This is a genomic window from Bacillus sp. L381 (assembly GCF_030284525.1).
GTDB classification, from domain to species: domain Bacteria; phylum Bacillota; class Bacilli; order Bacillales; family Bacillaceae; genus Bacillus; species Bacillus amyloliquefaciens.
In genome coordinates this window covers 2,993,504-3,051,174 of record NZ_CP127224.1, presented here as the reverse complement: position 1 = coordinate 3,051,174, position 57,671 = coordinate 2,993,504, and the positions used below count along the sequence as shown (strand labels likewise).

Sequence of the window (57,671 nt, the reverse complement as noted above, 5' to 3'; positions counted from 1 at the left end):
ATAATAAAACACTGAGGAGTGAAGGATTTGAGTCAAACTGCCGCACAAGTGAATCACAAGGTTCAGGCTTTCTTGGATGATCTGAAAGGAAAAACGATTGATCATGTCTTTTTCGTTGCATGCGGGGGGTCTTCAGCCATTATGTATCCGAGCAAGTATGTGTTTGACAGAGAGGCGAAAGCCATCAGCTCTGATCTCTACAGTTCGAATGAGTTTATCCAGCGCAATCCCGTTCAGCTCGGAGAAAACTCTCTCGTGATTTTATGCTCTCATTCAGGCAATACGCCGGAAACGGTCAAAGCCGCCGGTTTCGCGAGAAAAAAAGGCGCGCTTACGATTGCGATGACTTTTGAGCCTGACTCGCCGTTAGCGAAAGAAGCCGAATATGTCGCGGTTTATGACTGGGGAGAAAACGCACAGGCGATAAATACGAATTACGGCGTTCTGTATCAAATCGTGTTCGGCGCTTTACACGTGCTGGAAAACCATCCCGCGTTTGAACAGGCGATCGATGGACTCAATAAGCTCCAGGCCGTTTATGACAAAGCGCTTAAACAAGAAGCGGATCGTGCCAAGGCATTCGCGAAAGCCCACGAAAAAGAAGATATCATTTACACGATGGCAAGCGGTGCAAACTACGGCGTCGCTTACTCCTACAGCATCTGCATTCTCATGGAAATGCAATGGATTCATTCCCATGCCATTCATGCCGGAGAATATTTTCACGGACCGTTCGAAATTATTGATGAATCCGTTCCATTTATTATCCTGCTCGGCTTAGACGAAACAAGACCCCTTGAAGAGCGGGCGCTTTCCTTCTCAAAAAGATACGGCAAAAAACTGACTGTGCTTGATGCCGAAACATATGATTTTTCCGGAATTGACGATTCTGTAAAAGGATATCTGGCTCCGCTCGTATTAAACCGGGTGCTCAGAAGCTATGCGGATGAGCTGGCGGAAGCAAGGAACCATCCATTAAGCCAGCGGCGCTACATGTGGAAAGTCGAATATTAAGAACGCGGATTATATTTCACCGGACTATAATGATATATAACGTTATAGTCCGGTGACAAAGGAGGAAAAGCATCTGAAAAAGCTCATCTGCCTGTTCGTTCTGTTAGCCGTATGTCTGTCATCAGCCGCCTGTTCAAGCCAAAGCAGTTCCTCTGACGGAAAAGTGACCCTGAAGTTTTTTCACAGGTGGCCGAAAGAGCCGGAAAAAAGCTATTTTGAAGAAGCGGTCAAAGAATTTGAAGCCGCCCATCCGGACATTCACATCCAAACGGAAGCGGTATTAAACGATTCTTATAAAGACAAGGTGAAAGTCATGCTCGGAACAACGAGCCCCCCTGATATTTTCTTTTCATGGAGCGACCGGTTTGCTTACAAATTCATCAAAGGAGATAAAGCACTCGATCTGTCGCCTTACTATCAGAAAGATAAAGATTGGTCCTCACAGCTTGTACAGTCACAAGTCAAACCCTTTACGCATGACGGAAAAGAGTACGGTGTTCCGTGGCAAATGGACGCTAAATCATTCTTTTATAACAAAGACATTTTTAACAAATTACATTTGAAGCCCCCGGCGACATGGGATGAGCTGATCACAGTCTCTGAGAAATTGAAAGAGAACGGATATATTCCGATCAGTTTCGGCACAAAAGCGCCTTGGACCATTTCTCATTATATCGGCACGCTGAACCAGCGTATGGTCGATGAAAAAACGCGGGCGAAGGATTACAGTCCGAAAACCGGGGCGTTTACGGATGAAGGCTATATCAAAGCGCTGGAAAAGCTTCAGGAGCTTTTGCCGTACTTTACAAAGCATGTGAATTCCGTGGATCACGAATACGTGCGTCAGCAGTTTACGAGCGGCAAAGCGGCGATGATTTATGCGGAAACGGCGGAAATTAAACTCGTCGAACCGGTCAATCTGGGCCTGTTTCCTTTCCCTGAAATCAGCGGCGAAAAGGGATCTCCACGTGCGCTGACCGGATCTCCGGAAGGATTTATGATTTCCTCAAAAACAAAGCACCCGAAAGAAGCCATGGAATTTCTTCAGTTTTTAACCTCGAAAAAAATGGGAGAGAAGCTGATAAAAGATGTCGGTAAATACAGTGCGGTTCAGGGAACGGCGACAGAAAACAATACCTCCCCGATCCAGCGTGAAGCCGTCCAGGATATTGTCCGCGCCGAATCCATGGTGCCGTGGTTTGATATGGACGTTGACGTTGAAATCGCCGATGTGTATGCTGCGGGCGTTCAGCAGATGCTCGGCGGCACAATGACACCGCGCGAGGTGATGAAATCCGTACAGAAAGCGGCCCGGCAAGTCAAAGCGTCATCTGAATAGAACAGATTTCTTGGGAGAAAGGAGATGAGGATTTCCTTGGTCAGCCGAAAACGTTTCATTCCGTATCTGTTTCTCGCACCCGCGCTGATTTTCTTGCTGTTCGTTTATATTCCGATTTTTGAGAATGTGTTTTTCAGTCTGTTTGAATGGAGCTCATTTCAACCCGAAAAGACGTTTATCGGTTTTAAAAATTATATTGATTTGTTTCACGATCCCGTGTTTTTTACAGCACTCCGCAACAATGTGCTGTATGCGGTCATATCGCTGATTTGCCAGGTAGGCGGCGGGTTGATTCTGGCGGCCGTGCTGGAAGACAGGCTGGTAAGAAAATGGTCGCCGTTTTTCCGTACGGTATTTTTTCTCCCGGTCGTCATTTCCATGACCGTCATTGCGCTTTTGTTTGATTTTATTTATAACCCGGAAATCGGGCTTTTGAATCAGCTGCTGGAAGCCGTGGGACTGGATGAACTGACCCGTGCGTGGCTGGGCGATGAAAACACCGCTATGCTGTCTGTCATTTTTGTGTCTCAATGGCAATCCGTCGGTTACATCGCCATGCTGTACATTGTCTCGATTCAAAGCATTCCCGCTGAATTATATGAATCGGCGCAGCTGGACGGAGCCGGAAAAATCCAGCAGTTTTTTCACATTACGGTGCCGCAGACGAAAGAAATGTCGTTTGTTGCCGTGGTGATGACGCTGACCGGCGCGTTTACCGTATTTAATGAACCGTATATTCTGACCGGCGGCGGACCGGGCAATGCTTCGGAAGTGCTGAGCACATTTTTGTATAAGAGCGCTTTTACAAAAGATATGATGGGCTACGCTTCCGCGATTGCGACGGTGGTGCTTTTGCTGACGCTTGCCCTGTCGCTTATTCAGATGAAATTCTTTAAGACCGGAAAGGAGGAGTAGCTGATGCTTCCTGAAAAGACGGACTTGAGCCATCCGCGGCAGACTGTCAGAACAGCCGGAAAGCAAAGAAAATGGTATATCGGGGAAACGTCTGTATGGCTGTTTCTCTTTATCTACTTCATTGCCGTCGCTTATCCGCTGTTATGGATGGCGGTCAGCGCCTTTAAAAGCTCGGATGAGATTTTTGAGCACAGCTGGTCGCTGCCGTCTGTTTGGCATCCCGAAAACTTCGTCTCCGCATGGAACCAGGGGATTTCCGCTTATTTTATGAACAGCGTCATTGTGACCGTGCTGACTTGTCTCATAACCGTATTTGTGAGCGCCTTGGCGGCATACGGGCTGGCCCGTTTTCATTTTAAAGGAAAAGGGTTTGTTCTTATCATTTGTCTTGGCGGATTGATGCTGACGCCGCAGGTCAGTCTTGTGCCGCTGTACTCTATTATCCAGTCATTGGGGCTGTACAATACGTATTGGGCTTTGATCCTTCCGTACGCCGCCTATCGTATTCCGTTTACCGTTATTCTGATCCGTTCTTATTTTTTGTCGATTTCCAAAGAGCTTGAGGAAGCTGCCTATCTGGATGGATGTACAAGTCTGGGGATATTTTTCAGAATATTCTTACCTATGAGTGTGCCGATTCTGGTGACGTCAGGCATTTTGACGGCTTACCATACGTGGAATGAATTTATGTTTGCGATTATTTTTATCGATGATGAAAATTTACGGACGATTCCGGCCGGATTGATGCAGTTCAGAGATGCGCTGCAGACGGATTGGGGCGTACTGCTGGCCGGGCTGACGATTTCGGCCGCGCCGATCATAGTGCTGTTTTTATTGATGCAGAGATATTTTATCCGCGGCATTGCAGCGGGAAGCGTGAAAGGATAAGGGGGATGAAAAGATGAAACTGATAGCTGCCGGAGATAATGTGGTGGATTATTATCAGGATCAGGAGACGTTTTACCCGGGCGGGAATGCGCTGAATGTAGCCGTGCTTGCGCGGCGCTTAGGCCACGACACTTCTTATATCGGGATACTCGGCAGTGATGAAGCCGCGGATCACGTATTGAACGTGCTGAAACTGGAAAAGGTGAATGCCGATTTGATCCGCCGGGCATACGGAGAAAACGGGATGGCGGTCGTTACTCTTGATGAAAAGGGAGACAGGATATTTGCCGGATCAAATAAAGGCGGCGTGCAATCGCGTCTGACGCTCGCTTTTCACGAGAATGACATCTCATTTATCGCCGGACATGATCTGCTGCATACGAGCGTATACAGCAGGATAGAGCGTGACCTTCCGATGCTGAGCGGTCATGTGCCGATTTCCTTTGACTTTTCAACAAAACGTGACGAAGCCTATTTAGAGGCGGTCTGTCCGTACGTGACGTATGCGTTTTTTTCCGGGAGCGATTTGAGTGAAAGCGAATGTGTGCAGCTTGCCGAAAAAGCCCGCGGATTCGGAGCGAGAATCGTCTGTCTGACAAGGGGAGAATATGGCGCGGTGTTATCAGATGGGGAGCGCGTCTATCATCAGCCGGTTGTTAGAGCTGATATAATAGATACATTGGGTGCGGGAGATTCTTTTATCGCCGGGTTTCTTACCGATTTTTTCGAGCATCGGGATATACGGCGAGCGCTTGTTACGGCCGCCGGGACGGCTGCCAAAACATGCGGGGGATTCGGTGCGTTCGGTTACGGGCATCCCTACAGGCCGGACGGCGGGAAAAGCAATGAAAAAACGAGAATACGATAAGCATTGTCTCGTTTTTTATGCCTGTTACGTGTAGGGACTGTTAATGGTAAACGTGACGCGGTCGGTATGCATTAAAAACAGCGAGCTGTATATCGGCTGGTCTTTTGACATAAAAGCGGTTTTATCAATTTCAAAAAGTGCATCCCCGATATCGCAAGCCAGATAGCGGCTTTCTTCCTGTTTGGCATATACGACATTTAACAGCTTCGTATTATGGGTGGGCACCACCTGATAGTGCTGCTTCAAGATGTCATGCATCGACACGCCGTCTTTAATATGCTTGCCGATATCGGGAAATAAACCGAGCGGATAGTGGGCGATTTCGAATGAGAGCGGCTGGTCGTCGTGAAATAAAATGCGTTTTAATTCAAGAACGGGACTTTCAGAAGCGATGCGAAGTTTTTGGGCGATGGATTTAGGCGCTTCAATGATTTCATGGGAAAGGACCTGGTGTTTCGGTTTTTTTCCTGTTGATTCCATAAATTCAGAGTAGCCGTTGACCGCGATGAGCTCCCGCTTCAGTTTAGGGCTTTTAACGAACGTTCCCTTTCCCTGCTGCCGGACAAGCCAGCCTTCTTCCACAAGATCGAGGATGGCTTTTCTGACCGTTATGCGGCTGACATTGTACGTTTCGCAAAGCTCATTTTCAGTCGGCAGTTTCACGGACGGTGAATACACGCCCTTTTTGATATCATCCGCGATAATTTGTTTCAGCTGAATATATAAAGGTTTTGAGCTCCCGTTATTTAACAATGGGACGGACCTCCTTATGTCGAGTAATAGTACTATTATATGTATTATGACGTTATAATACAAATTTGCTTTTTTATGAATCTGTCAGAAACCCCGAACATTTTTAACATAACAGAAAGATGAGGCGGTTTCCAGTATTGGAGGAGGTTTCTAATGGCATCATTAACATTTGACCATGTCAAAAAAACATACGGCGCCCAATCGGCGGCAGTGAAGGATTTTCATTTGGATGTGAAGGATGAGGAACTGCTGGTGCTTGTCGGTCCGTCAGGCTGCGGCAAATCTACGACACTCCGAATGATTGCCGGGCTTGAGAGCATTTCTGATGGGAAGCTTTATATCGATGGAGACGCGGTGAATGATCTTCCTCCGAAGGATCGCGACATCGCGATGGTTTTTCAGAATTACGCGCTGTATCCGCACATGACGGTGTTTGACAATATGGCGTTCGGTTTGAAGCTCAGAAAGCTTGCGAAAAAAGAAATCGCAGAGCGTGTCAGGACGGCCGCTGATATTTTGGAAATCGGGCATCTGCTCAAGCGGAAACCGAAGGCTCTCTCAGGCGGGCAGCGGCAGCGGGTTGCGCTCGGCCGATCGATCGTGCGGGAGCCGAAGGTATTTCTGATGGACGAGCCGCTTTCCAACTTAGATGCGAAATTACGTGTGACAATGCGCGCCGAAATCAGCAAGCTTCATCAGCGTCTGAAAGCGACCATCGTTTATGTCACGCATGATCAGACAGAAGCGATGACAATGGGCGACCGGATTGTCGTGATGAATGAAGGAGATATTCAGCAGGCCGCAAGCCCCCATGAGATATATCATTATCCGGCGAATATGTTTGTGGCGGGTTTTATCGGCTCTCCGAGTATGAATTTTATAAAAGGCATCATTGAGGAAAATGACGGACAATTGTATTTTGCCGGTTCGTCCGTTCGTTTGCCCATTCCGAAAGAAAAAGCGGCGGTTCTCGTACAAAAAGGATACAGCGGCAAAGAGATGACAGCGGGGCTGCGCCCGGAGCATTTGACGCTTGCCGGACAGTCAGACAACCCGGATGAGGCGGTGTGCCGTGCTGTGGCGGAAGTGTGTGAAAACTTAGGCGCGGAGATGTATGTTCATGCATCAAGCGGAGACGAACGCCTGACGATCCGTCTTGACGGCGCTTCACAGGTGAGACCGGGCGATTCCATTATGCTTGGGGTCAATATGGACAGGGCCGTCTTTTTTGATGCCGAGACCGAAGACGCCGTATATTAAAAAAGGGAGCCTGATGATCGGGCTCCCTTATCATTTCTGATGACACTATTTCCAGATTTCATCCGCCCATTCCGGGTGGTCGATAAACGGATTGCGGTTATGCTGATAGTCTTCGTAAATGAGTTCGTTCCGCCGTTTTTCCTTACTGTCGACGGGATCTTGTTTATTCCATTTGAGCAAAACGGACAGTTTTCCCATGTAGGGAGCCGAACCGTTTCCTGTTTTATCATTCAGCTCAAGGTCAGGATACCCGTCGTCTCCTTCATAACGCACCGCCATGTAAAACAGCATGCGCGCGACGTCTCCTTTGACCTCATCGCGCGGCTCCCACGAATCACCGTCGTAATAGTTGCCCGGCGCTTTCGGGTATTCTGAGCCGCCGTTATCAAAATCCATGTTACCTCTGGCGCTGTTCACCTGAACGTCTGCCGGACGCAGATGATGAATGTCAGTGCCGGGGCCGGCAGATGTGCCGAAGTTTCCGTGTGACTTGGCCCACACATGTTCACGGTTCCAGTCCCCGACGCTTCCGCCGTTTTTACTTTTTGCCCGTGATTCCTGGGTATAGAGCAAGATGACATTGTTCGGATTTGCCGGATCTTCATCAGTTTCCTTCAACGCATCCCATACTTGGCTGTAAGACAGCTTTGTATTCCCGCTGATGATGCGGTGCAGGGCGCTTTTTAAGGATGTCCCGCTTTTTCCGGAAGCTTCTTTGTAATACGTGTCCGTGTCCGCAGACGGAGTGATGACCGATGAGGCGGTTTGCGGAAAAAAGGTGCCGGCAGTTGACACCGCCAGCCGGCTGTACAGATTCGTGTCAGCCGGCGCGCCCGCGGAGGCTGACGGCGCGGCCCATCCAAAAATGAAATACAGGCAGACAATCGGCAGAAACCAAAGTTTTTTTGTCATGACTTGCCCTCCTTTACCTCTATTATCCAAAAAATAAATCTAATATTCTATCTTTTTTGAAAAATGGTTCCTTCGGCTTATGAGCGGAAGGTGCGGCTTGTTGGACAAAGTGTCTGAAAAATGAACGATTTTTTAGAAGATATGATAATGAACTCATAAGGCGCTCCTTCTATAATGAAGGTCATCTTGCCAGTTTGTCAGGTTAAAAGGAGGGTGCCTATGAAACATCAGCAGCTATCGGCCGCGAGTATCGGAATTTCCGATGATATTCAATGGCTGTCTCAATTCGGCGCTTCCGCTGCCGGCGGAGTGACGAGGCTTTTATATACGAAAGAATGGATGGATGCCCAGCTTGCCGTCAAAAAGAAAATGGAGGCGTTCGGGCTTGAAACGGCATTTGACGATGTCGGAAACGTGTTCGGCCGGCTGAGCGGTTCAGAATCGCCTGATGAGGTGATTTTGACCGGATCGCATATTGACACCGTTATTGACGGCGGCAAATATGACGGAGCATTCGGCGTGCTGGCGGGCATGCTGGCGATCCGTCATTTGTATGAGACGTTCGGGCGTCCGAAAAAAACACTGGAGGCTGTGTCGCTTTGTGAAGAGGAAGGGAGCCGTTTTCCCATCACCTATTGGGGATCAGGAAATATCACCGGGGCTTTCTCGCTTTCAGATGCGGAAACGCCGAGAGACGCTTCAGGCATTTCTCTAAAAGAAGCCATGCGGCAGAACGGCTTCGGTGCAGGCCGCTATCCCGCACCGCTGCGGACCGACATCAAAGCCTTTCTGGAAATTCATATTGAACAGGGACAAACGCTTGAACGATCGGGAAAGGATATCGGGATTGTCACCGGAATTGCCGGGCAAAGGCGCTATACCGTTACGCTTGACGGTGAATGCAACCATGCCGGCACCACTTCGATGAAATGGCGGAAGGACCCGCTCGCCGCGGGAAGCAGCATGATCCACGAGCTCATGCTCTCAGCGGAAAGACTGCCGGAAGAGCTTCGCCTGACGTGCGGGAAAATGACGGTGGAACCGAATATGGCGAATGTCATTCCGGGCCGTGTCCAATTTTCCGTTGATATCCGCCATCAGGAGGAAGATGTGCTGACAGCCTTCCATCAGACACTGGTTTCGATCATTGAAAAAATCAGCCGCAGCAAAGGGGTCCGGCACGTTATTGATGAATATATGAAAATAGAGCCGGTTCAAATGGATGATACGCTGATACGAACGGCTGCAGAGGCTGCAAAAGAACAGGGGGCGGAGCCGGAACAGATCGTAAGCGGAGCGGGGCATGACGCCCAGATGCTCGGCAGAACCTTTCCGGCCTGCATGCTGTTTGTCCCGAGCCGGGGCGGAATCAGCCACTCTCCGCTTGAATTCACTCCTGCGCATCAGCTGGAAACCGGCGTCCGTACGCTGGCGAATGTATTATATAAACTTGCCTATTAACGTAAAGGGGGAATCGGCGTGCCGACCAGAAAAGAATTGTGCATTCCGCAAAGAACGATTATGACACCGGGACCGACAGAAGCTGAACCGAGAGTGCTGAGGGCGATGGGCGCTCCGATCATCGGCCAGTTTGACCCGGCATTTACAGACATGATGAACGAAACGATGCAAATGCTCCGTGAATTGTTTCAAACGGAAAACCGCTGGGCCTATCCGATTGACGGCACATCAAGAGCCGGAATTGAGGCGGTTCTCGCAAGTGTGATAGAACCGGGCGACCGCGTGCTTGTTCCGATATACGGACGCTTCGGGTATTTGCTGACTGAAATCGCCGAGCGGTACGGAGCGGACGTCCATACGATCGAGTGTGAATGGGGAACGGTCTTTCAGCCTGAAGAGATTATCAGCGAAATGAAAAAGGTCTCCCCGAAAATTGTGGCCATGGTGCACGGAGAAACATCAACGGGACGGATTCACCCGTTGAAAGAAATCGGGGAAGCGTGCCGCGAACAAAACGCGCTCTTTATCGTGGATGCCGTGGCCACGATCGGAGGCTGCGCCGTAAAAACGGATGAATGGAACATTGACGCGGTTATCGGAGGAACGCAAAAATGCTTATCGGTACCTTCAGGAATGGCGCCGATTACATATAATGACCGGACGGCCGCGGTTATTGCCGGACGTAAAAAGGTAGAGCGGGGCATCGCGACGGCGGCTGACGGTCAAATGCTGTCTGATCATCGTCCGATTACGAGCAACTATTTTGATTTGAGCCAGCTCGAAGATTATTGGAGTGAAAGAAGGCTGAATCACCATACAGAAGCGACAACGATGCTCTATGCGCTGCGGGAGGGGGTGCGTTTGGTCCTTGAAGAAGGACTTGAAGAACGGTTCCGCAGGCATCGCTGTCATGAAAAAGCGCTTATGGCCGGACTTGCAGCGATGGGTCTTGATTTATTCGGCGATCCGGAGGCGAAGCTGCCTGTCGTCACATGTGTGCAGATTCCGCAAGAAGCTGACGGCGAATCGATCAGGAGTATGCTTTTGTCTCAATTCGGAATTGAAATTGCGAGCTCGTTCGGTCCGCTGCAGGGGAAAATATGGAGAATCGGAACAATGGGCTACAGCTGCAGGAAGGAAAATGTGCTGTTTGTGCTGGCCGGTCTTGAAGCGGTTCTGATCAGGCACGGGGTTGCCGTTAAAGCCGGTGAAGCGCTGCAGGCGGCTCTCAACATATATGATCTGCAGGCTGAACCCGGTGTGCTGTCATGAGACATAAAACCGAGCTTTTAAATCATCTGGACTTTTTTCCCTTTCCCCAGTTATACTGAATGATATAAAAAATGACAAATATGGAATGATCATCTGTTTGTCTGGGGAGAAGGTAAGAATTCATGGCGTACATGGGCCGATTGTCAATTTTAATGCTGAATATGTTTATTGCGATGCTTGGGATCGGACTGATTATCCCGATTATGCCCGCATATATTACCGAATTCGGAGCGACGGGAAGCACGATGGGCCTGCTTGTTGCTGCGGCGGGGCTTACACAGCTCTTATTTGCGCCTATTGCCGGGGAAATAACCGACAAATACGGACGGCGGAAACTAATTATTTTCGGCATCGCCGCCTTTGCGGTGTCACAATTGATCTTCGCCTTTGCCGGAAGCCTGTGGCAATTGTTCGCGTCCCGCCTTTTGGGCGGAATGGGAGCGGCGTTTTTAATGCCGTCAATGTTCGCTTACATTGCGGATATTACGACGGAAAAAGAACGCGGGAAAGGAATGGGGCTGTTCAGCGCGGCGATGACGCTCGGTGTCGTCATCGGGCCCGGTGTCGGAGGCTATTTGGTTCATTACGGCATGGCTGTGCCGTTCATCGTGTCTGCAGGTCTCGCCTGCTTTTCAACCGTGCTTTCATTTTTCTTTCTGCCTGAGACGCTGGGGCGCGAAAAACAGCTGGAAGCCCGGGCAAAAATGGAAAAACGTGAGCATCTGTTTAAGCAAATGTCACGCGCGCTCAAGTCACCGTTCGCGTTTATGCTGATTCTGGTTTTTGTGCTGAACTTCGGAATTATGAATTTTGAATCCGTCTTCGGCCTTTACGTTGACCATAAACACGGATTTAAAGCGTCTGATATTGCCTTTATTATTACGGCTGCGGGTCTCATCGGCGTGTTTGTGCAGGCGGTCGGTGTCAGTTATCTCGTCGGCAAGTTCGGGGAAAAGCGCGTCATTAACGTTACGCTGATCGGTGCGGCGGCAGGACTCGTATGGTGCAGGCTCGCAGGCTCATATTGGACCGTGTTTGCCGCGGCAATCTTTTTTCTCACGCTGACATCGCTGCTCCGGCCGGCGGTCAATACGATGCTGTCGAAGCTTGCCGGTGACCAGCAGGGGTTTGCCGGAGGGATGAACACCTCATTCATCAGCTTAGCAAATATCGCAGGACCGTCAGCCGCCGGTTTTCTCTTTGATGTGAATATGGAATTTCCGTATATGCTGGGGGCGGTCATTCTCGCCATCAGTTTTCTGGCCGCGCTTGGCTGGGGCAAAAAGACACAGACCCGGCCATTCACGCAGCAAGGATAAGAATCAAAAGCCTCCGGGTTTCCGGAGGCTTTTCGTTTTTTCATAAGGAGGAAAAATGAATAGACTTAAGACTCTGTTTATTATCATTTGCATACTGATAGTCACAACCTCTTCCGGCAATAAAAAAGAGGAAAGAAGCAGCGATAATAAGACTGTATTAAAGGATATTGACAATGCAAATTTTATTGTTGGTTTTTCTAATATTTTAGATAAGGGAAGTGAGATTGGGGTTTACAGTGAAGATGGTTCTAAAATGGATAACGTGGAGTTGAAAGATGGCATAAATTACACAATGTCTTCACATAATAAAAATGATACGTTCTTCTCATCAAATAGGAGCAATCATCACTTAATGATAGATAATAAAACCGGAAAAATAAATAAAATAATAGAAAAGAGTTTGTCAAAAACAACTGAGGATGAAGGGGCTTTCTTTATAAGAAGCTCTGATGGTTATATCATCCATGACATTAACGTTGGTTATACAAACAAAGGGCTGGAAAGTGAATTGGTATATTGGAAGGGAAACAACCGAAAAAACAAGAAACAAATAAAGCTTGACGGAGAACTTGGATCAGCAATAGCCGTTAAGAATAAACTTTATGCCATTTCAAGTGATGAAGAAAGTATGTCCATCTTTTCAATTAACCCAGAGACAAATAAGCAAGCGAACAAGGCATCCATACCGAATCAAGGGATATACTTCATGGATGAAAAGGATGCCTTCCAAGTTCTGGATGAAAATACATTTGTACTGGCAGTTAATGATAACGTGAATGAGAAAGAGAGTTCTAAGCTCATATTAATAGACAGAGAGACGCTTAAGGTAAAAAAAGAAGTCGAGATGGAGAAAGGGTTTCAGCCTGCAAAATTGAAAATAGTAAAAGATAGCATCTTAGCTGTTTCTTTTGATGGGAAGCTGCAGGAATTTGATAAAAAAATGGGTAAGAAAAACTCTTTCAACTTTTATGCCGGGGATGATAACAAATTAGTGAATGATGTTCAATTCAATGACAGAGAGATGTATGTTTTACTCAAAAATTTTGATATCCAGCGTGATAACAAGCTTGGAGATATCACGTCTTATGATTTGAAATCAGGAAAAAAGGTAAAAACAATCCCGCTAAAAGCAAATAAAGAGTGGGAAATTGCCCGCTTTGAAGTTTTAAAATAAGTTGAAGAATGATTAAAGTGAAGGAAACAAAGCGGTTTTTAGCCGTAAGTCTTTGTATATATACGTCAAGCGAAGGGATTGATAGACATGAGTGGTTTTAGTTACATATTGTATTTTGTGATTACTTTCGTTTTACAGCTTTTCTGGTTCTTAAAAGAAAATTCTAATGTCACTATACTAGACATGTTGAGTATGTCTCTTCTGTTTGCATTATTTATGTTTATCTTAGATAAATTTATTAATAAAAAGCATGCTGCATAAGAGGCCTATGTCAAGCTATTGTGTCGGCTGTCGTATTGATGGGAGGAGTCGGTCTGACAGCATCAGCCGTTTCATTGGATGGGTCATATCAAGTTTCGTCTGATCGTTTTCAGACTTGAACAGCTTACGCCTTTTCTTCGGAAAAGGCTTTTTAGTTTGATGAGGGTTTTTTGGGTCGAATCGGATACACATAAACACTGAAGCCGCTGCGAGAAAAATAACAACTAACGGCTGATTATATCAATTGGAGCTGATTTTGATGTCAGCATTTTTTGAGGATTTATCTGAATTAAGCCATTTGATTCTCTTATTCTGTTCTTTTCTTTTTTATAGAACGCTAAAGAAAGCCAAGAGAGAAAGAAAGCTGACCGTTTTTGAAATCATCCTTATGCTTCTTATCCCATTCGGTGTTTTTTCTTGGGCTGTCTCATTTGTAATGCTGAAAACATCCTAGGCCGTGCAGCGTAACTCTGCTTAAAAAGGATGCAGGAGAACACCTGCATCCTTGCCTTTAACACTGTCTTAACCAATCAGCCGCTGCATCCTCAGCGCAAGCCGCAGGCGCATTGTCGTCTCCGGGTCTTTTAAGCTTTTGCCGAGCAGTTCCTCGCATTTTTCTAACCGATAGATCACCGTATTTCGATGGACGTACAGGCGTTTAGCCGTTTCTGAGATCTGGCAGTGGGTCTCCAGATAAACAGACAGCGTATGAAGCAGGCTCTGGTCCTCCTGCTGCCGGTCGGCCAGGCTTTGGAGGGTTACTTGGTAAAACTTCTTCAAATCCTCCGCCGGAAGCAGCCGGAGCAGCTCCGGCACGTCTTTGGCATGATAGATCTGAATAAATTCCGCGCTTCTGGACAAATGCCCGGATGAAAGGGCGTCAGAAGCCTCGGTAAAGGCGTCAGGGACGTCGATCAGCTTTTGGCAGATGTTTGAGACGCCGAAGGAAACAGTCCGTTTAAACTGTGTCCGGACCTGCTTTTGAAACTGCTCCAAAAAGCTGATGACAGACGCGTGCATTTCATTCCAGCTGTCTGTCGCTTCAATTAAAAGAGTACCGACATTTCCTTTAATGAAGAGATGAGGGGGAAACGGAAAGGATGACAGCTCACCTTCAAGCAGTTCAAACACATGTTCAGAAGCGAGCTGATTTTCGGTAAAGCTGATTGTTTTTTCATCCCGGTCAAGCTTCCCGCAGATGCACATATATTTTTGATCCCAGCGGAGCCGGAATTCTTTGGCGCGGCTTTTGATTTCTTCATGTCCGGTAAACGAGCGGTCGATGAAGTTGCTGAAAAATTCATTCCGCGCCCGTCTGCCGAATTGTTTGACGGCATTTTCTTTCAAAAGTTCAAAGGCAATGACGTTGGCCGCCTGTTCGATGGTCAAAATCATGCCTTTATCAGCGGTCTGCACCAGCTCCGGTATCATGAGATAACCGCAGTTTTTTTCATCATTCAAAATCGGCAGGACAGAATACGCCTTTCGGTCAGACAGCATGGAAAAGCAGGTGAAATAAGGCCCGGAAAGGGAATAAAGGATGTTTTTCAAAAAAGGCGTGTCTATGGATATGCGGTGGGACGATGATAAGAGTTTTGTATGCTGATTCAAAAGCACCACGGGAAGCCGGAGAATATCTGAGAGCTTTTTGAGCAAAGATTGCAGCCCTTTGCCGCTCATGATGTGATTTGTAAACTTTTTATGGGCGTAAATGGCCTGCTGCAGCTCATTTGAACGTATATCAAGAATATGGCTCAGCGTGGTGTTGACGATATCTCCGAGCCTGATGTCTTCCGGCAGCTCAATAATCGGAAATTCATACCGATCGGCAAGCTCCGCGGCATCTTTTGGAATGACATCAAGATAACGCTTCGTTTTGATTCCGAGTCCCGCGCAGCCCCGTTTTGCCATGAGGCGGATCAAGTCTTTCAACAGCTGCGGGCGGTCCTTCAAGTGATAAGCCGTGGTGACGAGCAGTTCATTTTTATGTAAAAAATCAGCGATGTCAGGTGCATCCATCATGTTGACGTGCTCCACCTCCCTCCATCCGCCGGATTTGCCTGCGATTAATGCGGCCCTCTCATAAGCGGGAATCTTCATCACGTCATAAATATTCATCGGTCAATCTCCTTCCGGTTCTAAAGACAACCATTGGTTAATATGAATAAAAATCATCAAAAATTATAGCGGCTTTGCTGATGTATTACGATTATAGTAGCAGTAAACTGGCAATCATAGACGCATTTTGTGATAAAAACTGACAGAAAAATCGTCATCCTTACAAGGGAGGAAAATGAAATGGCCTATGATGTAATTGTAAAGGGTGCGAAAGCTGTGCGAAAAGGCGGGACAAAGCAGGCTGATATCGCCGTAAAGGACGGGAAGATCGCAATGATCGGGCCCGGCATAGACGAAAAAGCGGAACAAGTGGTGCAGGCGGACGGCATGTATGTGTTTCCGGGCGCGGTCGATTGCCACGTGCATTTTAATGAACCCGGCCGAGAAGAATGGGAAGGCATTGAAACCGGTTCAAAAATGCTGGCTGCCGGCGGCTGTACGGCTTATTTTGATATGCCGCTTAATTGCATCCCGTCAACGGTGACTGCTGAAAACCTGCTGGCAAAGGCGGAAATCGCCAGCCGGAAGTCAGCGGTTGATTTTGCACTTTGGGGCGGTTTGATGCCCGGATATACTGAACATATCCGGCCGATGGCGGAAGCGGGGGCGATCGGGTTTAAAGCATTCTTGTCGAAATCAGGAACGGATGAATTTCAGTCAGCCGATGAACGGACACTTTTAAAAGGAATGAAAGAAATCGCGGCGTGCGGCAAGATTTTGGCCCTGCACGCAGAAAGCGACGCCCTCACCCGTTTCCTTGGCGCCGAGTACGCGCTCCAAGGGAAAATTGATGCCCGCGCTTACGCTTCATCCCGTCCGGAAGAAGCTGAATGCGAGGCTGTGCAGCGGGCGATTGAATATGCGAAGGTGACGGGATGCGCGCTTCATTTTGTGCATATCAGCACGAAACGGGCCGTGATGTCTATTCAGCAGGCGAAAAAAGACGGAATGGATGTCACCGTGGAAACCTGTCCGCACTACTTATTATTCAGTTTTGAAGACTTCCTTAGAAAAGGGTCGGCCGCCAAATGCGCGCCGCCGCTCCGTTCAGAGGCTGATAAGGTGGAATTGATCGGGGTGTTGGCTGAGGATCTGATTGATATGGTGTCTTCGGATCATTCTCCTTGTCACCCGTCTTTAAAACGCGAGGATAATATGTTTCTGTCATGGGGCGGCATCAGCGGAGGCCAATTTACGCTTCTTGGCATGATTCAATTAGCGATCGAGCATCAGATCCCGTTTGAACATGTTGCCCGATGGACGGCCGAAGCACCGGCAAAGCGCTTCGGCTTAATGAATAAAGGCCGGCTTGAAGCGGGATTTGACGCTGATTTTGCCATCGTACGGCCGGAATCCTTTACCGTCACAAAAGAAACGATGTATTCCAGACATAAGCAAAGCCTGTATGAAGGCCATACCTTTCCATACCGCATTGCTGCGACCTACAGCAAGGGACGCTGTGTGTATCAGGATGACGGTGATAAGGAGAGCGGGGCTTTCGGAACATTTCTGAAGCCTTCTGAAATGAAAGAGCCGATTCTCTGAGGGGGAATCGGCTTTTTTGTCGTTTGGAAAGCGGGTCTCGTGGTATCTTTTTATAAAAAGGAGTAAAACACATTGTATGATCAAATCTTGAACATATTAACGGCATCCTGGTCGCGCAAGACTAGTACAAAATGGACGGAAGAATGCCCGGCCAAAGGCCAGTGCGGCGTGACGGCTTTAGTCATCCAAGATGTGTGCGGCGGTGACATTCTCAAAACAAAAACAGGATCAAGCTGGCATTTTTATAACCGGATAGATGGGGAGATATATGACTTCACGAGCGGTCAGTTTTCAGAGCCGATCGTCTATCAGCATATCCCTTCTTCCAGAAGTGAGGCATTTTCGGACACCAATGAAAATCAATACGGGTATCTGACAAGAGCATTCAGAAAAAACATGGAAACGGAAAGAGAAAAACACCTGTGATAAACTAGAGTGAGAGGTGAAGGAATGTGATTTATATCGGACTGACGGGATGGGGGGATCATGACAGCATCTATCCGCCTAAAACAGCGGGCGCGCAAAAACTGCAGGCTTATTCCTCCCATTTTCCCATCGTTGAGCTTGACGCGAGCTTTTACGCGATACAGCCCGCCCGCAATAACGAAAGATGGGTCAAAGAGACGCCGGAATCCTTTCAATTTGTCATTAAGGCATATCAAGGAATGACGGGGCATCAGCGAGGCGATATTCCTTTTGAAACGAAGGAAGAGATGTTTGAAGCGTTTAAGCTGTCATTGACGCCGTATATTGAACATGGAAAGCTTGCCATGGTGCTGTTCCAATTCCCGCCGTGGTTTGACTGCAAGAAAGAAAACGTCGCATATTTGAGATGGTGCAGGCAGCAGATGGGCGATATCCCGTGCGCCCTTGAATTCCGCAACCGGTCGTGGTTTTCCCCGCCATTTTACGAGCAGACGCTTTCCTTTATGAAGGCGGAAGGCTGGATTCACAGCATATGTGACGAGCCGCAAATCGGCGAGGGCAGCATTCCGACCGTCCTGAAAGCAACAGATGAAGAAAAAACGCTTATCCGTTTTCACGGGCGGAACAAGCAGGGCTGGATCAAACCTGACGGCGGTCAAAACTGGCGCGAGGTCAGATATTTATACCGCTATAACAAACAGGAGCTCAAAGATTGGAAAAACAATCTTCAGGAGCTGAAAAAACAGTCACGCAATCTGTATGTGCTGTTCAATAATAACTCAGGCGGAGACGCCGCCGATAACGGCCTTGAGATGCTTGAAATGCTAGATATATCATATACCGGGCTTGCTCCGAAGCAGCTCGACCTATTCAGCTAGAAAAGAGGTTTTCAAGACACATGTCTTATCTTATTTTGATCATATTAGGATTTATCGCGGGAACGGTCGGCAGCCTGATCGGGCTTGGGGGAGGAATTATCATCGTGCCGGCGATGCTCTATTTAAGCACGATGACTTCGTTTTTCCATGACGTAACGCCGCAGACTGCCATCGGCACGTCCCTTTTGGTCATTATTTTCACGGGCCTGTCATCAACTCTGGCCTATATGAAATATAAAACCGTTGATTACAAAAGCGGGCTGATCTTTTTTATCGGTTCCGGTCCGGGAAGCATCATCGGCGCGTATTTGTCTAAACTTTTTAATGCGCATACGTTTTCCGTCTGGTTCGGACTTTTTATGATTTTGATTTCCATTACATTAATGCTGAAGGCGAAAGCAAAACCGGTCAATAAAGCGCATAAAGGCATAATCCGGACATATGAGGATGAATCGGGTGAGCTTTATACATATTCGTACCGTATTTATACCGGTATTGCGATTGCCTTTTTCGTCGGCTTATTGGGCGGTCTTTTCGGCATTGGCGGCGGCTCTCTTATGGTTCCGGCCATGATGCTGTTATTTTTGTTCCCGCCGAAAGTGGCTGTGGCGACGTCAATGCTTATTATTTTCTTATCCTCCGTGACGGGTTCCGTGTCACATATCGCAGAGGGCCATGTCAATTGGCTGTATGCACTGTGCCTTGTTCCGGGCGCTTGGTTCGGCGGCAAAATGGGCGCGTGGGTCAATAAGCGGGTCCGGACGAAAACGATCGTGCTTTTCATGCGGGTCGTATTGATTTTGATCGGCTGTGAATTGATTTATCAAGGGATATTCAGCTAAAAGGTAGGAGAGATGGTATGTTAGAGAAACTCCGTTTATATCATACGAATGATTTGCACAGCCATTTCGAAAATTGGCCGAAAATCGTACATTACATTGAGCAGAAGAAAAATGAGCATGAAAAAGACGGGGAGGAAACACTCGTATTCGACATCGGCGATCATATGGACCGATTTCAAATGATAACGGAAGCGACCTTCGGCAAAGCGAATGTCGACTTGTTAAACCGTCTTGAAATTGATGCGGCTGCCGTCGGAAATAATGAAGGAATTACCCTGCCTCACGATGAGCTGGCGGATTTATATCATCATGCCGCGTTTCCCGTCATTGTATCCAACCTGTTTGACGAGGACGGACAGCGGCCGAAATGGGCCGAGCCGTACGTGATCAAAACGCTGAAAAACGGGATGACCGCCGGCATACTCGGCGTCACGGTGCCGTATTATCCCGTCTATCAAAAGCTCGGCTGGACGGTGACGGATGCGGAAAAAAGCATTCAGGAATCACTCGACGATATCAAGGGCAAAGCGGATATCATCATTCTGCTTTCGCATCTAGGCCTCATAGATGACCGGGCCGCAGCGGAAACATTTCCGGACATCGATGTCATTCTTGAATCACATACGCACCACCTTCTTGAAGACGGACAGGACATAAACGGCGTATTGCTTGCATGTGCGGAAAAATACGGAAACTATGTCGGCTGTGTCGAGCTGACGCTGGACAGTGAAACACGAACCATCGTCAGCAAACAGGCATCTGTGCAGAAAATGGCTGATTGGCACGGGGAATCTGAAGATACGGCGGCTTTTCTGAAAGAGAAAGAACGGGAAGCGGAAAACCTGCTCTCCGTACAGGTCGCCAATCTGAATGAAGAAGCCGGCGTGAAGTGGTTTGAGGAATCACCGCTCCCGCTTCTTTTAGCCGAGGCGCTGAAAAACTGGTGCGGCTGTGAAGTCAGCATGGTGAATTCAGGCGTCATTTTGGGACCTTTAAAGAAGGGTCCTGTCACAAAGCTTGATCTGCACCGCATCTGCCCTCATCCGATCAATCCGGTCGCCGTGCGTCTTTCAGGCAGGGAACTCCAGGAAACAATCGGTCAGGCTGCTTCAGAAAACATGGAGCAGCTGCGGATAAAAGGCCTCGGCTTCCGCGGGGAAGTCATGGGCAAGATGGTGTATGCCGGAGCCGAGGTGCAGACTGATATCCTTGAAGACGGTGTAACGCATCTTATTAATGTGAAAGTGAACGGAGAAGAGCTTGATCCGGACCGGATATACTCGGTTGCCGTTCTCGACATGTTTACACTCGGAAAGCTGTTCCCTTACATCCGCGATTCGAAAGAAAAGCAATACTTTATGCCGGAGTTTTTAAGGGATCTGCTCGCCTGGAAGCTCGCGCAGCAGCCGTAATGTCATATAGCTGCCCGCCGTTCCATTCACCCAAATGAGTGAAAGCGGGACTTTTTAAGAGTAAAAATAAAATACTATGTCCCCCCTTACAAGCATACATTGTGATATGTAAGGGGGGATTTTTCTTGCCTAGATACCGGAGCGCTCTTCGCAAGAGAGGGCCTTTGCCTTTTCGATATGTGCTTCTTCTGTCGTTTGCTTTTTTTATCATATCGACGGTCATCAGCCTTTGGATGATCAACTCCTCAATCAAACCGGTGCTGATGAACATCGGGGAAATGGAAACGAAACGGGTGGCGACTGAAGTCATTACGGAATCCATTGAAGAATACATGTCTCACACAGACAATGTGAAAGATATGGTCGATATGAAAACAGATGAAAACGGAAAAGTCACAACGATGGATTTTAATACACAAATGGTCAACAGCATGAAGGCGAAAGTGACAAAGCAGCTTCAGGCTCACCTGAAGGAAGCGGAGTCGAACAATAAGCAGCATGAAACAGAAAAAGGCGCTAAAACGGCCGATGAAATTATGATTGATATTCCCTTAGGACAGGTCACGGGAAACAGCATTCTCGGAAATCTGGGGCCGAAAATCCCGGTGCGCTTTAACCTGATCGGTGATGCGTTAACTGATGTGAAAACAAAAATAAAACCGTACGGCATCAACAATGCCCTGATTGATATCAGTATTTTTGTAGAAATTAAAGTGAAGGTCATTATTCCGTTTGCCAGCAAAACGTCGGTCGTTACGAATAATATTCCGGTCTCCATTAAGGCCATTCAAGGAGAGGTGCCGCAGTTTTATAACGGAAGCGGCGGATCAGGTGTGACGCCTTCCATTCAGCTGCCGAATGAAAAAAAGGAGAAAAACAAATAAAAACACACAGCCGCAATATCTTCTGGCGGCTGTGTGTTTACTTTTTCCTGCGGATTTCTTTTCGCTCCCATGCCCTTAAATGAGGATACGGGTCAAAAGACCATTCCGACCTTCCGTTGTCTTTATACATCCCGTAGTGAAGATGCGGCGGAAATTTTCCCGCGGTGCCCGGCGGTCCGTATCCGGAGCTTCCGACAGAACCGATCACTTCTCCGGGTTTGACGATCTGGCCTTTATGGACACCTTTTGCAAAACCATTCAGATGGGCGAAGTAGTGATACGTGTTATTGATATCCCTGATGCCGATTCTCCAGCCGCCGAAGCGGTTCCAGCCCTTCATTTCAACAATACCGTAGCAGGTCGATCTGACGGGGAGCCCATAATGAGCGAACAGATCCGTTCCTTCGTGAATCCGGCGTCCGCCGAAACCCCGCGCGGCGCCCCAAGTGCTGCGGTAGCTGTAATTCGTCTTTACGGGAAGCGGAAAGGCGTGCTCTCCGAGATCAAGGCGGCCGAACGTTTTGAACAGTGTCATGAATTCCGTGATAATGCCGACCGTCTGATCACGGCGGTAATAATTCCAGAGGCCGATGCGGATATGGTCAAGATCCGTTCCGAATGCCGCTAAATACTGTGCAAATGTATAAAGGATATCCTCATCATTGCTTACCTCGGCTTTTCCGTCACCGTCACCGTCCAGACCGATCCCGTCAAATACTTTAATGCTGAGGGGCGCATCGTCCTTAGGATTTGGATTTTCAGGTCCGCTCCACAAATGATCCGGAATATAAATGCTGATGATTCCTGCTTTTTCCGGCAGATCCTTTCGGTTTGAGCGGATATTTTCTTCATATTGATCAACCGCTGCAAGCACATACCAAGGGATCTGAGTGACCGCTTCGGCTTTACGGTACAATTGCATCCGTTCGCCGTAAACAGAAGCCGAATGTTCTTTCCCGCTTGCAGCCGGACAGAGAATTGATAAAAGGAGAAGAGCAGATAACAGAACTTTCACAACATGATCTCCTTTCAGGATTGAATACAAATAGTTTGCGGCAACAATCCGAGAAAATGTAAGTAATTCTCTTCCCTTGTCGAGAAATTTTTCCTATGTTAAAGTGACTAATGAATAGAAATCCGCAAGTTTTATATCCATCGTGAAATAGAAATTTTTCGCACACGAACATGAATACAGGGATAATGGAGATGATGGGGAAATGGCAAAGAAAGACGAGCATCTGAGAAAGCCGGAATGGCTCAAAATAAAGCTGAACACGAATGAAAACTATACGGGCCTGAAAAAATTAATGCGTGAAAATAATCTGCATACCGTATGTGAAGAAGCAAAATGCCCGAACATCCATGAATGCTGGGCTGTCAGACGTACGGCGACATTCATGATTCTAGGTTCTGTCTGTACGAGAGCATGCCGATTCTGCGCTGTAAAAACAGGTCTGCCGACTGAGCTGGATCTGCAGGAGCCGGAACGCGTAGCTGATTCCGTCGCGCTGATGAATTTAAAACACGCCGTCATCACGGCCGTGGCGCGCGATGACCAGAAAGACGGCGGAGCAGGCGTCTTTGCGGAAACGGTCCGGGCGATCCGCAGAAAAAGCCCGTTCACGACGATTGAAGTGCTGCCATCCGATATGGGCGGAAATTACGACAACCTGAAAACATTAATGGATACCCGCCCTGATATTCTGAATCACAACATTGAAACCGTGCGCCGCCTGACACCGAGAGTCCGCGCCCGCGCAACATATGACCGTTCTTTGGAATTTTTGCGCCGTGCGAAAGAAATGCAGCCTGACATCCCGACCAAATCAAGCATTATGATCGGTCTCGGCGAAACGAAGGAAGAAATTATTGAAGTCATGGACGACCTTCTTGCGAACAATGTCGACATCATGGCGATCGGCCAATACCTGCAGCCGTCGAAAAAACATTTAAAAGTCCAAAAATATTATCATCCGGACGAATTTGCCGAACTGAAAGAAATCGCGATGCAAAAAGGCTTCAGCCACTGTGAAGCAGGCCCGCTTGTCCGTTCTTCCTACCATGCGGATGAACAGGTAAACGAAGCGTCTAAAAAACGCCAGGCCCAAGCATAATAAAAGCCGAAAAAACCCAAACCGCCGCAGGTTTTGGGTTTTTTGTGATGGAGCCGTTTTTCTGGGGAAAAGTCATTCTTGAATAAGGATCGTCTGAACCGCTACACTGGATATAAAAGGGGAGAAATTCTCCGGGCAATCCAAAGCGTCTCATTTTGCAATTGATGGACAGAAGTCAATGAATTATGATAGTAAAGAGTGATAAAAGAGGTGAAGACATGATTCTTATTCAAAATGCCGAGTTTGAACTCGTACATGATTTTAAAAACGGCTTTAATGAAGAAGCGTTCAAAGCCCGCTATTCAGACATATTAAATAAATATGATTACATTGTGGGAGACTGGGGATACAGTCAGCTGCGGCTCAAAGGCTTCTTTGATGACCAGAATCAAAAAGCAACCTTTGAAACGAAAATCAGCACATTGGACGAATACATTTACGAATACTGCAATTTCGGCTGCGCGTATTTTGTTTTAAAACGAATCAGAAAATAATTGATGCAGAAGGGGATGCTGTCACGTGTATTTTGTTGACAGAAATAAAATCGAACAAACACTCCGCTTTTTTGAGAACCAGCTGGCGCTGTTTGACAGCACGCCGGCATGGCAGAGCGAGATCGAAAAACGGGCGCTTGAGCGGATCAGCCATCTTATGATCGAATGCATTCTCGATGTCGGAAATGATATGATTGACGGCTTTATTATGCGTGATCCGGGCAGCTATGATGACATCATGGATATTCTGACGGATGAAAAGGTGGTAGCTGAAGAAGAAGGAAATAAGCTGAAGCAATTGATTTCTTCCAGAAAGCAGCTTGTCCAGGAATATCAGCACGCCGATCACCAGGAACTGTTTGCGCTGATCACGTCAAACAAGGACGTGCTGAAAGCCTTTCCGGTCCGTGTAAGAACCTACCTTGAAACAGAATTAGGTCCTGTTTCCGCATTTAAATAACATCAAGTGAGAAAAATCCACAGGAGTGTTGAGTATGAAGGATTATAAAGGATATTTGATTGATTTGGACGGCACAATGTACAACGGGACGGAAAAAATCGAAGAAGCGTGTGAATTCGTGAGAACGCTTAAAGCGCGCGGCATTCCATATTTATTCGTGACGAACAATTCTTCCCGGACGCCGAAGCAGGTGGCGGACAAGCTGATGAGCTTTGACATTCCGGCATCTGAAGAACAGGTCTTCACGACGAGCATGGCGACTGCGCAGCATATCGCCCAGCAGAAAAAAGATGCATCGGTATATGTAATCGGCGAAGAAGGCATCCGCCAGGCCATTGAAGAAAACGGGCTGAGCTTCGGAGAAGAAAACGCGGACTTTGTCGTTGTGGGAATCGACCGCGGCATTACATATGAAAAATTGGCAACGGGGTGCCTTGCGATCAGAAACGGCGCCCGGTTTATTTCAACAAACGGCGACGTCGCCATTCCGACCGAAAGAGGGCTGTTGCCGGGGAACGGTTCACTGACATCCGTTTTGACGGTGTCAACGGGCGTTGAGCCTGTCTTTATCGGCAAGCCTGAATCCATTATTATGGAACAGGCGATGCGTGTGCTCGGAACGGATATTTCCGAAACACTCATGGTCGGCGATAACTATGCAACGGATATTATGGCCGGAATCAACGCGGGGATGGATACGCTGCTGGTTCACACCGGTGTGACAAAGCGTGAGCATATGGCCGGTTATGACCAGAAGCCGACATATGCGATAGATTCCTTAACCGAATGGATTGAACATCTATAAAAAAAGGGACGGCCATTACGGCCGTCCTTATTCTGTATTTCTGGCGCTGTGAGCAAGCCGGCTTGAAGCCGCTGCTGCGATTGCGCCGACGATATCATCGAGAAATGTATGGCATTCGCCCGTTGATTTATCGTTTAAACGCCCGAGAATGCCGGGTTTTTCTTTATCAATGTAACCGTAATTCGTAAAGCCGATCGAGCCGTATATGTTCACGATAGAGAAGGCGAGCACCTCGTCGACCCCATACAGGCTTTCATCAATCGCCAGAATGGTCTGAAGCGGTTCAGACAGCTTCTTTTGTTCGGCGAGCACATCTAATTCTATTCCCGTTAAAATGGCGTTTTGCACCTCGCGTTTTGCGATGACACGGTCTACATTGAGCCTGCATTCCTCCATCGTCAAATCAGGATGATATTTTTTCTGGAGGAAATACACAAGATCGGCAATATCGTCCGCCTCAACCCCCCGTTCTTTTAAACGCGCTCTGGCGACAGCTTCCACCTGATTCAGTTGTTCCTTTTCTGACATTTGTTTCACCCAATCTTTTTTACTAGTTTATACAGCACCCTTCCGATGTGTACGATATTTCTCCTCTTCATTCAAAGGAATACAATATGTATTCATAATTCCGCCGGCGTATGACTACGATGTGAATAGCTCTAATTTTTCAGGCAGGTGATTATGATGAAAAGCATCATTAAAGAAAAATACGGCATCCACGTCAGACAGCTTTCCGTTTATCAGAAATACCAATGCTTCCAGACGCCCAATTCCTTCTTTCTTATTATTCCCGTCTCCGGCTTTACGCAATCGGAGCTGACCGAGCTTTATTACATGAGTCAGTATTTACAAGAACAAAGTGACCCATACGTTTCCGTGTTTATCTTTACGAAGGAAGGAGAGCTGACCTTTGAGGACGAAGGCAAAACGTATGCGCTCTTAAAAGCGCCGATTCCAGTCTCAAACCGGTCGTTTTCTGTCGGAGGAGAGCTTGCTGAATTCCACAGAAAAGGGCGGGGCTTTCCGTACGAAGTGAAAGAAGCGGGCAGGATCGGCCAATGGAAGGACTTATGGGGGAAACGGGTGGATCAGCTGGAATCATTCTGGATGCAGAAAATTCATATGTCTCCGCTTGAACCGTTCGAAAAGAAAATGATCGAAGCATTTCCTTATTATTCAGGCTTAGCGGAAAACGCCATTCAATATTTAGTTGATACGGAGCTGGATGACAATCCCGGTGCGGAAGACTCGGGGACGATCTGCCATCAGCGGATGGAGCGGGATACCTGGTCTGCTGAATCATTGATCCGCATTCCCGGGGATTGGGTATTCGACCATGCAGCCCGTGATATTGCGGAATATATGCGCAGCACATATTTGTATCACCGTGACGACTTGCTTAATGACGGGTTTTTGTTTTTGCAGGAATATGAGCAAATTACGCCGTTATCCTCCTTTTCAAAACGCCTGTTTTACAGCCGACTGCTGTTTCCGCTCCATTTTTTCGAGACGGTGGAGAGCTATTACATCTCTCATGATTCTGAAAAGCACTTTTACGAAGAGCAGCTTGACTATATTCTTGCCGACTGCACCCGTTATGAACAGTTTTTACAGACCTGTCACGACATGATGAATGTCAGAGCGGCGCAGATTTTTGTCCCGCCTGTGGCCTGGCTCGGAAAAGGAAGAAATTCGTAAGAAAATATGACGTAAAAATATTTAGAAAATAGAGAATCTTGTCATATCAATGGGTTAAGCGTTTTCATGATCCCAGAACCAATATTCAGCCGCTTGTCAAAACAAAAACAGGCTTATATAATATTTGTAACTTAAATGTCTGTGAAGGGTTAACAATTGTCCTTTTCTAGTGGACAAAAGGGAGAAAGGTGGAGTTTCTTTGGAAGCGATTCGTATTGGACTGTTAGGACTGGGAACCGTGGGAAGCGGTGTCGTCAAAATTATACAAGATCATCAGGATAAGCTTATGCACCAGGTCGGCTGTCCGGTGACCATAAAAAAAGTGTTAGTTAAAGATATTGATAAAAAACGAGAAGCAGACCTGCCGAAAGAAGCGCTGACGACAGAAGTCTATGATGTGATCGATGATCCTGAAGTCGATGTGATTATTGAGGTCATCGGCGGTGTCGAACAGACGAAGCAATACCTGCTCGACGCCTTGAATGCGAAAAAGCATGTGGTGACCGCAAATAAAGATCTGATCGCTGTGTACGGCTCGGAGCTTTTAGCCGCCGCAAAGGAAAATGGCTGTGACTTGTATTATGAAGCGAGTGTCGCCGGCGGAATCCCGATTTTACGCACGCTCGAAGAAGGGCTTTCCTCTGACCGGATTACAAAAATGATGGGGATCGTCAACGGAACGACGAACTTCATCTTAACGAAAATGATTAAAGAAAAAAGCCCGTATGAAGAAGTGCTGAAGGAAGCGCAGGATCTCGGATTCGCGGAAGCGGACCCGACCGCCGATGTAGAAGGACTAGACGCTGCGCGCAAGATGGCGATTTTAGCCCGTCTCGGTTTCTCTATGAATGTCGATCTGGATGATGTCAAAGTAAAAGGGATTTCCCGCATTACGGATGAAGACATCAGCTTCAGCAAACGGCTCGGCTACACAATGAAGCTGATCGGCATCGCCCAGCGTGATGACAATAAAATTGAGGTCAGCGTTCAGCCGACACTGCTTCCGGATCATCATCCGCTCGCTGCGGTGCATAACGAGTACAATGCCGTTTACGTGTACGGAGAAGCCGTCGGCGAAACGATGTTTTACGGCCCCGGAGCGGGAAGCATGCCGACTGCGACATCAGTCGTTTCCGATCTGGTCGCGGTTATGAAAAACATGCGTCTCGGCGTAAACGGAAACAGCTTTGTCGCTCCGCAGTATGAAAGAAATCTGAAGCAGCCGTCAGATATCTACGCCCAGCAGTTTTTACGGATTCACGTCAAAGACCAAGTCGGCTCCTTTTCAAAAATCACATCCGCCTTCTCAGAGCGCGGCGTAAGCTTTGAAAAAATTCTGCAGCTGCCGATCAAAGGCCATGACGATCTCGCGGAAATTGTGATTGTCACGCATCACACGTCAGAAGAGGATTTCAGCGACATTCTGCAAAACTTAAATGATCTTGAAGTCGTACAAGAAGTCAAAAGCACATATCGCGTAGAAGGGAACGGTTGGAGCTAATGTGGAAAGGACTCATTCATCAATATAAAGAATTTCTGCCGGTGACGGATCGGACGCCGGCCCTGACATTGCATGAAGGCAACACGCCGCTGATTCACCTTCCGAAGCTTTCTGAAAAGCTCGGAGTTGAATTGCATGTGAAGACAGAGGGCGTTAATCCGACGGGCTCCTTTAAAGATCGCGGCATGGTCATGGCGGTCGCCAAAGCGAAAGAAGAAGGAAATGATACCATCATGTGCGCCTCAACGGGCAACACCTCCGCGGCGGCTGCGGCATACGCGGCGAGAGCCGGCATGAAATGCATCGTCATCATTCCGGACGGGAAAATCGCCTTCGGAAAGCTTGCGCAGGCCGTCATGTACGGAGCGGAAATCATCGCGATTGACGGAAACTTTGACGACGCGCTGGCCATCGTCAGGTCGATTTGTGAAAAATCTCCGATCGCATTAGTGAATTCAGTAAACCCTTACCGGATTGAAGGGCAAAAAACAGCAGCCTTTGAAGTATGCGAACAGCTCGGCGGAGCGCCGGACATTCTGGCGATCCCGGTAGGAAACGCAGGAAATATCACGGCCTATTGGAAAGGGTTCAAAGAATATCATGAGAAAAACGGCACCGGACTTCCGAAGATGCGCGGCTTTGAAGCGGAAGGTTCTGCCGCTATCGTCCGCGGCGAGGTCATTAAAAATCCTGAAACCGTTGCGACGGCAATCCGGATCGGAAACCCGGCCAGCTGGGACAAAGCCGTTCTCGCAGCAAAAGAATCAGCCGGAAAAATTGATGAGGTCACAGATGAAGAAATTCTTCACGCCTATCAGCTGATTGCCCGTGAAGAAGGCGTTTTTGCCGAGCCGGGCTCCTGTGCATCCATCGCCGGCGTTTTAAAACAGGTCAAATCCGGTGAAATCCCAAAAGGGAGCAAGGTTGTCGCAGTCTTGACCGGCAACGGCCTGAAAGATCCGAACACGGCTGTAGACGTATCTGAATTAAAACCGGTCACACTGCCGACGAATGAAGACAATATTCTGGAATACTTAAATGGAGCGGCGCGTGTATGAATGAGGCGGAGATGCTGTTTTCCATTACGGTTCCGGGAAGCACCGCCAACTTAGGGCCGGGGTTTGATTCCGTCGGGATGGCGCTCAGCAGATATTTGAAGCTGTCGGTTTTCCGACATGATGAATGGAAGTTTTCGGCGGAAACCGAAACTGTCGCGGGCATCCCTCAAGGAACGGACAACCTCATCTATCAGGTCGCCAAACGGACGGCTGACCGCTGTCATAAAGAGCTGCCGCCCGCACATGTAAAAGTATGGAGTGACATCCCCCTTGCGCGGGGACTCGGCAGCAGCGCGGCCGCTATCGTCGCCGCTATTGAGCTTGCGGATGAATTATGCGGCCTGCGGCTGTCAGAAACCCACAAGCTGCACTTAGCCAGTCTTGAAGAGGGTCACCCTGATAATGCCGCTGCTTCCCTCGCAGGAGGGCTTGTGATCGGCCTCCACGAAGAAGATGAAACACATATCGTGCGTGTTGCCGAGGCGGATATCGACGTTGTTGCAGTCATTCCGTTTTACGAAGTTCTGACCAGGGACGCAAGAGACGTGCTCCCGAAAGAGCTGCCGTATCGCCGCGCCGTTAAAGCGAGCGCCGTCAGCAACCTTCTTGTTGCCGCGATCATGTCAAATGACTGGGCGCTCGCGGGGAAAATGATGAGAAAAGACATGCTGCATCAGCCGTACCGCGCCATGCTTGTTCCTGAACTTTCGAAGGTGGAGCATGCGGCAGAAATGAAAGGCGCTTACGGAACGGCGCTGAGCGGAGCGGGCCCGACAATTCTTGTCCTGACTGCAAAAGGAAAGGGAGAAGAGATGAGAAAACACCTTTCTCAACATTTTCCGCACTGCGAGATTGCGGCGCTTACCGTCCCGTCAGAAGGAAGCATAATTGAACGGAATCATTTAGAGCAGATCAAAAGTGTATAATGGTAAAAAGCGTTCTTCCCATAAGAGAAGGACGCTTTCTTTTTCTGGAGAAGGATTTTTATTTAGGGAAGCGAAATAAAAGAGAAAAGGAGGAGAAACAATTGAAAAAACTCATAACCGAGGAGGACATTGCGTCTCTCGTATCCGTGACAGATCCCCAATATGCCCCTGACGGCAGACGGGCCGCGTACGTCCGGACAAAAGTCAATGATAAACGGGACTCTTATTCATCAGCCATTATGGTATATGACACAGAATCCGGTACCTCAAACCCATGGACATTCGGGGAAAATAAAAATTCAAGTCCGCGGTGGTCGCCTGACGGACGGCGCCTTGCCTTTGTTTCTGACAGAGACGATGGTGTCCCCCAGCTGTACATCATAGACGCTGCCGGGGGAGAGGCGGAACGGGCGGCCGATATTCCTTGGGGCATAGCAGATCCGATATGGACTCCCGACGGCAGATCCGTGCTTGTGTCCGTCAGTCTGACATCAGCGGAGCGCGCCGATGAGAAAGAAAAAAAGAAGCAAGACGAATATGAGCCGGTTAACATTCAGTCATTAACATATAAACGTGACGGGAAAGGCCTGCTGAACGGAAGCTGGACACAGCTTGTGCTGATTCATCTTGAAACGGGGAAGATTCAGCAGCTGACGGATCATGAAGCGGATCATTTTGACGCAGCCTTTTCACCGGACGGAAAGCAGCTTGCGTTTACCGCCAATTTATGCGAGCCGGGCGATGCCGGAAAGCCGAGGGATGTCTATCTGATGAATCTGGCGGACGGAGATCTCAAGCAGATTACGCCGCACAGCGGTTCTTTCGGTTCCTGCGTATTTTCACCGGACGGCTCTTATATCGCGTTGCTGGGCCATGAGAATGAATTTCGCAATGCTACTTTAGTAAAAGCGTGGCTGTACGACGTGAAAAATGAGCGGCTGTCCTGTCTGACCGACATGCTGGATGTTCATTTGAGCGATGCGCTTATTGCGGATTCACTTATAGGAGGAGTGACGCCCCGGCCGGTATGGACAAACGACGGACAGGGATTTTACGTCCTCGGGAGCGAACAGGGAAGCACCGGTATTTATTATATCTCGATTGACGGCCTCGTATATCCGATCCGATTAGAAGAAGAGTACGTGAACGGTTTTGCTTTTCATCCGGATCAGAAAAGCTGTATCGCCGTAATTGCCAAACCCGAACGGCCTTCTGAGCTTTACAGCATTTCGCTTGAAGATGGCGAAGAGAAGCAATTGACTAACAACAATGATCGGTTTGCGGAGGAACGTATCATATCCGTGCCGGAAAAGATGCAATATGAAACAAAGGACGGACTGACGGTGCATGGCTGGTTTTTGAAGCCCGCAGCTTTTGAAGAAGATCAAACATATCCGCTCATTTTATACATACACGGCGGGCCTCACATGATGTACGGCCATACGTATTTTCACGAATTCCAAGTCCTGGCCGCACAAGGATATGCCGTCGTGTATGTCAACCCGAGAGGAAGCCACGGCTATGGACAGGATTTCGTCAATCGTGTCAGAGGGGATTACGGAGGCGGAGATTACCGTGATGTGATGCAGGCGGTGGATGAAGCCATTCAGGCGTATCCGTTTATTGACAGCGGCCGTCTTGGTGTGACGGGCGGAAGCTACGGAGGGTTTATGACCAATTGGATTGTCGGACAGACCGGCCGTTTTAAAGCAGCCGTCACACAGCGCTCCATCTCTAATTGGTTCAGTTTCCACGGTGTCAGTGATATCGGCTTCTTTTTCACCGACTGGCAGCTTGGGCATGATCTGTTTGAGGAAACGGATAAGCTTTGGGATCGTTCACCCTTAAAATATGCGTCCCGCGTTTCGACACCGCTTCTGATCCTGCACGGCGAACGCGATGACCGCTGTCCGATAGAGCAGGCCGAGCAGCTCTTTACCGCATTGAAGAAACTAAACAAAACGACGGCGTTCATCCGGTTTCCGAAAGCCACGCACGAGCTGTCGAGAAGCGGCCATCCGGAACAGCGGATGAAACGCATCCGTTATATCCGTTCATGGTTTGATGACTATTTGCAAAAATAAAAAACCAGGCTGTATTCAGCCTGGTTTTATAATTAAAATACTTGTTCTACTTCAACGACACCCGGCACTTCTTCAAGAAGGGCGCGTTCGATTCCGGCTTTCAGCGTAATCGTTGAACTTGGGCAGCTGCCGCATGCGCCAAGGAGGCGAAGCTTTACAATGCCTTCGTCTATGTCAACAAGCTCACAGTCACCGCCGTCACGAAGCAGAAACGGGCGTAATTTATCCAATACTTCCTGTACTTGCTCTTTCATTTCAACCTCAGTCATGAGATTCGCTCCTTTCATATACATAAAACCATTATATTCACAGTAACGGTAAAAATCTAATGTTTGGTTTGCAAAGCTGCTTTCTCCATTATAGCATATTTAAACTTGAACATAAAAACCGTTTTTTATACAAAAGAAGCCCCGTCCTTTGTATACTGGTGTAAAGGGGATGATAAACATGACAAAGCCGGTTACGCTCAGTGTTTACGGCGCTGAAAGGCTCTGCGCAAGCTGTGTAAATATGCCGAGCGCCAAAGATACGTTTGAATGGCTGGAGGCGGCGCTGAAACGGAAATATCCGGAGCAGCCTTTTAACATGCGGTATATTGATATTGACACACCGCCCCGGCAAAAAGACACAAAAGAGCTTGCGGAGAGAATCAGAAACGATGAATTTTTCTATCCGCTTGTGCTGGTGGAAGATGTCATTGTAGGGGAAGGGAATCCGCATTTAAAAGATATATATGAAGAAATGGAAAAGCGCGGCTATGTTGCGGGCTCATAAAATTGGCCGCTGATCGCAATCAGCGGCTTTTCTTTTATCAGCCGTTATGATGCTTGTACATCCATAAAAGGCCTGATTTTAACAGGCGGGGCACACGCCCGATCAGCGGACGATCGTTGACAAGACCAAATCCCGCTTTTTTTCCGAGTGAGCCGAGAACGCCTTTCAGCTTAAATTGCGGCATTGTTTCCGGCAGCTCTTCATTGTTCCATCGTTTCAGAAGGATCTGCACAATTTGTTCAGCTTGCGCTTCAGCCAGCTGGGCGCTCGGCGCATGCGGAAGGCTCGCGCAATCACCGACGACATAAACATGCTCATCTCCCGGAAGGTTGTGATACGGTGTTAAAACGATGCGGCCTTGCGGATCTTTCTCAGCGTCCAGTTCTCTGACGGCTTTATTCGGCTGAATTCCCGCCGTCCACACGATGGCATCAGCCGGGATTCCTTCGTCATGATTATAAACGATGCCGTCTTCCACTTTTGTAATATTCGCATTATTGATAATGGTGACGCCGTGATCTTCAAACCACTTCTGAACGTACTTGCTGAGCCTTTTCGGAAAGCTTGATAAAATCAGCTCGCCCCGGTCAAATAAAATAATATTCAGATCGTCACGGCTTTCTCTTAATTCACTGGCAAGCTCCACGCCGCTTAATCCCGCTCCGACGATAGCGACAGATGCATTGGCGCCGAGGTTGTTCAGCTTTTGATAGGCTTCGCGTGACTGATCAATGGTCTGAATGCTGTAAGTATGTTCCGGCGCGCCGGGCACGTTATGATACTTATCCTCGCAGCCCAGTCCGATCACCGTGTCATCGTAAGAAATCGGTTCGCGGTCATGAAACAGAACTTGTTTGTTTTTCGTGTCAACGGAAGCCACCTCACCGTATTGAACATCCAGGCTCGGATGCTCAGGAAAGGACACCCTGATATGATGATCAGAAATCGTGCCGGCAGCGAGCGCATAATATTCTGTTTTTAAGCAGTGATACGGGTTTCTGTCAATCAGCGTGATGGATATATCTGACGGAAGCTGGTTCGGCAATAAACGGTGCAGCACCCGCATGTTCCCGTAACCCCCGCCGATCAAGACCAATTTTTTCATAATGATTCCCCTTTTGCCCGAAAAATATGGTATTCAATGTTGTTACAAAATAACGAACTATGTAAAATAACATCTAGAATTATATCGAATTTGATCTAAAACCACAATAATAGTTTTAAAATAACCTACAAATTGACCAGAAAACACGTAATAGTAAAACCTTTACCCTGAATTAATATGTTACGATAACATTGAGCGTGAAATCTGATCTTTGACGAATAGAGGAAATTCCGTTAGGATAAGGTACATATGTGAGGTGAAACCGCATGAATCCGATGATTGAATTCTGTGTCAGCAATTTAGCGCGCGGTTCCCAACAAGCACGGGAGATATTGGAGAAGGACCCGAATCTGGACGTGCTTGAATACGGCTGTTTAAGCTATTGCGGGAAATGCATGGAGTCCCTGTTCGCCCTGGTTAACGGCGAAGTGGTCACGGGGGACACGCCTGCTGAACTGGTTGACAACATATATACATTCATAGAAGAAAATCCGATGTTTTAATCAGAGGCTCCGAACGGGGTCTCTTTTTTATGGCGCCCCGGGTTTCGGCAAAATAAAAAATTTGTAGACAGCAAAAATAAATATTGTTATCTTAATAAAGACTTTTTTTAAATAAAATTTTAGAGGTGTATTCATTGAATATCGTTTGGGGGCTGCTCGGGGCAGCGGCTGTATTAGCCATTGCTTTTTTGTTGTCAGAAAAGAAAAGCAAAATTAACCTGCGAACCGTTATTGTCGGTTTATGTTTACAAATGGCCTTCGGATTCATCGTATTAAAGTGGGATGCCGGCAGGGCCGTATTTTTATGGTTCTCAAGCCGTGTGCAGCTTCTCATTGATTATGCGAACGAAGGCATCAGCTTTATTTTTGGACCGCTGTTAAAAGTGGGCAGCAGCCCGGCTTTTGCGCTGAGCGTTCTGCCGGTCATTATCTTTTTCTCAGCGCTGATTGCCGTTTTGTATCACCTGAAAATCATGCAGCTTATTTTTCGCGTCATCGGCGGCGGACTCTCAAAGCTTCTTGGGACAAGCAGAACGGAATCGCTTGCGGCGGCTGCGAATATTTTTGTCGGACAGTCTGAATCACCGCTTGCCATTAAACCGCTGATTGCGGGATTGACCCGCTCCGAGCTGTTTACGATTATGACGAGCGGCCTTTCGGCTGTAGCGGGTTCGACGCTTTTCGGTTACGCCCTGTTAGGCATTCCGATCGAATACTTGCTTGCGGCCAGCTTTATGGCGGCTCCCGCCGGTCTTGTCTTCGGAAAAATATTAATACCGGAAACGGAAAAAACGCAGACGATAAAAGGTGATTTTAATATGGACGAAGAAGGCGAAGGCGCCGCTAATGTGATTGATGCTGCGGCAAAAGGCGCGTCCACGGGCCTTCAGATTGCTTTAAATGTCGGCGCCATGCTGCTTGCGTTTGTCGCTCTCATCGCCGTATTGAACGGAATTCTCGGCGGAATCGGCGGCTGGTTCGGTTTCAAACATATTACATTAGAATCCATTCTCGGTTACGTGTTTTCACCGATTGCATTTGTTATCGGCGTTCCTTGGCATGAAGCGCTCGGAGCGGGAAGCTATATCGGACAAAAGCTTGTGCTGAATGAGTTTGTCGCTTATTCAAACTTCGGTCCTCATATTGCGGACTTTTCTAAAAAAACGTCTACGATTATCAGCTTTGCGCTGTGCGGATTTGCCAACTTCTCTTCGATTGCGATTATGCTCGGCACACTGGGCGGTTTGGCCCCAAGCCGCCGTTCGGACATCGCGCGTCTCGGGTTACGGGCGGTTATTGCGGGAACACTCGCAAACCTTCTCAGCGCGGCGATTGCCGGCATGTTTATTTCGTAAACGATAAAAGCTCCCTGCATATGCAGGGAGCTTTTATGTATGAAAAACGGGGGATATTTGTATTGTGTCCGAGGGGCAGAGCTTTTATACTAAGTAAAAGAAAAAAAGTTGGAGGCCGATATGAATTCATTCCGTTTTACCAAGATGCACGGTCTTGGAAACAGTTATATATATGTAAACCAATTTGAAGAACAGCTGCCGGAAGAACGGCTGGCTGAGATTGCCGTTAAAGTGTCCAGCGTTCATACGGGGATCGGCTCTGACGGAATGATCCTCATCTGTCCGTCAGAAAAAGCGCCTGTCAAAATGCGGATTTTTAATAATGACGGCTCAGAAGGAAAAAATTGCGGCAACGGCCTTCGCTGTGTGGCAAAGTACGCATATGAACATAAGCTGACAGAAGAAACGTCCTTTTTCATTGAAACGCTCTCAGGCCTTGTAAAAGCAGACATTACTGTGGACAACGGGATTGTGCGTGAAGTCGCCGTCGATATGGGTGAACCGCGCCTGACCAAAAAAGAACTGCCGATGCTCGGCAATGAAGATGAACGGACGATCAATGAAACCTTTGTTTTTGGAGAGACGGAGCTTTCAGGAACAGCCGTATCAATGGGAAATCCCCATATTGTCTTTCCGGTTGCCGATATCAGCCAAGCGCCTCTTACAACGCTTGGTCCCGTCATTGAAAAAGACCCGAGATTCCCGGAAGGCATCAATGTCGAGTTTGTGGAAACCGTCAGCGCCGATGAACTGCATTTCCGCGTATGGGAACGCGGCTCCGGCATTACACAGGCTTGCGGAACAGGCGCCTGTGCGGCGGCTGTCGCATCCGTATTGAACGGTGTTTCCGAACGAAACCGGAATATCACCGTTCATTTAGCCGGCGGCGACCTTGTGATTAATTGGCAGGACAACGGGCATGTGCTGATGACAGGTCCCGCCGAAACCGTATGCAGCGGCGTCTATTATTTGTAAACAGCTCGTTTGAGTATTGGGTCTTTCATGTTTATAATAGATAACAGCATTCGTTTTAAAAAGGAGGCCATACTATGAGTGTTCCCGTAACAATTACTGAAGCAGCGGCTTTGCACATAAAAGATATGATGAAAGAGCACGAAGAAGAAAACGCGTTTCTCCGTGTAGGCGTAAAAGGCGGCGGCTGCAGCGGCCTGTCTTACGGAATGGGTTTTGAGCATGAAAAAGGTGAAAAAGACAGCTTGTTCGAACAGCACGGCATCAACGTTCTGGTCGACAGCGAAAGCCTTGATATTATGAACGGCACCATCATTGACTTCAAGCAGTCTATGATGGGCGGCGGCTTCACCATTGACAATCCGAATGCCATCGCTTCCTGCGGCTGCGGTTCTTCTTTCCGCACGGCCAAAAACGCCGGTACGCCGGAAGAGTGCTAAGGATTTCATAGGATTAGTGATGACGTCTTTCTTTTCGATGGAACTTACACCGTCGTGAAGGAAGGCGTTTTTATTATATTAATAAAAAGAAAACCCGCTTCTGTTGAGCGGGTTTTACTTTTTCAAAGATGTTATTCAATTGTATTTTTCATTGCATTGTACATATTTTCCACGTGCTCATCAGCTTGATCCCGTGACATGCGCAGCCGTTCCACTGAAGAACCATAACCGATTTCTTGTTTGCCCTCTTTAAGTCCTTTGAAAATCCCATCAGCGAATTCATCTAACGGTTCTCCTTGAGTATGCAGCCCTGCTCCGCCTAAATCCGTATTCACTGCCGGAGGCGCAACTTCAATAACTTCTACAGATGAATCAGATAGCTGATGTCTCAGACTCATCGTAAATGAATGAAGTGCCGCTTTCGTTGCTGAATAAATCGGAGCAATGGCAAGCGGTGTAAAAGCTAATCCGGATGTGACGTTAATGACAGCCGCATTTTCTTTTCCGGCAAAAACCGGGGCGAACAGCATAGACAGATGGAAGGGAGCTTCGATGTTCGTTGTGATTTCTTTATTGAAATAATCCCAATTGTCCTTCGCATCTGCTTTTAATACATGAAACCGCTGCTGAATCCCCGCGTTGTTCACTAGCACATTCACTTCCGGATGGTTCTCTGTCACCCAATCAAACAATGATACACGTTCAGATGGAATACTCAAATCACTGACATGGGTAATAAGTTCCGGACATTTTTCTTTTGCTTTTTGAAGAGCATGTTCACGACGTCCGGTAATGATGACTTTATTTCCCGCTTTTACAAAGCGTTCTGCGAAAGCCAATCCTATCCCGGCATTTCCGCCTGTAATCAGTATTGTATTTCCTGTTAGTTTCATTTTAACCCCTCTTTTCCAATTGTTTTTTCATTCTTTGACAAACATTCACCGCTTTCAAGTCGAAGTTCAATTTGTATTCTCCCCTTCAACTACTATCCAATCAATATATTGCTAAAATAACCGTTTCAAGGATTGAAACATCACGCACAATCAACAGAAGCAGTGATTCTGTAAAATTGAATTTTGTGCATCATCGGAAAACCGCCAAAACTATTCTTTCCTTGTCACAGGATAATGATACGACTTTAAGCATGGGTTAAGTCAACAAAAAAACTTGTGTTTCCGGTTAATCACTTCAGACATACCGTCGCAAAAGGATGGGATACTTATGCAGGAAGAAAAACACCGTTGTTATCAGACCGCTCAGCCTGAATGATGCAGAGCGGGAACTGGTTTTGCAGACAGAAAACCGCATGTTTTTTGAACAGTTTGCCATGTCGAGACAAGAGGACTTTTATACGCTGGAAGGCCGGAAAAACGAATTGAACAATCACTAAAAGATGCGGAAAATGATACAGAATACAGCTTCGGCATTTTTCTTCAAGATCAGACCCTGATTGGCACGATCAGTCTTTTTCAGATGTTCGGGGCTCCCTCCAAAGCGCTTTTATCGGTTACTTTTTAGATGGAAAACATAACGGAAAAGGCTATGCGACGAAAGCTGTCAAGCTGATTGTTGATTATGCATTCAATGAGCTGAAACTGTATCGGATAGAAGCCGGTGTCATGCCGCACAATAAGGCATCAATCCGGATGCTTGAAAAAGCGGGCTTTCATAAAGAAGGCATTACGAGAAAAAATGTAAAAATAAAAGGAAAATGGGAGGATCATCAGGTGCTGGCGATCATTCATCCGGAGGGTAAATAATGATATCTATCCTGCGTCTCATTCTTCTCTAATACCTCTATTCAATTGTCAATTCATACTATTTGCAAATCCGGGTAAAAATAAAAAAATTATACAACCAAAAAATCTGAAAAATATTTTATATGAAAATAATTTTCGAAATGTATTGATTTTTTGTGTGGAAAAGGATGAAACATGATAGGTTAATTGAACAAAGAAGAAATTTTGTAAGTTCTTTTTTCATCATTTAAGATATATTCATTAATCGTCCAATTTAGATAAAAAAAGACATTCTTATTGAATGTCTTTTTTTTTATCTTTGAGCGGCTCTGCTGCGTGTTAAAATCTGTCGCCGTTGAAAATAGAGTTTTTCACGATCACGTAGTCGACATTGCGGATGGCTTCGAGTTTATTGCCGCCGGCGTAGGAAATGGAAGATTGCAGATCCTGCTCCATTTCAATCAGCGTGTCCTGCAGAGACCCTTTGTGCTCGACGTGCATTTTTTTACCCTCTACATTTTTCTTTTCGCCTTTTTGAAATTCGGAAGCGGAGCCGAAATATTCTTTATAAAGCTTTCCGCCGATTTCGACCGTTTGTCCCGGTGATTCCTCGTGACCGGCAAATAATGATCCGATCATGACCATAGACGCGCCGAAACGGATGGACTTCGCAATATCCCCGTGCGTGCGGATGCCGCCGTCGGCAATGATCGGTTTGCTTGCCGCTTTTGCGCACCAGCGAAGCGCGGCTAATTGCCATCCGCCTGTTCCGAAGCCTGTTTTAATCTTTGTGATGCAGACTTTTCCGGGGCCGATTCCCACCTTTGTCGCGTCAGCGCCGGCGCGTTCCAGCTCCCTTACGGCTTCAGGCGTCCCGACGTTCCCTGCAATGACAAAGCTTTCCGGAACATGCTCTTTAATAAATTGGATCATGCTGATCACGGCATTGGAATGACCGTGCGCGATATCGATGGTGATATAATCCGGCACAAGCTGCTGTGCTTTCAGCTCCCGGATGAGTTCATAATCATTTTCCTTCACGCCGACACTGATGGAAGAAATCAGTCCGCGCGCTTTCATATCCTGAACAAAAGCCAGGCGTTTTTCCGGCTCGAAGCGGTGCATGATGTAAAAATACCCGTTTTCCGCGAGCCAGGCTGCGATGTTTTCATCTATAACCGTCTGCATGTTGGCCGGCACGACCGGAAGTTTAAATGTGTGTCCGCCCAACGTAACTGATGTGTCACATTCTGAACGGCTGTTCACAATGCATTTTGCAGGAATCAGCTGAATATCTTCGTAATCAAATACATTTTCCATACATAACACCCCTAAAAGCGAATAATAAAATTATAATTAAAATAAAATGTTCGTCTTTTTATAATGTACTTTGTTTTATCAGGAATGTCAAATGATTTCATGCTGCCTCATATGCGGCCAGCTTGTCATCCAATTGCAGTTTGGTTATCATAGTAGTATTGATTGTTGTAAAACACTTGTCACGATAGATAGTTTTGCAGAGGAAGGGAGGGGCCGTTGTGGAACAAAAACAGCCCGGGCAGAGCCCAAAAGCCCAGAAAATTCAGGACCGGATTATTTTAGGCACGATTTGGGTCGTCTCAGCGCTTGTCATTGCGCTTGTTGTCGGAACTGTCATGAATTATATTTGGATGTTTAAATAAAAAAGAGTCTGTGCCGATATGACACAGACTCTTTTTTTTATTATTTTTCAAACATGCTTGTAGAATGCAGAGGCTGGACGCGCGCTTTCGGGTCCATGTAAGCCTTCGCGTTGTTCACGGCTGTCGGAGCTTCGCCGAAACCGCTGGCGATCAGCTTGACTTTGCCTTCATATGTGCAGATATCTCCGGCGGCAAAGAAGCCTTCAATATTCGTTTCCATCGTGCTTTTGACGACGATGGAGTTTTTCTCGATTTCAAGGCCCCAGTTTTTAATCGGGCCGAGAGAAGAAACAAAGCCGTAGTTTACGATCAGGTCATCAATCTCAATGATTTCTTTGCGGTCGCCTTTCACTTCTTCAAGAACGATCTGTTCGATCCGGTCTTCACCGACAAGTTCAGTCGGAACAAACGGTGTCAGCACGTTGACTTTAGAATTGTGCAGGTTTTCTACACTGTGTTCATGCGCGCGGAATTTATCGCGGCGGTGGATGATGCTGACTTCTTTCGCGATCGGCTCAAGCATGAGCGCCCAGTCAACCGCGGAATCGCCGCCGCCCAAAACGGCAACGCGTCTGCCTGCGAATTGATTGAGGTCGTCAATGAAGTAGTGAAGATTTTTGCCTTCATATTGTTCCGCTGATTCAAGCTCAAGCTTTCTAGGCTTAAACGCGCCGTTTCCTGCGGTGATAATAACCGTTTTTGAATAGTGCGTTTCTGAATTTGTGACAAGTTTAAACACACCGTCCGCCTGTTTTTCAACAGATTCGACGGCCTGCTCTAAGCAGATGGTCTGCTCGAACTTTGCCATTTGCTCTTTTAAGTTGTCCACAAGTTCTTGGGCGCGGATTTTCGGGAATCCGGCTACATCATAAATATATTTTTCAGGGTACAGCGCGCTGAGCTGGCCGCCAAGCTGAGGCAGGCTCTCGATGATTTTAACGCTCGCCTGTCTCATTCCCCCGTAAAAAGCGGTAAACAGGCCGACCGGGCCGCCGCCGATGACCGTAATATCATAAACCTTTGAATCCTCTTGCATACCAAATTGCCTCCTAATTGAAAATTGTTATTAATTATAACATACAAATTGAAAGAATGACGAGTGCCGAAAACCGCCAGGCCGCTTCATTCTTGAAAAAATTGCGGCCGCCGCTAAGATGGGGACAAATTCCATTCTGTTTTTTCCTGAATGTTTTCCGACTCTTCCGGATAGTATGGTGATATGCAGACATGTGCGGTTTTCTAAAAAATTTCTAATTCATTTCATAAAATCCCGCCAATAAGCTGAAGCTAATACAAATGTTGATTTGATTATGCGTCTAACAGCAAAAAAAAGAAGGTGGATGTGATGGCATTGAATAAACCCAAAATCGTGGTTTTAGGTGCAGGTTATGGTGGATTAATGACAGTAACAAGGCTTCCGAAGCATATCGGGACAAATGACGCCGACATTACTTTGGTCAATAAACACAATTATCATTATGAGACGACATGGATGCATGAAGCGAGCGCAGGAACGCTGCACCATGACCGCTGCAGATATCAAATAAAAGATGTAATCAATGAATCACGGGTCAAATTTGTGCAGGATACCGTAAAAGCGATAGATGTTCAAAATAAAAAGGTGACGCTTTCACAAGGGGACATCCCTTATGATTATCTCGTCATCGGGCTTGGCGCAGTCCCTGAAACATTCGGAATTAAAGGTTTAAAAGAATTCGCCTTTCCGATCGCAAATATTAATACGTCGCGCCAGCTGAAAGACCATATTGAACTCCAATTTGCGACATACAATACGGAGGCCGAAAAACGCCCTGACCGTTTAACCATCGTCGTCGGCGGAGCGGGATTTACGGGAATTGAATTTCTCGGAGAACTCGCGAACCGCAAGCCGGAGTTATGCAGAAATTATGATATAGATGAAAGTCTCGTCCGGATCGTCTGCGTCGAGGCCGCCCCGACGGTTTTGCCGGGATTTGATCCGGAGCTTGTCGATTATGCCGTTCAATACCTTGAGAGCAAGGGCGTTGAGTTTAAAATCGGCACCGCGGTTCAAGAATGCCGCGCGGACGGTGTCACAGTCGGCAAGAAAGATGAAGAGCCGGAAGAAATCAAATCGCAGACCGTAGTCTGGGCCGCAGGCGTGCGCGGACATCCTATCGTGGAGGAAGCGGGTTTTGAAAATATGCGCGGCCGTGTCAAGGTCAATCCTGATCTTCGGGCGCCCGGCCACGATAACGTTTTTATTCTCGGCGACAGCTCGCTCTTTATTAATGAAGAGACGGAACGGCCGTACCCGCCGACTGCTCAGATCGCGATGCAGCAAGGAGAAACAGTCGCCAAAAACCTGGGCCGTTTGATTAAAGGAGGGCAGCTTGAAGAGTTCAAGCCGGACATTAAGGGAACCGTCGCCTCTCTCGGTGAGCATAACGCGGTCGGTGTCGTATACGGCAGGAAGCTCAAAGGCACGCCGGCTTCCTTTATGAAAAAGGTAATTGACAACCGCTCGTTATTTATGATCGGCGGACTCGGTCTGACATTGAAAAAAGGGAAGTTTAAATTCTTCTGAAAACCCGCGGCCGCGGGTTTTTTCTTCTCTCAAAAAAGAGCGCTGCGAAAAGCATGTAAGAGAAAAAAATGAATGTTTCCGCTTACATGAGTTGATTTGTTACATATTCTGACTTGGTGCTTGACAAGTAAATATGATATATTATCAGAAAATTAAGAAAAAAGGGTGATCCGCATGAAAACGACAGCAAAAAGCACTGCGGCATGTCCGTTCTGCTCAGGTAAAGGGTATTTTCAATTGCTTCTTGGCGGCTCCGAAACATGTCCCTCCTGCCAGGGAAGCGGCAAAGAGAGACGCTGATTTTTCCAGACGTTGACTTTTTTACCGCCCCCGAGGTACACTGAAAGTGCTGTAGGGGGTGGATGTTAGTGATTAGTTTACCGGTCGTCCTGATCTCAATCGTACTATTTTTTGTACTGTTTTTCGGCATTGGCTTTCTGTTGAACATGCTGCTGAGAATGTCTTGGATTATGGCTGTTATCTATCCGATTGTATGCCTTTTCATTATCAGCAATAAAAAGATGATCAGTTACGTGCAGGCACCGGGGGAATCATTCCAAAGCCTGTTTCAGCGCATCATGTCATTAGCAGCCGCAGATGTCGTGATTTTGGCAGGCGGACTGGCGGGAGCCGTCATGTCAGGCATTGCCATAAAGGCGCTCAGAAAAAGAGGATATCAAATGTTTTAAGCCGCTTTCTTATTCGAGAAAGCTTTTTTTGTGTTTGTATAGCGTCTCACCGAGTTGGGAACACTGACTCGGAGGAGAGGTGATTTCAGATTGACGATAATCAGACGCGTATTCATGATCGTGCTCTTTTTAGGCGCATGCCATGCGACATACTTTTCCATAACGGGTGTTGAAGCAAAGGATCTGTCAAATTGGATGACGGAACATCGCGGCGCCGCTTTGAAAAACATCGGCATTCCGTTTCAGTCATTACAGAATCAGCCGGAAAAGAAGGCATCAGGCAAGGTAAAACCCCTGGAAGAAGCTTTTGACTGGAACCGTTATCCGTCCCAAAAGGTGACGGCCACAGGTTATACCGCCGGAGCGGAATCTACGGGAAAATCTCCGGGGCATCCGCAATACGGAATTACATATTCAGGCGTGAAGGTCAAACGTGATTTATATTCAACTGTGGCGGCCGATCCGTCTGTTTTCCCGATCGGGACGATTCTGTTTATACCGAATTACGGATACGGGGTTGTCGCCGATACCGGTTCGAAAATTAAAGGCAGCCGCCTTGATCTCTACTTTGACACCGTAAAGGACGTCTATAACAACTGGGGTAAAAAAACACTTGAAGTCTACATCATTAAAAAAGGGAACGGCACGGTGACCGAGGACGAACTTGTAAAGCTGAACGAAACAAAGTCGCTGCAAGTGTTCAGAAACCAATACAAAACGGTAAAAGAATAAAAACGCTTCAGCATCCGCTGAAGCGTTTTTTACATAAAGAGATAATCCAATATCAGAGTCAGCACAATACCGGTAACGCCGCCGAAGAACACTTCGATCGGCTGATGGCCGAGCAGTTCTTTCAGTTTCTTCTGTTTTTCCTTCTCTTCCGCTTTCGGAAAGTCCTTCGCTTCGCTGACAAATCGATTAAAATCGATAACCAGTTTATTAATGACTGTCGCCTGCTCACCCGCATGCCGCCTTACACCGGTAGCGTCAAACATCGTAATGACGGCGAAAATCGCGGCGACTGCAAACAGGGGAGAGTCCAGTCCCTGTTCCAAAGCGACTCCGGTTGACAGCGCGGTGACGGCGGCCGAATGGGAACTCGGCATGCCGCCGGTGCTCGTCACAAGAGTCCAGTCAAGTTTTTTGGATACGATAAATTGAATAGGCACTTTTACAACTTGGGCAAAAATAATGGCGGCAAAACTCGCCAGTAAAGGAAAATTCATAAGTACGTCCATATGCGACATCCTTTCTGTATCTGCGGAGTCCGATCGTATCGAAAAACTGCAGAAAACGCCCTTAGTTTGGTAAAATAAAATCAATGGAAAAATGTTTTTTCATTATACCACTTTACATAACAAATACCCACATAAGGAGTGTGTACTCATGTTTTATGCATCTGATCAATTGCGGCATCCCGAAACACTTGTCATCGGTCTTTTTCAAAAAAGCACGCTGAACGGATTTACGAAGGAATTGGATGATAAACTGGACGGACATTTGACGCAGCTGTTAAAGGACGGTGATGTGTCTGCCAAACGCAATCGTGTATCAAAAGTATACCCTCCGGCCGCAACCGGTATGAAACGTATTTATTTTATCGGCTTGGGAAGGGAAGCGGATTATTCGTTTGAAGATACGAAGGAATGCTTCGCACGCGTGTTTCAGCAGATTCATCAAGATAAAAAACAGGAAGTATCCGTTTTGCTTGATACATTCGTCTCCGGCGAAGTGCCTGCCGCCGATGCCGCTCATGCGCTTTCAGAAAGCTGTCTGCTTGCGGTTTATGAAGTGCAGGATTATAAACATAAATCGAATGAGCCGGATCAGGAATTGACTTCAGTCTGCGCCGTGACGGAAGAAGACCTGAGGGAAGTGCAGGCGGGCCTGAATGTCGGCGCGGCATACGGTCAAGGGACGAATTCGGCCCGCACGCTCGTGAATATGCCGGGAAATATGCTGACGGCCACTGATCTGGCCTCATATGCCGCTGAACTTGCGGTAAAATATGATTTCGAGTGTGAAATTTTAGAAAAAGATGAAATGGAAGAGCTCGGCATGGGCGGGCTGCTTGCCGTTAACAAGGGCTCATCCGAACCGCCGAAAATGATCGTTCTGAAGTATCAGGGCAAAGATCAGTGGGAAGATGTCATCGGCCTGGTCGGCAAAGGAATTACCTTTGATACGGGCGGATATTCAATTAAGCCGAAAACCGGCATCGTCGGCATGAAAAGCGATATGGGCGGGGCCGCTTCCGTACTGGGAGCAATGGAAATTATCGGCGAACTGCGGCCTGAACAAAACGTGCTCGCCGTCATTCCGTCTACGGACAACATGATTTCGTCTGATGCCATGAAGCCGGATGACGTCATCGTCTCGCTCAGCGGAAAAACCATTGAAATCCTGAACACCGACGCGGAAGGGCGCCTCGTGCTTGCCGACGGCATCACATATGCCAAGCAGCACGGAGCTTCTGTCCTCGTAGACGTCGCCACATTAACGGGCGGTGTCATTGTCGCCTTAGGAAACGAAATGACGGGCGCCATGACCAATAACGCCGTGTTTTATGAACAGGTGGCAGAATCGGCGAAAGAATCCGGGGAACCGATCTGGCAGCTTCCGATAACAGAAAAGGATAAAAAACGGGTGAGAAACAGTCAGATGGCTGATTTGAACAATTCTCCCGGAAGAGAAGGCCATGCGATTATGGCGGGGACATTCCTTGGTGAATTCGCGGAAAACACCCCGTGGGTTCATCTCGATATCGCGGGAACCGCGACAGCCAATAAAGCGACATGCTTCGGACCTGCCGGCGCAACAGGCGTCATGGCAAGGACATTGGCTGTTTTGACTGAACGGTTTACTCCTGAAAAATAACAGCAGCCCGCTGCCTTGATGCAGCGGGTTTTTGATTTCCAAAATCTTTAGTTGACTAAAGCGCGGAATGTATGTTAACTTTAATTATCTACTACATTAGCAAACTAAAGGATTTTTGGAGGGACGTATTACATGAATGCTGTTGTTGTCGCAGTCCTGCTTATGCTCGTCTTAAGCCTGCTGCGTGTCAATATAATTATAGCTTTAATGATCGGAGCGCTTGCCGGCGGACTGACCGGCGGCTTAGGCCTCGGTGAGACGGTGAAGGCTTTTACGGACGGTCTCGGCGGAAATGCCACCGTTGCGGTCAGCTACGCGCTGCTCGGAGCATTTGCCGCGGCACTGACAAAGACGGGGCTTCCCGATGCGATGGTCGAAGCGTCTGTCAAATTAATCGGAAAAAAGGAAGATTCGCGGAAAAAAGCACTGTCTAAAGTGTTAATCGTACTCATTATTTTAATCATATCCTGTTTCTCGCAAAACGTGGTGCCCGTTCACATTGCGTTTATTCCGGTATTGATTCCGCCGCTTTTAAAAATATTTAATGAACTGGAAATGGACCGCAGACTGATTGCGTGTGTGATGACATTCGGGCTGACTGCGCCGTATATCGTTCTGCCTGTCGGGTTCGGACAGATTTTTCAGGGGATGCTGAGAGATAATATGGCGTCAGCCGGTTTAAAGGTGCCGCTCAGTGATATCCCGTACGCTTTAATCATTCCGACGGCGGGGATGGCAGTCGGTTTAATTTTAGCTGTCATCGTCTTTCGGAAACCGAAGAAATATGAGACGAAGGAAATTGCGGGATTATCGTCTTCTCCTTATACGAAAAAAAGCATCGCCATCGCCCTGATCTCCATTGGCGTATCGCTTGCCGTTCAGCTCTATCTGTCTCAGGTGCTCGGAGTGGAAGGCATGATCATGGGCGCGCTTGCCGGCTTATTTACGCTGTTTATCAGCGGAGTCATGAAGCGCAATGAAGCGGATAAGCTGATCACGGACGGCATGATTCTGATGGCCTTTATCGGGTTTGTCATGCTCGTTGCGGCCGGTTTTTCAAATGTATTGAACAAAACGGGTGATGTGGCTTCCTTGGTCAAAGCATCAACAGGATTGATCGGCAACAGCCAATCGTTGGGCGCGCTCCTGATGCTTGTCGTCGGTTTGTTAATCACGATGGGAATCGGATCGTCATTTGCAACCGTACCCGTCATTACGACGATATTTGTTCCGCTGTGCGCTCAGCTCGGATTCAGCCCGATGGCGACGATCGCCGTAATCGGAGCGGCCGCAGCGGTCGGTGATGCAGGTTCTCCTGCAAGTGACAGTACGCTCGGACCGACGTCAGGCCTCAGTGCCGACGGCCAGCACCATCACATATGGGACACGTGCGTACCGACATTTATTTTCTATAACATTCCGCTTGTGATATTCGGCTGGATTGCCGCACTTGTCCTGTAAAAAAAGGCTCCCGGAAAGGGGAGCCTTTTTTGTATGTGCTAAAAAAACTTACGCAGGATTTCGATTGAACCCCGTCGCTTTATGAACGGACTTGTAAACCGCAGGCGCGATAGAGGCTAATAACAGTGCTAAAATGATATCTTTTATGAAAAACCAAAGCATATAAAACCAGGCCATTCCGTAGCTGATCGGAGCATGAAGCCATAATTTCAGCGCAATATACGTATAGGTCGTGCCAATGATATAGATGACGGCGGTGCCGACCAAAGAGGCCCATGCATAATGCAGGCGGCCGGGTTCTTTTGTTTTTTCCAGCAGCCATCCGGCTGCAAATGCCGCCGGGATGTAGGCGAGAATAAATCCGCCGCTTTTTCCGATAAACGGCGCAAAGCCTGCTGAGAATTGAGCGAAAATGGGAGCCCCCGCGAGTCCGGCCAATGCGTATACCGTCATCGCAATGGCCGCCCGTCTTGCGCCGAGAAGCATCGCAGCTAACAGACAAAAGAAAGGCTGCAGTGATAACGGAATTCCCGCAACTTGCAAAAAGGGAGCCATTGATGTAATGTTGGCGCCGACGGCCATCAGTGCGGCAAACATGCCGATAAGCGCCATATCGCCCGCACGAAGGTTGCGTTGTTTCATTTGTTTTTCCCCCTTACACTTGTACCAGATTAGCGTAATCGAAGGAAAATTAATTGTCAACACGAATTTTATATAGGTTTACTAAATGGAGGGAGCCATATGTTTTTCGGAAAAACGAAACAAATAAGGCAGTCGGATCGCATTCCGCCAAACCAAAATGTCACAACAAAGTTTCCCGTGCTTCACGCCGGTAATGTTCCTTATTATGAAGATATGTCAAAATGGAATCTGCAGGTGTACGGGCTTGTCGATCGTCCTATGCTGTTAAGCTTTGAAGATATCAAAGCCTTTCCGAAAGCCGAATTGAAAAATGATATTCACTGCGTTACGGGCTGGTCCCGGCTTGATAACGTCTGGCAGGGAATACGCGCGAAAGATATCGCCGAGAAAGCGGGCGTGCATGAAGAAGCGGGTTTCGTCATTTTGCACGCTGAAGAGGGCTGGACGGCCAATCTGCCGCTTTCTGATTTTACGCGGGAGACATCCCTGCTGGCATATGCGCATAATGGAGAGCCGTTAACGCCGGTGCACGGCTATCCGCTCAGAGGCGTTTTTCCTCATCTTTATTTTTGGAAAAGCGCTAAATGGCTGCGCGGCATCCAGTTCACAAAGGAAAACCACCCCGGCTTTTGGGAGAAAAACGGCTATCATATGAGGGGAGACCCATGGAAGAATCAGCGCTTTACGTGGGATTAAGCACATATCATCATATAGTTCTTAGGTACCTTATTGAAATAAGGTGCTTTTTTTATATCAAAAATCCATTGACTTTGTTTGGAAAAAAACCTATTATTTGAGGTGTCTTTTGATATTGAAAATCATTATCAATGAGCATAGATAAAGCAATTGTCATAGAGGGGATGAACTCATAATGGACGGAAATCAAACAAAGCGGGGCTCCGCGCCAGCCGGTCGATATGCGATGCCGGGCACAGAAGTAAGAGAAGTGCGTTCAAAAGGAGGCCGTACGTATCGTCTCTTTGTCTCTTTCCCTCAGGAAGAACCGCCTGCATCCGGCTTTCCCATCATATACCTGCTCGATGCGAATTCCGTGTTCGGAACAATGGCTGAAGCTTTACGGATGCAAAGCCGCCGGCCTGAAAAAACAGGCGTTGTCCCGGCGGTGATTGTGGGAATCGGCTATCCGACTGATCAGCCGTTTTCCGCCGAACGCCACAGTGATTTTACGATGCCGCTCTCTGAATCAGAACTGCCGGTGCATCCGCGCGGGGCGGCGTGGCCCGAGCAGGGAGGAGCGGAAGCGTTTCTGGCATTTATAGAAAAAGAAGTAAAGCCCGCGGTGGAGCGGGATTATCCGATCGACAGAGACAGGCAGACGATTTTCGGCCATTCGCTGGGCGGTCTTTTTGTGCTGCAAGTGCTTTTGACGAGGCCGGACATGTTCCGGACCTATGTTGCCGGGAGTCCGTCAATCCACTGGAACAAGCGCTTTATTCAGGAAGAAGCGGAGCGTTTGTCAGGCCGGATCTCTAGGGAAAATCTACAAGTCAGCGTACTGCTGGCAGCTGGAGAAATTGAAAAGGCACATAAAAGCAGGATTCCGCAGCACGCAGAAGCGCTGTACTCTGTTTTATCAGCGTTTGAAGGTGACGGAGTCCGCGCTGAATACTGCGAGTTTGAAGGGGAAGGCCATATCTCTGTTCTGCCGGTTTTAATCAGCAGAGCCCTGCGTTTCTGCCTGAATCCGAAAGGGCCGCATACCCCGTATTCACCTTCTTGAGAAAACAGGCCCTTCGAACTAAATAAGGCTGATTCTAATTTTCTAATTGACTGAGTGTTTTGATTTGGATATGATTGTCTTGAACCATAATTGATAATGATAATCATTATCAATAGAGGAAGGGAATGATAATATGACCGCATTGGGAATGAAAGGGAAAACGGCAGTTGTCACCGGCGCCGCTCAAGGCATCGGAGAAGCAACAGCGCTTGCCCTTGCTGAACAAGGCGTAAATGTGGCAGCTATAGATACGAATGAAGGCCTGCTTCTCAGTCTTACTGACAGGCTCCGGCAAAAAGGCGTCCAGGCGCAGGCTTTTGCCGCAGATGTATCAGACAGTGCGGCTGTCAATGATATCATCGCCGCGGTGGAACGCGACATGGGGCCTATTGAAATATTGGCGAACGTTGCGGGCGTACTGCGGCCGGGTCCGGTGCATTCCCTCAGTGATGAAGATTGGGCTCAAACATTTTCAGTTAATACGACCGGCGTGTTTCATGTATCACGCGCCGTCAGCCGGTACATGATGGAGCGGAAAAAGGGCGCCATCGTTACGGTCGGTTCAAACGCGGCCGGCGTTCCGCGCGCTTCCATGGCGGCTTATGCGGCGTCAAAAGCGGCTGCCGTCATGTTTACGAAATGCCTCGGACTGGAGCTTGCGGCCTATCATATCCGCTGCAACATCGTATCTCCCGGTTCAACGGAAACCGAGATGCAGCGGGCGATGTGGCAGGATGAAAACGGAGCACGGGACGTCATCAGAGGTTCGCTTGATACATATAAAACGGGAATTCCGCTTCAAAAGCTGGCAAAGCCTTCTGATATTGCAAATGCTGTTTTGTTTCTGGCCTCTGAACAGGCAAACCATATCACGATGCATGATTTATGCGTTGATGGCGGCGCTACTTTAGGCGTTTGATTTACGAGAAGGAGGGACAAACATGACAAATCAATATTTATTGACGGAAGTGTCTGCAAAAGAGGTGCTTGACGCTTACAAGCCCGGGGCGTTCTTTCTAGCTTCCCCGAAAAGTACGATGCTTGCGGAAGGGATTTTTTCAAAAGTGCCTGATGCGGATGAGGAGAAACAGCTTGAATCGCTGCCTGAACGTGTGCGGCAGACGCTTCTTGAGGCAAAGCAGGCCGGCATCAAACATCCGATTGCGGCTGGCGCCATTCCGTTTGACGGCAGAAAAGCTTCCCGGCTTTTTGTACCGAAGGATGTCCATACGGCAGGCCCGCTTTCGTTTCCGGAAGCTTCCTCAGAAAAACCGCAAACCAATACATATGACATCCGGCCTGTTCCGGAGCCTGAAGGCTTCATGAGCGGTGTGGAACAAGGCGTTTTAAACATTACGGACGGACCGCTCAGCAAGATTGTGCTGTCAAGAACGCTACATCTGACCGCTGAAAAGGATATCGACATCCCTCAAGCCGTCAAGCATTTGGCACAGCACAACCCGCGCGGCTATACATTCGCTGCGGATGTGACGGGAACGTCAGAAACAAGAAAAACGCTTTTCGGCGCAAGTCCTGAACTGCTGCTGTCGAAAAACGGGACATCAATTTTGTCCAATCCGCTGGCTGGTTCCAGACCGCGCAGCACAGATCCCGCCGAGGATCAGAGAAGAGCGGAGGAACTGCTCCAATCAGCCAAAGACCTGCATGAACATGCCGTAGTCGTTGCCGCCGTTGCCGCCGCTCTTAAACCGTTCTGCCGTGTGCTTGATGTGCCGGAAAAACCGTCACTCATTAAAACCGAGGCGATGTGGCACCTGTCAACCGAAGTCAAGGGAGAACTTGCTGATCCGTCAACGACATCGCTTGAGCTTGCCATCGCTCTTCATCCGACCCCTGCTGTATGCGGAACGCCGACAGATGCGGCTAGAGAAGCGATTCAGGATATTGAGCCGTTTGACCGCAATTTCTACACGGGAATGGCAGGCTGGTGTGATGCTGAAGGTGACGGAGAGTGGATTATCGCACTCCGCTGCGCCGAGGCGGAAACAAGGTCTCTCCGGCTCTTTGCGGGTGCCGGGATTGTCGCCGGATCAAAGCCGCAGGATGAATTGGACGAGACTTCGGCGAAATTCCGCACAATGCTCCGGGCGATGGGGCTATATCAAGATGAGATGTGAAAAAGGAGGAAACGATCGTGCTGACAGGATTTACGCCATGGCCGGAAGAATGGGCTGACAAATACCGCAAAGACGGCTGCTGGAAGGGTGAAACTTTCGGAGGAATTCTGAAGGAGCGCGCGGCTTTATATGGAAATCAAACTGCCGTGACGTATAAAGATGTACATTGGACCTACAAAGAATTAGATGAAAGGGCCGATCGTTTAGCGGCGGGATTGCACAAGCTCGGGATTCAAAAGGAAGACCGCGTTGTCGTTCAGCTGCCGAATATCGCTGAGTTTTTTGAAGTGATTTTCGCGCTGTTCCGGCTCGGAGCGCTCCCCGTCTTCGCGCTGCCTTCTCATAGAAGCAGTGAGATTACGTATTTCTGCGAGTTTGCAGAGGCGAAAGCATACATCATTCCTGATACGCATTCAGGCTTTGATTACAGAGAGCTTGCCAGACAGGTGAAAGATAAACTTCCGGCTTTGGCGCATGTCATTGTGGCCGGTGAGGCTGAAGAGTTTCTGGAACTGAGCAGCCTGCACAGAGAGCCTGTTCAGCTGGAAGACGTAAGCCCGTCGGAAGTCGCTTTTTTACAGCTTTCAGGAGGCAGTACGGGGCTGTCCAAGCTGATTCCGAGGACACATGACGATTACATATACAGCTTGCGCCTCAGCGCGGAAATATGCGGCTTGGATCATCACAGTGTTTATTTAGCCGCTTTGCCGACAGCGCATAATTATCCGCTCAGCTCCCCCGGTGTGCTGGGAACTTTATATGCCGGGGGCCGGGTTGTTTTGTCACCGACGCCGAGTCCGGATGACTGCTTCCCGTTAATTGAAAAAGAACGTGTCACGATTACGGCGCTCGTACCGCCGCTTGCCATGGTGTGGATGGAAGCTTCCGGATCGCGAAGTGATGATTTATCAAGCCTTCAAGTGCTGCAGGTAGGAGGCGCCAAATTCAGCGCTGAAGCGGCCCGCCGCGTGAAGAGCGCTTTCGGGTGCACCCTTCAGCAGGTTTTCGGAATGGCGGAAGGATTAGTGAATTATACGAGACTGGATGATCCTGAGGAGATTATTATCAATACGCAAGGCAGACCGATGTCACCATTTGATGAAGTGAGGGTTTTAGACGATGACGGGCGGGAGGCGGCTCCAGGCGAAACCGGACATTTGTTTACACGCGGTCCTTACACGATCCGCGGATATTATAAAGCGCCTGAGCATAATGCGAGATCTTTCACAGCCGACGGCTTTTATCAGACCGGCGATATCGTCAAACTGACGGAAGACGGTTATATTGTCGTCGAAGGACGAGCGAAAGATCAAATCAATCGGGGCGGCGAAAAGATTGCCGCTGAAGAGGTGGAAAATCACCTTCTTGCCCACCCTGCCGTTCATGATGCGGCCATGGTATCAATGCCGGATGATTTTCTCGGAGAGCGGTCCTGTGTGTTCGTCATTCCGAAAGGAGAAGCGCCGAAACCGGGAGAGCTGAAAGTATTTTTGCGTGAGCGCGGACTGGCGGCCTATAAAATTCCCGACCGGATTGAATTTACCGCTTCTTTCCCGAAAACCGGCGTCGGCAAGGTCAGTAAAAAGGACCTTCGCGAAACGATCGCCAAAAAATTGAAGCCTGCTGAAATCAAACAATCATAAAAAAGGAAGTGTTTACATTGGCTATACCGGCTATTCCCGCATATGCGCTGCCGACAGCGTCAGATATGCCTGAAAATAAAGTATCGTGGACTCTGAACCCGAACCGCGCGGTGCTTTTAATCCATGACATGCAGAATTATTTCGTCGATGCTTTTACGAAAGGGGAGGCTCCGATCACGGAGGCGGCTCAGAATATCAAAAAAATAAAAGAGCAATGCAAAGCGCTCGGCATTCCGGTGGTGTACACCGCGCAGCCTGGCAGCCAAGACCCGGCGGACCGTGCGCTGCTGACGGATTTTTGGGGGCCGGGACTCAAAAGCGGGCCTTATGAGGAAAAGATCATTCCGGAACTTGCCCCTGATGCTCAGGACATTGTCCTCACAAAGTGGAGATACAGCGCGTTTAAACGGACGAATCTCCTTGACATCATGCGTGAAAGCGGCCGGGATCAGCTCATGATTACGGGAATTTATGCACACATCGGCTGCCTCGTCACAGCCTGTGAAGCATTTATGGATGATATCCAAAGCTTCTTTATCGGAGACGCCGTTGCTGATTTTTCTTCAGAAAAACATAAGATGGCCATCGAATATGCGTCCCAACGCTGCGCTTACACGGCTTTGACAAACGAAGTGCTGGAGCTGCTGGGCGGCTCGCCGGTTTCTGACGAAGAAGAGAAGACTTCAGCCGCATTGACAAAAGAACGGGTGCGGGAGCAAATTGCGGCGATTCTTCAAGAATCACCGTCTGATATTCTGGATCAGGAAGACCTGCTGGACAGAGGCCTTGACTCCGTCAGGATCATGAGCCTTGTCGAACAATGGCGCCGTGACGGAGCTGAAGTGACGTTTGTGGAACTGGCGGAGAATCCGACGCTGGAAGAGTGGTGGAGACTGCTTTCTTCCCGACCTCAAAAAGTCTTGCCGAACGCAGATTATTTATAAGGGAGAGAATAGAATGCATGATACACAACAGCTGCCTCTGACAGGCGCACAGGCCGGTATCTGGTTTGCGCAGCAGCTTGATCCTGATAATCCGATTTACAATACAGGCGAGTACGTTGAGATTAACGGCACAATTGATGTGAACATATTTAAAACGGCTCTTGAGCGCGTGCTGACGGAAGCCGCGTCATTACATGTCCGCTTCACAGAGGGAACTGACGGGCCGAGACAGATCATCAATCCTTCTTGTGAGGTGGCAATCGATGTCATGGATGTGAGCGCAGAACCTGATCCGAAGCAGGCCGCTCTCAGAATCATGCAGTCGGATTTGGCTGAGCCCGTTGATATGGCGGCTGGGCCTTTGTTCCGCGACATTTTATTTCAGGCCGGACCGGAACGCTTTTTCTGGTATCAGCGCATTCACCACATTGCGATAGACGGCTACGGTTTTTCACTGCTGGCACGGCGTACGGCGCAATTGTACACCGCAATACGGGAGGGACGCCCGGATAACGGGCGCTCCTTCGGCTCTTTGGAGGATCTGGTAAAAGAAGATCAAGAGTACCGAGCGTCTGATCAATTTCTGAAAGATCGGGAATTTTGGATGGAGAAATTTGCGGACGAACCTGATGTCGTCAGCTTGGCTGAAAGGGCGCCGAGAACGTCAACAAGTTTTCGAAGGAGCACGGCTTATCTTTCTGAAACGGTTTTACAGCATGTAAAAGCGATTCCGAACTGGCATGAGGCCGTAACGGCCGCAGTGGCGGTATACGTCCACCGGATGACAAACGCCGGGGATATCGTGCTCGGTTTACCGATGATGGGACGGATCGGTTCGATTTCACTGAATATTCCGAGTATGGTGATGAATCTTCTGCCTTTACGGCTTTCTCTCCGTCCGGATATGAGTGTTCACGAGGCCGTCAGCCAAGTGGCAAAAGAAATCCGAAGCATCCGGCGCCATCAGAAATACCGCCATGAAGACCTGCGCCGCGACCTTAAATTGTTAGGAGAAAACCGCAGGCTGTTCGGCCCGCAAGTCAATGTGATGCCGTTTGATTATGCGCTTGATTTCGCCGGAGTGCCGGGCACCGTTCATAACTTATCAGCGGGGCCCGTTGATGATTTGTCAATTAACGTTTACAACAGAGCGGACGGCCGCGGAATGCGCGTGGACTTTGATGCGAATCCTGAAGTCTACAGCGCCGAAGATATCGAAAACCATCAAAAACGCTTCTTGCTGCTGCTGGAGGAGGCTCTGAAAGACCAGACGCAAAAAATCGGCAGACTCAATCTTCTGCTTGAAAACGAACGTCTCCGCGTGCTGGAAAGCTGGAATGACACACGCAAGGCCGAAAAGCAGAAAAGTCTCCCGGAGCTGTTTCACGATCAGGCCGTAAAAACACCTGACCGCCCGGCAATCATCACGGAAAATGGAGAGCTCAGCTATGCCGAATTGAACAGGCGCGCGAACCAGCTTGCCCGCATGTTAAAGAAAAAAGGGCTCGGGCCGGAACAATTTGCCGCCTTATTGCTTCCTCGGTCACAGCATCTGGTTGTGAGCATGCTGGCCGTTTTGAAAACAGGAGCCGCGTACCTGCCGCTTGATCCTGATTTTCCTTCTGAGCGGATCACATACATGCTCAAAGATGCACAGCCCGCCTGTCTGATTACAACGATGGAATTATCTGGCCGTATGCCGGAGGAAAGCGATGCAAA

The 57,671-nt window shown here is 48.1% G+C and carries 56 protein-coding genes and 1 pseudogene (1 of these 57 cut by a window edge); 45 read left to right on the top strand and 12 right to left on the bottom strand.

Going from position 1 to position 57,671, the window contains the following annotated elements:
- The first annotated feature begins 27 nt into the window (after positions 1 to 27).
- From QRX25_RS15695 to QRX25_RS15675, 5 genes are all read left to right on the top strand, one after another.
- Positions 28 to 1,014: an SIS domain-containing protein gene (locus tag QRX25_RS15695; RefSeq protein WP_071347658.1), complete on the top strand. Its 987-nt coding sequence runs from the start codon at positions 28 to 30 to the stop codon at positions 1,012 to 1,014.
- A 73-nt stretch (positions 1,015 to 1,087) separates the two neighbouring features.
- A complete protein-coding gene (locus QRX25_RS15690) occupies positions 1,088 to 2,353 on the top strand; it encodes an ABC transporter substrate-binding protein (protein ID WP_212101762.1) in 1,266 nt (421 codons plus the stop codon).
- 24 nt (positions 2,354 to 2,377) lie between these two features.
- Positions 2,378 to 3,268 carry a carbohydrate ABC transporter permease gene (locus QRX25_RS15685; RefSeq protein WP_013353474.1) on the top strand — a complete coding sequence of 297 codons (891 nt, stop codon included), beginning with the start codon at positions 2,378 to 2,380 and terminating at the stop codon, positions 3,266 to 3,268.
- Between the two features lie 3 nt (positions 3,269 to 3,271).
- Positions 3,272 to 4,156: a carbohydrate ABC transporter permease gene (locus tag QRX25_RS15680; RefSeq protein ID WP_115997006.1), complete on the top strand. Its 885-nt coding sequence runs from the start codon at positions 3,272 to 3,274 to the stop codon at positions 4,154 to 4,156.
- Between the two features lie 13 nt (positions 4,157 to 4,169).
- Positions 4,170 to 5,024, top strand: a complete 855-nt coding sequence (locus QRX25_RS15675) for a fructoselysine 6-kinase (RefSeq protein WP_212099188.1) — start codon at positions 4,170 to 4,172, stop codon at positions 5,022 to 5,024.
- Between the two features lie 24 nt (positions 5,025 to 5,048).
- On the opposite strand, the gene frlR is transcribed toward QRX25_RS15675, so the two are convergent.
- On the bottom strand, positions 5,049 to 5,777 hold the full coding sequence (gene frlR, locus QRX25_RS15670; protein WP_014472656.1) for a transcriptional regulator FrlR: 729 nt from the start codon (positions 5,775 to 5,777) through the stop codon (positions 5,049 to 5,051).
- Positions 5,778 to 5,930: 153 nt separating this feature from the next.
- On the opposite strand from frlR, the gene QRX25_RS15665 reads away from it, so the two are divergent.
- Positions 5,931 to 7,037: an ABC transporter ATP-binding protein gene (locus QRX25_RS15665; protein WP_212099185.1), complete on the top strand. Its 1,107-nt coding sequence runs from the start codon at positions 5,931 to 5,933 to the stop codon at positions 7,035 to 7,037.
- Between the two features lie 45 nt (positions 7,038 to 7,082).
- On the opposite strand, the gene QRX25_RS15660 is transcribed toward QRX25_RS15665, so the two are convergent.
- Complete coding sequence (locus QRX25_RS15660) at positions 7,083 to 7,949, bottom strand: endonuclease I family protein (RefSeq protein ID WP_014472219.1); 867 nt, start codon at positions 7,947 to 7,949, stop codon at positions 7,083 to 7,085.
- Between the two features lie 219 nt (positions 7,950 to 8,168).
- Between QRX25_RS15660 and allC the strand changes: the two genes are divergently transcribed.
- From allC to QRX25_RS15640, 4 genes are all read left to right on the top strand, one after another.
- Complete coding sequence (allC, locus tag QRX25_RS15655) at positions 8,169 to 9,410, top strand: allantoate deiminase (RefSeq protein ID WP_212099182.1); 1,242 nt, start codon at positions 8,169 to 8,171, stop codon at positions 9,408 to 9,410.
- 60 nt (positions 9,411 to 9,470) lie between these two features.
- Positions 9,471 to 10,682 carry a pyridoxal-phosphate-dependent aminotransferase family protein gene (locus QRX25_RS15650; RefSeq protein ID WP_373925710.1) on the top strand — a complete coding sequence of 404 codons (1,212 nt, stop codon included), beginning with the start codon at positions 9,471 to 9,473 and terminating at the stop codon, positions 10,680 to 10,682.
- A gap of 122 nt (positions 10,683 to 10,804) precedes the next feature.
- On the top strand, positions 10,805 to 12,001 hold the full coding sequence (locus tag QRX25_RS15645) for an MFS transporter (RefSeq protein ID WP_065982246.1): 1,197 nt from the start codon (positions 10,805 to 10,807) through the stop codon (positions 11,999 to 12,001).
- Positions 12,002 to 12,056: 55 nt separating this feature from the next.
- The gene (locus QRX25_RS15640) at positions 12,057 to 13,175 is read left to right on the top strand and encodes a hypothetical protein (RefSeq protein ID WP_065982245.1); all 1,119 of its coding nucleotides are present in this window, start codon (positions 12,057 to 12,059) and stop codon (positions 13,173 to 13,175) included.
- 783 nt (positions 13,176 to 13,958) lie between these two features.
- On the opposite strand, the gene QRX25_RS15635 is transcribed toward QRX25_RS15640, so the two are convergent.
- The gene (locus tag QRX25_RS15635; protein WP_065982243.1) at positions 13,959 to 15,554 is read right to left on the bottom strand and encodes a PucR family transcriptional regulator; all 1,596 of its coding nucleotides are present in this window, start codon (positions 15,552 to 15,554) and stop codon (positions 13,959 to 13,961) included.
- Positions 15,555 to 15,734: 180 nt separating this feature from the next.
- Between QRX25_RS15635 and QRX25_RS15630 the strand changes: the two genes are divergently transcribed.
- From QRX25_RS15630 to yunB, 6 genes are all read left to right on the top strand, one after another.
- A complete protein-coding gene (locus QRX25_RS15630) occupies positions 15,735 to 17,099 on the top strand; it encodes an allantoinase (RefSeq protein ID WP_212099175.1) in 1,365 nt (454 codons plus the stop codon).
- Between the two features lie 72 nt (positions 17,100 to 17,171).
- Entirely contained in the window at positions 17,172 to 17,525 is a 354-nt protein-coding gene (locus tag QRX25_RS15625; RefSeq protein ID WP_065982241.1) for a YunG family protein, read from the top strand.
- Positions 17,526 to 17,551: 26 nt separating this feature from the next.
- On the top strand, positions 17,552 to 18,403 hold the full coding sequence (locus tag QRX25_RS15620; RefSeq protein WP_065982240.1) for a DUF72 domain-containing protein: 852 nt from the start codon (positions 17,552 to 17,554) through the stop codon (positions 18,401 to 18,403).
- 20 nt (positions 18,404 to 18,423) lie between these two features.
- Positions 18,424 to 19,245 (top strand): sulfite exporter TauE/SafE family protein, encoded by an 822-nt coding sequence (locus QRX25_RS15615; protein WP_065982239.1) that lies wholly within the window; start codon positions 18,424 to 18,426, stop codon positions 19,243 to 19,245.
- 17 nt (positions 19,246 to 19,262) lie between these two features.
- Positions 19,263 to 20,657 carry a bifunctional metallophosphatase/5'-nucleotidase gene (locus QRX25_RS15610; RefSeq protein WP_212099172.1) on the top strand — a complete coding sequence of 465 codons (1,395 nt, stop codon included), beginning with the start codon at positions 19,263 to 19,265 and terminating at the stop codon, positions 20,655 to 20,657.
- A 125-nt stretch (positions 20,658 to 20,782) separates the two neighbouring features.
- A complete protein-coding gene (gene yunB / locus QRX25_RS15605; protein ID WP_065982237.1) occupies positions 20,783 to 21,541 on the top strand; it encodes a sporulation protein YunB in 759 nt (252 codons plus the stop codon).
- Between the two features lie 37 nt (positions 21,542 to 21,578).
- Here yunB and lytH read toward each other — a convergent pair whose 3' ends face one another.
- Positions 21,579 to 22,556: a M23 family metallopeptidase gene (gene lytH, locus QRX25_RS15600; protein ID WP_212099169.1), complete on the bottom strand. Its 978-nt coding sequence runs from the start codon at positions 22,554 to 22,556 to the stop codon at positions 21,579 to 21,581.
- 202 nt (positions 22,557 to 22,758) lie between these two features.
- Between lytH and lipA the strand changes: the two genes are divergently transcribed.
- From lipA to QRX25_RS15580, 4 genes are all read left to right on the top strand, one after another.
- On the top strand, positions 22,759 to 23,655 hold the full coding sequence (gene lipA, locus QRX25_RS15595; protein WP_003151923.1) for a lipoyl synthase: 897 nt from the start codon (positions 22,759 to 22,761) through the stop codon (positions 23,653 to 23,655).
- Between the two features lie 218 nt (positions 23,656 to 23,873).
- On the top strand, positions 23,874 to 24,149 hold the full coding sequence (locus QRX25_RS15590) for a YutD family protein (protein ID WP_003151928.1): 276 nt from the start codon (positions 23,874 to 23,876) through the stop codon (positions 24,147 to 24,149).
- A gap of 25 nt (positions 24,150 to 24,174) precedes the next feature.
- Positions 24,175 to 24,609: a DUF86 domain-containing protein gene (locus QRX25_RS15585; RefSeq protein WP_013353456.1), complete on the top strand. Its 435-nt coding sequence runs from the start codon at positions 24,175 to 24,177 to the stop codon at positions 24,607 to 24,609.
- Between the two features lie 34 nt (positions 24,610 to 24,643).
- A complete protein-coding gene (locus QRX25_RS15580) occupies positions 24,644 to 25,414 on the top strand; it encodes a TIGR01457 family HAD-type hydrolase (RefSeq protein ID WP_013353455.1) in 771 nt (256 codons plus the stop codon).
- 27 nt (positions 25,415 to 25,441) lie between these two features.
- Here QRX25_RS15580 and QRX25_RS15575 read toward each other — a convergent pair whose 3' ends face one another.
- The gene (locus QRX25_RS15575; protein WP_065982235.1) at positions 25,442 to 25,942 is read right to left on the bottom strand and encodes a phosphatidylglycerophosphatase A family protein; all 501 of its coding nucleotides are present in this window, start codon (positions 25,940 to 25,942) and stop codon (positions 25,442 to 25,444) included.
- 153 nt (positions 25,943 to 26,095) lie between these two features.
- Here QRX25_RS15575 and cotNH point away from each other — a divergent pair, with 153 nt between their 5' ends.
- The 5 genes from cotNH (at position 26,096) to QRX25_RS15550 (ending at position 32,681) form a co-directional block, all read left to right on the top strand.
- The gene (gene cotNH, locus QRX25_RS15570) at positions 26,096 to 27,112 is read left to right on the top strand and encodes a spore coat-associated protein CotNH (protein WP_115997016.1); all 1,017 of its coding nucleotides are present in this window, start codon (positions 26,096 to 26,098) and stop codon (positions 27,110 to 27,112) included.
- Positions 27,113 to 27,311: 199 nt separating this feature from the next.
- Complete coding sequence (locus QRX25_RS15565) at positions 27,312 to 28,613, top strand: homoserine dehydrogenase (RefSeq protein ID WP_065982233.1); 1,302 nt, start codon at positions 27,312 to 27,314, stop codon at positions 28,611 to 28,613.
- A complete protein-coding gene (gene thrC, locus QRX25_RS15560; protein ID WP_088613885.1) occupies positions 28,613 to 29,671 on the top strand; it encodes a threonine synthase in 1,059 nt (352 codons plus the stop codon). The genes QRX25_RS15565 and thrC overlap by 1 nt, the downstream gene beginning before the upstream one ends.
- Positions 29,668 to 30,597: a homoserine kinase gene (thrB, locus tag QRX25_RS15555; RefSeq protein WP_212099166.1), complete on the top strand. Its 930-nt coding sequence runs from the start codon at positions 29,668 to 29,670 to the stop codon at positions 30,595 to 30,597. Before thrC ends, thrB begins: the two co-directional genes overlap by 4 nt.
- Positions 30,598 to 30,698: 101 nt before the next feature.
- Positions 30,699 to 32,681 carry a S9 family peptidase gene (locus QRX25_RS15550; protein ID WP_212099138.1) on the top strand — a complete coding sequence of 661 codons (1,983 nt, stop codon included), beginning with the start codon at positions 30,699 to 30,701 and terminating at the stop codon, positions 32,679 to 32,681.
- A gap of 32 nt (positions 32,682 to 32,713) precedes the next feature.
- Here the strand turns inward: QRX25_RS15550 and QRX25_RS15545 are convergent, their stop codons facing one another.
- On the bottom strand, positions 32,714 to 33,049 hold the full coding sequence (locus tag QRX25_RS15545) for a NifU family protein (protein WP_171866182.1): 336 nt from the start codon (positions 33,047 to 33,049) through the stop codon (positions 32,714 to 32,716).
- 79 nt (positions 33,050 to 33,128) lie between these two features.
- Between QRX25_RS15545 and QRX25_RS15540 the strand changes: the two genes are divergently transcribed.
- Positions 33,129 to 33,455 (top strand): YuzD family protein, encoded by a 327-nt coding sequence (locus QRX25_RS15540; RefSeq protein ID WP_065982230.1) that lies wholly within the window; start codon positions 33,129 to 33,131, stop codon positions 33,453 to 33,455.
- Between the two features lie 37 nt (positions 33,456 to 33,492).
- Here the strand turns inward: QRX25_RS15540 and QRX25_RS15535 are convergent, their stop codons facing one another.
- Positions 33,493 to 34,560, bottom strand: coding sequence for an NAD(P)/FAD-dependent oxidoreductase (locus QRX25_RS15535; protein ID WP_065982229.1), 1,068 nt, complete (start codon positions 34,558 to 34,560; stop codon positions 33,493 to 33,495).
- Between the two features lie 266 nt (positions 34,561 to 34,826).
- On the opposite strand from QRX25_RS15535, the gene QRX25_RS15530 reads away from it, so the two are divergent.
- The 4 genes from QRX25_RS15530 to QRX25_RS15515 all read left to right on the top strand — a co-directional run bounded on the left by QRX25_RS15530 (position 34,827) and on the right by QRX25_RS15515 (position 37,830).
- Positions 34,827 to 35,063 (top strand): YuzB family protein, encoded by a 237-nt coding sequence (locus QRX25_RS15530; RefSeq protein WP_014470978.1) that lies wholly within the window; start codon positions 34,827 to 34,829, stop codon positions 35,061 to 35,063.
- 134 nt (positions 35,064 to 35,197) lie between these two features.
- Complete coding sequence (locus QRX25_RS15525) at positions 35,198 to 36,418, top strand: NupC/NupG family nucleoside CNT transporter (RefSeq protein WP_065982227.1); 1,221 nt, start codon at positions 35,198 to 35,200, stop codon at positions 36,416 to 36,418.
- A 120-nt stretch (positions 36,419 to 36,538) separates the two neighbouring features.
- Positions 36,539 to 37,393, top strand: a complete 855-nt coding sequence (dapF, locus tag QRX25_RS15520; protein ID WP_065982226.1) for a diaminopimelate epimerase — start codon at positions 36,539 to 36,541, stop codon at positions 37,391 to 37,393.
- 74 nt (positions 37,394 to 37,467) lie between these two features.
- On the top strand, positions 37,468 to 37,830 hold the full coding sequence (locus QRX25_RS15515) for a HesB/IscA family protein (protein ID WP_013353444.1): 363 nt from the start codon (positions 37,468 to 37,470) through the stop codon (positions 37,828 to 37,830).
- Positions 37,831 to 37,961: 131 nt separating this feature from the next.
- Here QRX25_RS15515 and QRX25_RS15510 read toward each other — a convergent pair whose 3' ends face one another.
- Positions 37,962 to 38,723 carry an SDR family oxidoreductase gene (locus QRX25_RS15510; protein ID WP_212099135.1) on the bottom strand — a complete coding sequence of 254 codons (762 nt, stop codon included), beginning with the start codon at positions 38,721 to 38,723 and terminating at the stop codon, positions 37,962 to 37,964.
- Positions 38,724 to 39,040: 317 nt separating this feature from the next.
- Here QRX25_RS15510 and QRX25_RS15505 point away from each other — a divergent pair.
- Positions 39,041 to 39,590 (top strand): annotated as a pseudogene (locus QRX25_RS15505) (GNAT family N-acetyltransferase).
- A gap of 318 nt (positions 39,591 to 39,908) precedes the next feature.
- On the opposite strand, the gene guaC reads toward QRX25_RS15505, so the two are convergent.
- Positions 39,909 to 40,889, bottom strand: coding sequence for a GMP reductase (gene guaC, locus QRX25_RS15500; RefSeq protein ID WP_065982223.1), 981 nt, complete (start codon positions 40,887 to 40,889; stop codon positions 39,909 to 39,911).
- Positions 40,890 to 41,107: 218 nt separating this feature from the next.
- Between guaC and QRX25_RS15495 the strand changes: the two genes are divergently transcribed.
- Positions 41,108 to 41,251, top strand: a complete 144-nt coding sequence (locus tag QRX25_RS15495) for a hypothetical protein (protein WP_212099132.1) — start codon at positions 41,108 to 41,110, stop codon at positions 41,249 to 41,251.
- Positions 41,252 to 41,291: 40 nt separating this feature from the next.
- Here the strand turns inward: QRX25_RS15495 and yumC are convergent, their stop codons facing one another.
- Entirely contained in the window at positions 41,292 to 42,287 is a 996-nt protein-coding gene (yumC, locus tag QRX25_RS15490; protein WP_013353434.1) for a ferredoxin--NADP reductase 2, read from the bottom strand.
- 309 nt (positions 42,288 to 42,596) lie between these two features.
- On the opposite strand from yumC, the gene QRX25_RS15485 reads away from it, so the two are divergent.
- The 4 genes from QRX25_RS15485 to spsC all read left to right on the top strand — a co-directional run bounded on the left by QRX25_RS15485 (position 42,597) and on the right by spsC (position 45,238).
- Positions 42,597 to 43,817, top strand: coding sequence for an NAD(P)/FAD-dependent oxidoreductase (locus tag QRX25_RS15485; RefSeq protein ID WP_013353433.1), 1,221 nt, complete (start codon positions 42,597 to 42,599; stop codon positions 43,815 to 43,817).
- Positions 43,818 to 43,991: 174 nt separating this feature from the next.
- Positions 43,992 to 44,117: a YuiA family protein gene (locus QRX25_RS15480; RefSeq protein ID WP_007408708.1), complete on the top strand. Its 126-nt coding sequence runs from the start codon at positions 43,992 to 43,994 to the stop codon at positions 44,115 to 44,117.
- 68 nt (positions 44,118 to 44,185) lie between these two features.
- Positions 44,186 to 44,506: a YuiB family protein gene (locus tag QRX25_RS15475; protein ID WP_014470918.1), complete on the top strand. Its 321-nt coding sequence runs from the start codon at positions 44,186 to 44,188 to the stop codon at positions 44,504 to 44,506.
- A 90-nt stretch (positions 44,507 to 44,596) separates the two neighbouring features.
- A complete protein-coding gene (spsC, locus tag QRX25_RS15470; protein WP_013353430.1) occupies positions 44,597 to 45,238 on the top strand; it encodes a stationary phase survival protein SpsC in 642 nt (213 codons plus the stop codon).
- 29 nt (positions 45,239 to 45,267) lie between these two features.
- Here spsC and QRX25_RS15465 read toward each other — a convergent pair whose 3' ends face one another.
- Positions 45,268 to 45,744 carry a divergent PAP2 family protein gene (locus QRX25_RS15465; protein ID WP_065982221.1) on the bottom strand — a complete coding sequence of 159 codons (477 nt, stop codon included), beginning with the start codon at positions 45,742 to 45,744 and terminating at the stop codon, positions 45,268 to 45,270.
- A gap of 148 nt (positions 45,745 to 45,892) precedes the next feature.
- Between QRX25_RS15465 and QRX25_RS15460 the strand changes: the two genes are divergently transcribed.
- Both QRX25_RS15460 and QRX25_RS15455 read left to right on the top strand, forming a co-directional pair.
- Positions 45,893 to 47,383 (top strand): leucyl aminopeptidase, encoded by a 1,491-nt coding sequence (locus QRX25_RS15460; RefSeq protein WP_212099129.1) that lies wholly within the window; start codon positions 45,893 to 45,895, stop codon positions 47,381 to 47,383.
- Positions 47,384 to 47,515: 132 nt separating this feature from the next.
- Positions 47,516 to 48,844 carry a Na+/H+ antiporter NhaC family protein gene (locus QRX25_RS15455; RefSeq protein WP_013353427.1) on the top strand — a complete coding sequence of 443 codons (1,329 nt, stop codon included), beginning with the start codon at positions 47,516 to 47,518 and terminating at the stop codon, positions 48,842 to 48,844.
- A 48-nt stretch (positions 48,845 to 48,892) separates the two neighbouring features.
- On the opposite strand, the gene QRX25_RS15450 is transcribed toward QRX25_RS15455, so the two are convergent.
- Positions 48,893 to 49,486 carry a biotin transporter BioY gene (locus QRX25_RS15450; protein ID WP_212099126.1) on the bottom strand — a complete coding sequence of 198 codons (594 nt, stop codon included), beginning with the start codon at positions 49,484 to 49,486 and terminating at the stop codon, positions 48,893 to 48,895.
- Between the two features lie 99 nt (positions 49,487 to 49,585).
- On the opposite strand from QRX25_RS15450, the gene QRX25_RS15445 reads away from it, so the two are divergent.
- The 7 genes from QRX25_RS15445 to QRX25_RS15415 all read left to right on the top strand — a co-directional run.
- Positions 49,586 to 50,182 (top strand): sulfite oxidase-like oxidoreductase, encoded by a 597-nt coding sequence (locus tag QRX25_RS15445; protein WP_212099123.1) that lies wholly within the window; start codon positions 49,586 to 49,588, stop codon positions 50,180 to 50,182.
- Between the two features lie 175 nt (positions 50,183 to 50,357).
- The gene (locus QRX25_RS15440; protein ID WP_212099119.1) at positions 50,358 to 51,227 is read left to right on the top strand and encodes an alpha/beta hydrolase; all 870 of its coding nucleotides are present in this window, start codon (positions 50,358 to 50,360) and stop codon (positions 51,225 to 51,227) included.
- Positions 51,228 to 51,360: 133 nt separating this feature from the next.
- Entirely contained in the window at positions 51,361 to 52,146 is a 786-nt protein-coding gene (locus QRX25_RS15435; protein ID WP_115997027.1) for a 2,3-dihydro-2,3-dihydroxybenzoate dehydrogenase, read from the top strand.
- Between the two features lie 22 nt (positions 52,147 to 52,168).
- Entirely contained in the window at positions 52,169 to 53,365 is a 1,197-nt protein-coding gene (gene dhbC, locus QRX25_RS15430) for an isochorismate synthase DhbC (protein WP_065982215.1), read from the top strand.
- 17 nt (positions 53,366 to 53,382) lie between these two features.
- Complete coding sequence (locus tag QRX25_RS15425; RefSeq protein WP_212099116.1) at positions 53,383 to 55,008, top strand: (2,3-dihydroxybenzoyl)adenylate synthase; 1,626 nt, start codon at positions 53,383 to 53,385, stop codon at positions 55,006 to 55,008.
- Between the two features lie 17 nt (positions 55,009 to 55,025).
- Entirely contained in the window at positions 55,026 to 55,952 is a 927-nt protein-coding gene (locus QRX25_RS15420; RefSeq protein WP_212099113.1) for an isochorismatase, read from the top strand.
- A 13-nt stretch (positions 55,953 to 55,965) separates the two neighbouring features.
- A protein-coding gene (locus QRX25_RS15415; RefSeq protein WP_212099110.1) for a non-ribosomal peptide synthetase crosses the window boundary here: on the top strand, positions 55,966 to 57,671 show its 5' portion. 5,422 nt of this gene lie beyond the right edge of the window; the window shows 1,706 of its 7,128 coding nt (coding positions 1-1,706); it begins with the start codon at positions 55,966 to 55,968; the stop codon falls past the right edge of the window.

Bases quoted from the DNA above. Each gene is read 5' to 3' on its own strand.
- QRX25_RS15480 (WP_007408708.1), top strand. From the start codon at position 43,992: ATGAAAACGACAGCAAAAAGCACTGCGGCATGTCCGTTCTGCTCAGGT.
- QRX25_RS15540 (WP_065982230.1), top strand. From the start codon at position 33,129: ATGACAAAGCCGGTTACGCTCAGTGTTTACGGCGCTGAAAGGCTCTGC.
- QRX25_RS15515 (WP_013353444.1), top strand. From the start codon at position 37,468: ATGAGTGTTCCCGTAACAATTACTGAAGCAGCGGCTTTGCACATAAAA.
- QRX25_RS15440 (WP_212099119.1), top strand. From the start codon at position 50,358: ATGGACGGAAATCAAACAAAGCGGGGCTCCGCGCCAGCCGGTCGATAT.
- QRX25_RS15510 (WP_212099135.1), bottom strand. From the start codon at position 38,723: ATGAAACTAACAGGAAATACAATACTGATTACAGGCGGAAATGCCGGG.
- QRX25_RS15465 (WP_065982221.1), bottom strand. From the start codon at position 45,744: ATGGACGTACTTATGAATTTTCCTTTACTGGCGAGTTTTGCCGCCATT.
- cotNH (WP_115997016.1), top strand. From the start codon at position 26,096: ATGATGAAAAGCATCATTAAAGAAAAATACGGCATCCACGTCAGACAG.
- QRX25_RS15575 (WP_065982235.1), bottom strand. From the start codon at position 25,942: ATGTCAGAAAAGGAACAACTGAATCAGGTGGAAGCTGTCGCCAGAGCG.
- QRX25_RS15615 (WP_065982239.1), top strand. From the start codon at position 18,424: ATGTCTTATCTTATTTTGATCATATTAGGATTTATCGCGGGAACGGTC.
- QRX25_RS15435 (WP_115997027.1), top strand. From the start codon at position 51,361: ATGACCGCATTGGGAATGAAAGGGAAAACGGCAGTTGTCACCGGCGCC.
- QRX25_RS15675 (WP_212099188.1), top strand. From the start codon at position 4,170: ATGAAACTGATAGCTGCCGGAGATAATGTGGTGGATTATTATCAGGAT.
- yumC (WP_013353434.1), bottom strand. From the start codon at position 42,287: ATGCAAGAGGATTCAAAGGTTTATGATATTACGGTCATCGGCGGCGGC.
- QRX25_RS15650 (WP_373925710.1), top strand. From the start codon at position 9,471: ATGACACCGGGACCGACAGAAGCTGAACCGAGAGTGCTGAGGGCGATG.
- QRX25_RS15455 (WP_013353427.1), top strand. From the start codon at position 47,516: ATGAATGCTGTTGTTGTCGCAGTCCTGCTTATGCTCGTCTTAAGCCTG.
- QRX25_RS15530 (WP_014470978.1), top strand. From the start codon at position 34,827: ATGAATCCGATGATTGAATTCTGTGTCAGCAATTTAGCGCGCGGTTCC.
- QRX25_RS15450 (WP_212099126.1), bottom strand. From the start codon at position 49,486: ATGAAACAACGCAACCTTCGTGCGGGCGATATGGCGCTTATCGGCATG.
- QRX25_RS15485 (WP_013353433.1), top strand. From the start codon at position 42,597: ATGGCATTGAATAAACCCAAAATCGTGGTTTTAGGTGCAGGTTATGGT.
- QRX25_RS15580 (WP_013353455.1), top strand. From the start codon at position 24,644: ATGAAGGATTATAAAGGATATTTGATTGATTTGGACGGCACAATGTAC.
- dhbC (WP_065982215.1), top strand. From the start codon at position 52,169: ATGACAAATCAATATTTATTGACGGAAGTGTCTGCAAAAGAGGTGCTT.
- QRX25_RS15640 (WP_065982245.1), top strand. From the start codon at position 12,057: ATGAATAGACTTAAGACTCTGTTTATTATCATTTGCATACTGATAGTC.
- dapF (WP_065982226.1), top strand. From the start codon at position 36,539: ATGAATTCATTCCGTTTTACCAAGATGCACGGTCTTGGAAACAGTTAT.
- QRX25_RS15610 (WP_212099172.1), top strand. From the start codon at position 19,263: ATGTTAGAGAAACTCCGTTTATATCATACGAATGATTTGCACAGCCAT.
- QRX25_RS15630 (WP_212099175.1), top strand. From the start codon at position 15,735: ATGGCCTATGATGTAATTGTAAAGGGTGCGAAAGCTGTGCGAAAAGGC.
- QRX25_RS15645 (WP_065982246.1), top strand. From the start codon at position 10,805: ATGGCGTACATGGGCCGATTGTCAATTTTAATGCTGAATATGTTTATT.
- QRX25_RS15460 (WP_212099129.1), top strand. From the start codon at position 45,893: ATGTTTTATGCATCTGATCAATTGCGGCATCCCGAAACACTTGTCATC.
- thrC (WP_088613885.1), top strand. From the start codon at position 28,613: ATGTGGAAAGGACTCATTCATCAATATAAAGAATTTCTGCCGGTGACG.
- lipA (WP_003151923.1), top strand. From the start codon at position 22,759: ATGGCAAAGAAAGACGAGCATCTGAGAAAGCCGGAATGGCTCAAAATA.
- guaC (WP_065982223.1), bottom strand. From the start codon at position 40,889: ATGGAAAATGTATTTGATTACGAAGATATTCAGCTGATTCCTGCAAAA.
- thrB (WP_212099166.1), top strand. From the start codon at position 29,668: ATGAATGAGGCGGAGATGCTGTTTTCCATTACGGTTCCGGGAAGCACC.
- QRX25_RS15680 (WP_115997006.1), top strand. From the start codon at position 3,272: ATGCTTCCTGAAAAGACGGACTTGAGCCATCCGCGGCAGACTGTCAGA.
- QRX25_RS15685 (WP_013353474.1), top strand. From the start codon at position 2,378: ATGAGGATTTCCTTGGTCAGCCGAAAACGTTTCATTCCGTATCTGTTT.
- allC (WP_212099182.1), top strand. From the start codon at position 8,169: ATGAAACATCAGCAGCTATCGGCCGCGAGTATCGGAATTTCCGATGAT.
- QRX25_RS15535 (WP_065982229.1), bottom strand. From the start codon at position 34,560: ATGAAAAAATTGGTCTTGATCGGCGGGGGTTACGGGAACATGCGGGTG.
- QRX25_RS15590 (WP_003151928.1), top strand. From the start codon at position 23,874: ATGATTCTTATTCAAAATGCCGAGTTTGAACTCGTACATGATTTTAAA.
- QRX25_RS15445 (WP_212099123.1), top strand. From the start codon at position 49,586: ATGTTTTTCGGAAAAACGAAACAAATAAGGCAGTCGGATCGCATTCCG.
- QRX25_RS15660 (WP_014472219.1), bottom strand. From the start codon at position 7,949: ATGACAAAAAAACTTTGGTTTCTGCCGATTGTCTGCCTGTATTTCATT.
- QRX25_RS15635 (WP_065982243.1), bottom strand. From the start codon at position 15,554: ATGAATATTTATGACGTGATGAAGATTCCCGCTTATGAGAGGGCCGCA.
- QRX25_RS15665 (WP_212099185.1), top strand. From the start codon at position 5,931: ATGGCATCATTAACATTTGACCATGTCAAAAAAACATACGGCGCCCAA.